Origin of the sequence: Streptomyces sp. NPDC058457, from assembly GCF_042720695.1 — a bacterium.
In the GTDB taxonomy this organism is placed as follows: Bacteria; Actinomycetota; Actinomycetes; order Streptomycetales; family Streptomycetaceae; genus Streptomyces.
The window spans coordinates 1-55856 of record NZ_JBHXLU010000024.1; the positions used below are offsets into that span (position 1 = coordinate 1).

The 55856-nt window shown below is 71.9% G+C and carries 51 protein-coding genes (1 of these 51 running past the window's edge); 24 read left to right on the forward strand and 27 right to left on the reverse strand.

The window, feature by feature from the left end:
- Positions 1-1538 (reverse strand): ATP-binding protein (locus ACFWPS_RS20345; protein ID WP_383706979.1); only part of this gene is annotated, 1538 nt, incomplete at its 3' end.
- Positions 1539-1887: 349 nt separating this feature from the next.
- Here ACFWPS_RS20345 and ACFWPS_RS20350 point away from each other — a divergent pair.
- Entirely contained in the window at positions 1888-2250 is a 363-nt protein-coding gene (locus ACFWPS_RS20350) for a DUF1304 domain-containing protein (RefSeq protein ID WP_383706981.1), read from the forward strand.
- Positions 2247-2813: a TetR/AcrR family transcriptional regulator gene (locus ACFWPS_RS20355; protein WP_383706983.1), complete on the forward strand. Its 567-nt coding sequence runs from the start codon at positions 2247-2249 to the stop codon at positions 2811-2813. The genes ACFWPS_RS20350 and ACFWPS_RS20355 overlap by 4 nt, the downstream gene beginning before the upstream one ends.
- 4 nt (positions 2814-2817) lie before the next feature.
- Here ACFWPS_RS20355 and ACFWPS_RS20360 read toward each other — a convergent pair whose 3' ends face one another.
- Complete coding sequence (locus tag ACFWPS_RS20360) at positions 2818-3666, reverse strand: hypothetical protein (RefSeq protein WP_383706985.1); 849 nt, start codon at positions 3664-3666, stop codon at positions 2818-2820.
- A gap of 154 nt (positions 3667-3820) precedes the next feature.
- On the opposite strand from ACFWPS_RS20360, the gene ACFWPS_RS20365 reads away from it, so the two are divergent.
- Complete coding sequence (locus ACFWPS_RS20365; RefSeq protein WP_383706987.1) at positions 3821-4771, forward strand: NADP-dependent oxidoreductase; 951 nt, start codon at positions 3821-3823, stop codon at positions 4769-4771.
- Between the two features lie 15 nt (positions 4772-4786).
- Here the strand turns inward: ACFWPS_RS20365 and ACFWPS_RS20370 are convergent, their stop codons facing one another.
- Positions 4787-5893, reverse strand: a complete 1107-nt coding sequence (locus ACFWPS_RS20370) for an NAD(P)-dependent alcohol dehydrogenase (RefSeq protein ID WP_383706989.1) — start codon at positions 5891-5893, stop codon at positions 4787-4789.
- A 25-nt stretch (positions 5894-5918) separates the two neighbouring features.
- Positions 5919-7376, reverse strand: a complete 1458-nt coding sequence (locus tag ACFWPS_RS20375) for an aldehyde dehydrogenase family protein (protein WP_383706991.1) — start codon at positions 7374-7376, stop codon at positions 5919-5921.
- A gap of 144 nt (positions 7377-7520) precedes the next feature.
- Here ACFWPS_RS20375 and ACFWPS_RS20380 point away from each other — a divergent pair, with 144 nt between their 5' ends.
- Together ACFWPS_RS20380 and ACFWPS_RS20385 are read left to right on the forward strand one after the other, a co-directional pair.
- Positions 7521-7949 (forward strand): MarR family winged helix-turn-helix transcriptional regulator, encoded by a 429-nt coding sequence (locus ACFWPS_RS20380; RefSeq protein WP_383706993.1) that lies wholly within the window; start codon positions 7521-7523, stop codon positions 7947-7949.
- A 174-nt stretch (positions 7950-8123) separates the two neighbouring features.
- Entirely contained in the window at positions 8124-8516 is a 393-nt protein-coding gene (locus tag ACFWPS_RS20385; protein ID WP_383706995.1) for an anti-sigma factor antagonist, read from the forward strand.
- Between the two features lie 45 nt (positions 8517-8561).
- On the opposite strand, the gene tuf is transcribed toward ACFWPS_RS20385, so the two are convergent.
- From tuf to ACFWPS_RS20400, 3 genes are all read right to left on the reverse strand, one after another.
- Positions 8562-9755 (reverse strand): elongation factor Tu, encoded by a 1194-nt coding sequence (gene tuf, locus ACFWPS_RS20390; protein WP_383706997.1) that lies wholly within the window; start codon positions 9753-9755, stop codon positions 8562-8564.
- 65 nt (positions 9756-9820) lie between these two features.
- Complete coding sequence (locus tag ACFWPS_RS20395; protein ID WP_383706999.1) at positions 9821-10774, reverse strand: ribose-phosphate diphosphokinase; 954 nt, start codon at positions 10772-10774, stop codon at positions 9821-9823.
- A gap of 59 nt (positions 10775-10833) precedes the next feature.
- A complete protein-coding gene (locus ACFWPS_RS20400; RefSeq protein WP_383707001.1) occupies positions 10834-11550 on the reverse strand; it encodes an SDR family oxidoreductase in 717 nt (238 codons plus the stop codon).
- Positions 11551-11627: 77 nt separating this feature from the next.
- On the opposite strand from ACFWPS_RS20400, the gene ACFWPS_RS20405 reads away from it, so the two are divergent.
- The 4 genes from ACFWPS_RS20405 to ACFWPS_RS20420 all read left to right on the forward strand — a co-directional run bounded on the left by ACFWPS_RS20405 (position 11628) and on the right by ACFWPS_RS20420 (position 15696).
- Positions 11628-12440, forward strand: coding sequence for a helix-turn-helix transcriptional regulator (locus ACFWPS_RS20405; RefSeq protein WP_383707003.1), 813 nt, complete (start codon positions 11628-11630; stop codon positions 12438-12440).
- Positions 12441-12584: 144 nt separating this feature from the next.
- On the forward strand, positions 12585-13289 hold the full coding sequence (locus tag ACFWPS_RS20410; protein WP_383707005.1) for a DUF4230 domain-containing protein: 705 nt from the start codon (positions 12585-12587) through the stop codon (positions 13287-13289).
- 546 nt (positions 13290-13835) lie between these two features.
- Positions 13836-14288: a VanZ family protein gene (locus ACFWPS_RS20415; protein ID WP_383707197.1), complete on the forward strand. Its 453-nt coding sequence runs from the start codon at positions 13836-13838 to the stop codon at positions 14286-14288.
- 166 nt (positions 14289-14454) lie between these two features.
- Positions 14455-15696 carry a ricin-type beta-trefoil lectin domain protein gene (locus ACFWPS_RS20420; protein WP_383707007.1) on the forward strand — a complete coding sequence of 414 codons (1242 nt, stop codon included), beginning with the start codon at positions 14455-14457 and terminating at the stop codon, positions 15694-15696.
- A gap of 19 nt (positions 15697-15715) precedes the next feature.
- Here the strand turns inward: ACFWPS_RS20420 and ACFWPS_RS20425 are convergent, their stop codons facing one another.
- On the reverse strand, positions 15716-15973 hold the full coding sequence (locus ACFWPS_RS20425) for a hypothetical protein (protein WP_383707009.1): 258 nt from the start codon (positions 15971-15973) through the stop codon (positions 15716-15718).
- 486 nt (positions 15974-16459) lie between these two features.
- Between ACFWPS_RS20425 and ACFWPS_RS20430 the strand changes: the two genes are divergently transcribed.
- Positions 16460-17422, forward strand: coding sequence for an SDR family NAD(P)-dependent oxidoreductase (locus ACFWPS_RS20430; protein WP_383707011.1), 963 nt, complete (start codon positions 16460-16462; stop codon positions 17420-17422).
- A gap of 337 nt (positions 17423-17759) precedes the next feature.
- Here ACFWPS_RS20430 and ACFWPS_RS20435 read toward each other — a convergent pair whose 3' ends face one another.
- Together ACFWPS_RS20435 and ACFWPS_RS20440 are read right to left on the reverse strand one after the other, a co-directional pair.
- Positions 17760-19049, reverse strand: coding sequence for an ROK family protein (locus ACFWPS_RS20435; RefSeq protein ID WP_383707013.1), 1290 nt, complete (start codon positions 19047-19049; stop codon positions 17760-17762).
- 247 nt (positions 19050-19296) lie between these two features.
- Positions 19297-22449, reverse strand: coding sequence for a bifunctional cytochrome P450/NADPH--P450 reductase (locus ACFWPS_RS20440; protein WP_383707015.1), 3153 nt, complete (start codon positions 22447-22449; stop codon positions 19297-19299).
- A 196-nt stretch (positions 22450-22645) separates the two neighbouring features.
- Here ACFWPS_RS20440 and ACFWPS_RS20445 point away from each other — a divergent pair, with 196 nt between their 5' ends.
- Positions 22646-23275: a PAS domain S-box protein gene (locus ACFWPS_RS20445; protein WP_383707199.1), complete on the forward strand. Its 630-nt coding sequence runs from the start codon at positions 22646-22648 to the stop codon at positions 23273-23275.
- On the opposite strand, the gene ACFWPS_RS20450 is transcribed toward ACFWPS_RS20445, so the two are convergent.
- On the reverse strand, positions 23221-24129 hold the full coding sequence (locus ACFWPS_RS20450; protein WP_383707017.1) for a DUF3626 domain-containing protein: 909 nt from the start codon (positions 24127-24129) through the stop codon (positions 23221-23223). The genes ACFWPS_RS20445 and ACFWPS_RS20450 overlap by 55 nt on opposite strands.
- 330 nt (positions 24130-24459) lie before the next feature.
- On the opposite strand from ACFWPS_RS20450, the gene ACFWPS_RS20455 reads away from it, so the two are divergent.
- From ACFWPS_RS20455 to ACFWPS_RS20465, 3 genes are all read left to right on the forward strand, one after another.
- Positions 24460-25740: an aromatic acid exporter family protein gene (locus ACFWPS_RS20455; RefSeq protein WP_383707019.1), complete on the forward strand. Its 1281-nt coding sequence runs from the start codon at positions 24460-24462 to the stop codon at positions 25738-25740.
- Entirely contained in the window at positions 25737-26795 is a 1059-nt protein-coding gene (locus ACFWPS_RS20460; RefSeq protein ID WP_383707021.1) for a hypothetical protein, read from the forward strand. The genes ACFWPS_RS20455 and ACFWPS_RS20460 overlap by 4 nt, the downstream gene beginning before the upstream one ends.
- A gap of 107 nt (positions 26796-26902) precedes the next feature.
- Positions 26903-28105: a lactonase family protein gene (locus ACFWPS_RS20465; protein WP_383707023.1), complete on the forward strand. Its 1203-nt coding sequence runs from the start codon at positions 26903-26905 to the stop codon at positions 28103-28105.
- Here ACFWPS_RS20465 and ACFWPS_RS20470 read toward each other — a convergent pair.
- On the reverse strand, positions 28073-28804 hold the full coding sequence (locus ACFWPS_RS20470; RefSeq protein WP_383707025.1) for a DUF2470 domain-containing protein: 732 nt from the start codon (positions 28802-28804) through the stop codon (positions 28073-28075). The genes ACFWPS_RS20465 and ACFWPS_RS20470 overlap by 33 nt on opposite strands.
- 112 nt (positions 28805-28916) lie before the next feature.
- Entirely contained in the window at positions 28917-29522 is a 606-nt protein-coding gene (locus ACFWPS_RS20475) for a TetR/AcrR family transcriptional regulator (protein WP_383707027.1), read from the reverse strand.
- 108 nt (positions 29523-29630) lie between these two features.
- On the opposite strand from ACFWPS_RS20475, the gene ACFWPS_RS20480 reads away from it, so the two are divergent.
- On the forward strand, positions 29631-31172 hold the full coding sequence (locus ACFWPS_RS20480; RefSeq protein ID WP_383707029.1) for a cytochrome P450: 1542 nt from the start codon (positions 29631-29633) through the stop codon (positions 31170-31172).
- On the opposite strand, the gene ACFWPS_RS20485 is transcribed toward ACFWPS_RS20480, so the two are convergent.
- Entirely contained in the window at positions 31128-31964 is an 837-nt protein-coding gene (locus ACFWPS_RS20485; protein ID WP_383707031.1) for a pentapeptide repeat-containing protein, read from the reverse strand. The two genes, ACFWPS_RS20480 and ACFWPS_RS20485, sit on opposite strands and share 45 nt — an antisense overlap.
- A gap of 9 nt (positions 31965-31973) precedes the next feature.
- On the reverse strand, positions 31974-32966 hold the full coding sequence (locus ACFWPS_RS20490; protein WP_383707033.1) for an AraC family transcriptional regulator N-terminal domain-containing protein: 993 nt from the start codon (positions 32964-32966) through the stop codon (positions 31974-31976).
- A 169-nt stretch (positions 32967-33135) separates the two neighbouring features.
- On the opposite strand from ACFWPS_RS20490, the gene ACFWPS_RS20495 reads away from it, so the two are divergent.
- Complete coding sequence (locus ACFWPS_RS20495; RefSeq protein ID WP_383707035.1) at positions 33136-34218, forward strand: aldo/keto reductase; 1083 nt, start codon at positions 33136-33138, stop codon at positions 34216-34218.
- On the opposite strand, the gene sigJ (ACFWPS_RS20500) is transcribed toward ACFWPS_RS20495, so the two are convergent.
- Together sigJ (ACFWPS_RS20500) and ACFWPS_RS20505 are read right to left on the reverse strand one after the other, a co-directional pair.
- The gene (gene sigJ, locus ACFWPS_RS20500; RefSeq protein ID WP_383707037.1) at positions 34212-35192 is read right to left on the reverse strand and encodes an RNA polymerase sigma factor SigJ; all 981 of its coding nucleotides are present in this window, start codon (positions 35190-35192) and stop codon (positions 34212-34214) included. The genes ACFWPS_RS20495 and sigJ (ACFWPS_RS20500) overlap by 7 nt on opposite strands.
- On the reverse strand, positions 35185-35877 hold the full coding sequence (locus ACFWPS_RS20505; RefSeq protein ID WP_383707039.1) for an NAD(P)-dependent oxidoreductase: 693 nt from the start codon (positions 35875-35877) through the stop codon (positions 35185-35187). Before ACFWPS_RS20505 ends, sigJ (ACFWPS_RS20500) begins: the two co-directional genes overlap by 8 nt.
- Before the next feature lie 188 nt (positions 35878-36065).
- Between ACFWPS_RS20505 and ACFWPS_RS20510 the strand changes: the two genes are divergently transcribed.
- The gene (locus ACFWPS_RS20510; RefSeq protein ID WP_383707041.1) at positions 36066-36257 is read left to right on the forward strand and encodes a DUF5999 family protein; all 192 of its coding nucleotides are present in this window, start codon (positions 36066-36068) and stop codon (positions 36255-36257) included.
- Positions 36258-36264: 7 nt separating this feature from the next.
- Here ACFWPS_RS20510 and sigJ (ACFWPS_RS20515) read toward each other — a convergent pair whose 3' ends face one another.
- The 9 genes from sigJ (ACFWPS_RS20515) to ACFWPS_RS20555 all read right to left on the reverse strand — a co-directional run bounded on the left by sigJ (ACFWPS_RS20515) (position 36265) and on the right by ACFWPS_RS20555 (position 46239).
- Positions 36265-37161 carry an RNA polymerase sigma factor SigJ gene (gene sigJ, locus ACFWPS_RS20515; protein WP_383707043.1) on the reverse strand — a complete coding sequence of 299 codons (897 nt, stop codon included), beginning with the start codon at positions 37159-37161 and terminating at the stop codon, positions 36265-36267.
- Positions 37162-37228: 67 nt separating this feature from the next.
- Positions 37229-38530, reverse strand: coding sequence for an alpha/beta fold hydrolase (locus ACFWPS_RS20520; protein WP_383707045.1), 1302 nt, complete (start codon positions 38528-38530; stop codon positions 37229-37231).
- 99 nt (positions 38531-38629) lie between these two features.
- On the reverse strand, positions 38630-39655 hold the full coding sequence (locus ACFWPS_RS20525; protein ID WP_383707047.1) for a LacI family DNA-binding transcriptional regulator: 1026 nt from the start codon (positions 39653-39655) through the stop codon (positions 38630-38632).
- A gap of 100 nt (positions 39656-39755) precedes the next feature.
- On the reverse strand, positions 39756-41180 hold the full coding sequence (locus ACFWPS_RS20530) for a BNR repeat-containing protein (RefSeq protein WP_383707049.1): 1425 nt from the start codon (positions 41178-41180) through the stop codon (positions 39756-39758).
- 23 nt (positions 41181-41203) lie between these two features.
- Positions 41204-41524, reverse strand: a complete 321-nt coding sequence (locus ACFWPS_RS20535; RefSeq protein WP_383707051.1) for an L-rhamnose mutarotase — start codon at positions 41522-41524, stop codon at positions 41204-41206.
- A gap of 17 nt (positions 41525-41541) precedes the next feature.
- On the reverse strand, positions 41542-42624 hold the full coding sequence (gene rhaS / locus ACFWPS_RS20540) for a rhamnose ABC transporter substrate-binding protein (RefSeq protein WP_383707053.1): 1083 nt from the start codon (positions 42622-42624) through the stop codon (positions 41542-41544).
- A gap of 90 nt (positions 42625-42714) precedes the next feature.
- A complete protein-coding gene (locus ACFWPS_RS20545; protein WP_383707055.1) occupies positions 42715-43692 on the reverse strand; it encodes an ABC transporter permease in 978 nt (325 codons plus the stop codon).
- Positions 43685-44725 (reverse strand): ABC transporter permease, encoded by a 1041-nt coding sequence (locus tag ACFWPS_RS20550; RefSeq protein ID WP_383707057.1) that lies wholly within the window; start codon positions 44723-44725, stop codon positions 43685-43687. Before ACFWPS_RS20550 ends, ACFWPS_RS20545 begins: the two co-directional genes overlap by 8 nt.
- Entirely contained in the window at positions 44722-46239 is a 1518-nt protein-coding gene (locus tag ACFWPS_RS20555) for a sugar ABC transporter ATP-binding protein (protein WP_383707059.1), read from the reverse strand. Before ACFWPS_RS20555 ends, ACFWPS_RS20550 begins: the two co-directional genes overlap by 4 nt.
- A gap of 315 nt (positions 46240-46554) precedes the next feature.
- Between ACFWPS_RS20555 and rhaI the strand changes: the two genes are divergently transcribed.
- The 7 genes from rhaI to ACFWPS_RS20590 all read left to right on the forward strand — a co-directional run bounded on the left by rhaI (position 46555) and on the right by ACFWPS_RS20590 (position 55544).
- Positions 46555-47724, forward strand: a complete 1170-nt coding sequence (gene rhaI, locus ACFWPS_RS20560; protein ID WP_383707061.1) for an L-rhamnose isomerase — start codon at positions 46555-46557, stop codon at positions 47722-47724.
- A 120-nt stretch (positions 47725-47844) separates the two neighbouring features.
- Positions 47845-49884: a bifunctional aldolase/short-chain dehydrogenase gene (locus ACFWPS_RS20565; protein ID WP_383707063.1), complete on the forward strand. Its 2040-nt coding sequence runs from the start codon at positions 47845-47847 to the stop codon at positions 49882-49884.
- Positions 49881-51326 (forward strand): rhamnulokinase family protein, encoded by a 1446-nt coding sequence (locus ACFWPS_RS20570; RefSeq protein ID WP_383707065.1) that lies wholly within the window; start codon positions 49881-49883, stop codon positions 51324-51326. The genes ACFWPS_RS20565 and ACFWPS_RS20570 overlap by 4 nt, the downstream gene beginning before the upstream one ends.
- A gap of 119 nt (positions 51327-51445) precedes the next feature.
- Entirely contained in the window at positions 51446-52201 is a 756-nt protein-coding gene (locus ACFWPS_RS20575) for a (Fe-S)-binding protein (RefSeq protein ID WP_383707067.1), read from the forward strand.
- Positions 52198-53700: a LutB/LldF family L-lactate oxidation iron-sulfur protein gene (locus tag ACFWPS_RS20580; protein WP_383707069.1), complete on the forward strand. Its 1503-nt coding sequence runs from the start codon at positions 52198-52200 to the stop codon at positions 53698-53700. Before ACFWPS_RS20575 ends, ACFWPS_RS20580 begins: the two co-directional genes overlap by 4 nt.
- Positions 53697-54380: a lactate utilization protein C gene (locus ACFWPS_RS20585; RefSeq protein WP_383707071.1), complete on the forward strand. Its 684-nt coding sequence runs from the start codon at positions 53697-53699 to the stop codon at positions 54378-54380. Before ACFWPS_RS20580 ends, ACFWPS_RS20585 begins: the two co-directional genes overlap by 4 nt.
- A 9-nt stretch (positions 54381-54389) precedes the next feature.
- On the forward strand, positions 54390-55544 hold the full coding sequence (locus tag ACFWPS_RS20590; protein ID WP_383707073.1) for an ATP-binding cassette domain-containing protein: 1155 nt from the start codon (positions 54390-54392) through the stop codon (positions 55542-55544).
- A 20-nt stretch (positions 55545-55564) separates the two neighbouring features.
- Here the strand turns inward: ACFWPS_RS20590 and ACFWPS_RS20595 are convergent, their stop codons facing one another.
- Positions 55565-55856 carry the final stretch of a hypothetical protein gene (locus ACFWPS_RS20595; protein ID WP_383707075.1) on the reverse strand. The gene runs 305 nt beyond the window's last position, so only the last 292 of its 597 coding nucleotides appear in the window; its start codon lies off the right edge, out of view; it ends in the stop codon at positions 55565-55567.

The window sequence follows — 55856 nt, forward strand, 5'->3', positions numbered from 1 at the left end:
CGGGGGGGGGTGGGTCCCGGGCCACCTCGGCCCGCCGGTGGTGGGTTGGTTCGGCGGGGGCGGGGGGGGGGCCGCGGCCCCGGGGCGGCGGCGCCCGGCCCCCCCGACGCGGACACCGGGGCCGGGCCGGCCGCGGGCAGCGGGCTGAAGAACTTGTGCGGGACCACGACGACCACCGAGGTACCGAGCCAGGGCGAGTCCGCGAAGGTGACCCGGATGCCGTAGCGGCGGGCGAGGATGCCGACGACCCGCAGGCCGATGCTGGCGTCCTCGGAGATGCCCCCGATACCGGGTCCGGTTTCGGTACCCGCCAGGGAGTGCTCGGCTTCGCGCTTCTTCTCCTCGCTCAGGCCCTTGCCGGAGTCCTGGATCTCGATCCCGACGCCGTTGGGTACCTCCTTGCCGGAGACGACGACCGGCTCGGTGGGCGGCGAGTAGCGGGCCGCGTTGTCCAGCAGGTGGGCGAAGATCAGCGTGAGGTGGTCCACCAGACCGCCGTCGACGCCGAGTTCGGGCAGATGCCGGACCTCGACGCGGTGGAAGTCCTTGATCCGGCCGATGCCGCCGCGCACCACGCTGAGCAGGCGCTGGGGCTCCTGCCACTGGCGGCCGGGGCGGTCCGAGCCGCCGAGCACGCCGATGCTGCCGGCGAGCGAGTCGGCGGGGCCGAGCTCCTGGTCGAGCTCCATCAGACCGCGGGCCACAGCGGGCAGCCGGCCGTGCTCGCCCTGCATCTCGTGCAGCCGGCCGCGCAGCTTGCTGGTCAGGACGTGGATGCGGTTGCCGATACTGATCACGGCCTGCTCGGCGGAGGTGGAGCGGTTGAACTCCTCCTCCACACCGATCAGCGAAGTGCGCAGGATGCGGCGCAGGTCGGCCTGGACGTCCTTGTCGACCTTGGCGCACTGGTCGGTGACGGGCAGCAGGTCGTCGATGGCGTCGCCGTCGCGCAGCCGCTTCAGTCCCTCGGGCAGCTGCTCGTCGGCGAGCCGGGAGATCGCGGCCCGCTGGTGCGTGAGCTGCTCCTGCCAGACCTCGGCCTGGTCGGCGAGCTGCGCCTCGGAGGACTTCAGCTGGTCGGCGAGCCGCTCCTCGTACGCCCGTGACTGCTCGGCCAGTTGGGCGTCGTAGTGGGCGGTCCGGTCGGCGAGCCGGGCGTCGAAGGCGGACGTCTGCTCACCGAGCTGGGCGTCGAACGCGGCCGACTGCTCGTTGAGCTGGGCCTCCAGCGTGGCGCGCTCGGCGGAGAACTTGCGCTCCAGGCCCGAGACATGCTGCTGCCACTGCTGGGAGTGCTCGGCCTGCGAGCTGCGGAACGACCCTTCGGTGCTGCGCAGTTGACGCTGCGAGCGGATCAGGAGCCGTACGCACACCGAGCTCGCGACGGTGGCCGCGGCGCCGGCGACGGCGGCGGTTATTCGCTCGGAGCTCATGAACGTGGCGGCGACCGTCCCTCCCCCTAAGGCCAGCGGCATCAGCCACCAGCTGTACCAGGCGACAGGGGCCCGCGCCGCCGGCGGCGGAGTGGCGAGTTCCATCTGCATCCTTAGAAGCAACACAATCGAACAGCAACGAACAGGGGCAGTGCGCGAAGGCCGCACTCATGGGTACACACGGCGGGACGGACCCACCATAGGGTGCGTCAACTCGCTGTGACGGAAAGGAGCTTATCGGGTTTGAACCCGAAAGGATCAACCTCGACGAGCAGAGGAAGTGAGGGTTCCGTCACGCTCCGCCAGTTGGCGGCAAATCAACAAATACCCATTCCTGACGGCGACTTCCCGACATCCACCCCCATGTCCCGGCCGGTACGACCCGCGGGACCTCCTGGACACCTGTCCAGCTATAGTGGACACCTGTTCAAGAGATGGGGAGGGTCCGCCGATCATGGAAATCCTGGCGAACGTGCTGGTCGGGCTGGTGGCCGCGCTGCACGCGTACATCCTGGTGATGGAGATGTTCCTGTGGCAGAAGAGCCCCGGGATGCGCTTCCACGGCTTCGACGCGGAACTGGCCCGGCGGACCGCACCGCTCGCCGCCAACCAGGGCCTCTACAACGGTTTCCTGGCGGCCGGTCTGGTGTGGGGGCTGATCGCGGCCGACCCGACGGGCTTCCGGGCCCAGGTGTTCTTCCTGTCGTGCGTGGTGGTGGCGGGGGTGTACGGCGCGGTCACGGCCAACCGGCGGATCCTGTTCGCACAGGCGCTGCCCGGCGCGCTCGCCCTGGCCGCCGTCCTCGCCGCCCGATGACCGGCCGCCCGGCCGCCGAGGACCCGCGGGCCGCCCGCACCCGCACCCGGCTGCGGGCGGCCCTCCTGGAGGAGTGCGCCGAACGGCCGCTCGCCGAGGCCGGGGTGGCCGCGGTGGTGCGCCGGGCCGGGGTGGGCCGGGCCACGTTCTACGTCCACTACGACGGCCTGGAGGCGCTGGCGGTCGACGCCTGCGCGGACGTCGTCCGGGACGCCGTGGACGCGCTGCACGCCTGGCGCGGCCGGCCGGACCCGGTGCACGCGCCGCCCGCGCTGCGGGAGTTCTTCGCCGGGCTGGTGCCGCACGCGGCCCTGTACCGGGAGTTGCTCGCGCCGGGCGGCGGGGGCCCGCTGGGCCGGGTGCTGCACCGGGACCTGCGGGCGCGCAGCCTGGCCGAACGGGAGCTGGTGGGCGCGGCGGACGCCCCGCTGGTGGCCTCGGCGGTGGCCGCCACCTTCGCCGGGGTGCTGGCCGACTGGCTGCACGGCCTGCTCGACGCCGGTCCGGACGAAGTGGCGGACCAGGTCTGGCAGTTGCTGGTCGCCCTGCACATGAGCCGCTGAGCGGTCAGGCACAGGCGAAGCCCCGCCGCTCCCTGGGCCAGGCCTCCACGCCGTGCGAGGTGCGGACGTACGCCGTGTCGCCGTCGTCCGTCAGCCACAGCCGCCAGTCACGGAAGCGGTATCCGGTGTCGTGCGCGTCGGCGGGCATCGTGGTGTCACCGTCGTAGCGTCCGGCGAGTTCGGAGCCCTCGGCGAACACGCCGTGCGGATCGCGGACGTAGGTCGTGCCGCCGAGCGTCAGGAAGTGCGCCGACTGCCAGCCGCAGTGCTCGGGGCCGGAGGAGCTGGTGATCTTCGAGACCGGTACCCGGCGGCCGCGTGCGTCGGTCCAGATCTCCGGCCATCCCGCTCCCGTCGTCACGCCCGCCGGGAATTCGGAGGGATCGCAGGTGGCATTGGTCTCCGGCCCCCAGCCGGGCCTGCCCTTCTGGTCCTTGGCGACCACGACGGCGACCTTGGTGCGCCCTTGGACGTCGTAGGAGTACAGCACCCGGTCCGCTTCCCGGCGCTCCACGCGGTAGCCGCTGCGCGGTACCTCCGGCTCGAACATGTCGAAGAAGAGCCGCAGGCCCGCCTCGGGCGAGTCGCCGCCGTCGCTCTCGCTCCAGCCGTCGGGCCCGGTGCCCCAGTAGATCTCCCCGTCGCACTCCAGCGCGCGGCCGGCCGCGCCGGAGGCGGTGCGCATGGCCTGCGGGGTGCTCTCGTCGACCTCCTTCGTGGGGATGTCCAGCGGCCCGCGGTACGGCGTCGCCGGCGGCGTCCCCTCGACCACGACGTCCGGCCCGCCCGCACCGTCGCACCCCACCGCCACGCTCGCCACCAGTACCGTCGCCGCCGCCAGCCCTCTGCGCATGTCCGCCCCCGCCCCTTGTCCCCGTTGCCGTCCTTGGACGGCGGAGCGGGCCGGAACGTTCACGCCCGCCAGGAGGAGGGGCTGGCACGATTCCATCGAAGGTTGGCCATCGTGCCATTTTCCCGCCGGGCGCGTCCCGGCAGGCTGGGTGACCATGAGCGAGATGAACACGATGCGTGCGATCAGCCAGGACATCCTCGGCGGCCCCGAGGTGCTGAAGGTGATCGAGGTGGAGCGGCCGAAGCCGCGCCCCAACGAGGTGCTGGTCAGGGTGCGGGCGGCCGGCCTCAACCCGACCGACTGGAAGCACCGGGAGACCGGTGGCTTCCTGGGCAAGCCGCCCTTCGTCCTCGGCTGGGACGTCTCCGGCACCGTCGAGGAGACCGGCATCGGGGTCGCCGCCTTCCGCCCCGGCGACGAGGTCTTCGGCATGGCGTCCTACCCGTACGGGCACGGCACGCACGCCGAGTACGTGGCCCTCCCCGCCCGCGCCCTGGTGCCGAAGCCGGCCGGGATCGACCACGTCCAGGCGGCCGCGCTGCCGCTGGTGTCGCTGACGGCCTGGCAGGCGCTGGTGGAGAACGCCGACGTGCGGCCGGGGCAGCGGGTGCTGATCCACGCGGCGGCCGGCGGGGTCGGGCATGTGGCGGTGCAGATCGCCAAGGCGCGCGGCGCGTACGTGATCGGCACGGCGAGCGCCGGCAAGCACGACTTCCTGCGCGGGATCGGCGTGGACGAGCCGGTGGACTACCGGTCGGTGGACGTCACTGAGGCGGTGCGGGACGTCGACGTCGTCCTGGACACGATCGGCGGTGACACCTCGGAGGCCTCGCTGCGGGTGCTGCGGCCGGGCGGGGTCGTGGTGTCGATCCTGCCCGTGGGCGGCCCGCGGTTCTTCGAAGAGGCCGAGCGGCTGGGGGTGCGGGCGGTGCGGATGCTGGTGGACGCCGACCGGGCGGGGATGGGGGCGATCGCCGGGCTGGTCGAGGAGGGGAAGCTGCGGGCCGCGGTCGCGGGGACCTTCCCGCTGGCCGATGCCGCCAAGGCGCACGAGCTCGGCGGCACCGGCCGGACCACGGGCAAGCTGGTCCTGGTGGTGGACTGACGTCCCGGGACGGACTCAGAAGGTGAGCACGGGCTTGATCGCCTTGCCCGTGCTCATGTCCTGCACGGCCCGGTCGATCTCGGCGAACGGGTAGGTGCTGATCAGCCGGTGCAGCGGCAGCCGCCCCTCGCGGACCAGCCGGACCAGGGCCGGGATGAAGGCCTGGGTCTCGCTGTCGCCGAGGGTCAGGCCGACGATCCGCTTGCCGGCCAGCAACCCGTTGACGTCCAGCGGGACCTCGGTGCCGAAGGGCGGGGCACCGACGACGACCAGGGTGCCGCGGGCGGCGAGCGCGTCGACGCCCTGCCGGAGGACGGCGACGCTGCCGGTCGTCTCCACGATGCCGTCGGCGCCGGCTCCGTCCGAGATGCGCCGGAGGGCCTCGGGCACGTCCTCCCGGGTCGCGTCGACGGTGTGGGTGGCCCCCACCTCCCTTGCCAGTTCGAGGCGTTCGGCCACCCGGTCGACGGCGACGATCGTGGTGGCGGAGGTGAGCGCGGCGGCCATGACGGCGGACAGGCCGACCGCTCCGGCGCCGAGGACGACGATCGTGCTGCCGGTGGCCGGCTCCAGGATGTTCCAGACGGCGCCGACCCCGGTCTGCACCCCGCAGCCGAGCGGGGCGATCGACTCCAGCGGCACGTCCGGGTCGACCTTGACCAGACTGCGTTCGTCCACCAGCGCCCGCTCGGCGAAGGAGGACTGGCCGAAGAAGTGGCCGCCGAGCGGCTCGCCGTCCCGGCTGACCGTGTGGGTGCCGTCGGCGCGGCGGCCGCCGATGAGGTTGAGCGGCAGCCAGGTGGTGCAGTAGGCGGGGTGGCCGCCGTGGCAGTTGCGGCAGGTGCCGCAGGAGGTGAAGGAAAGCACGACGTGGTCGCCGGGGGCCACGCCGGTGACGGCGGAGCCGACGGCCTCGACGACGCCGGCGCCCTCGTGGCCCAGAACTCCGGGCAGCGGGAAGGGAAGTCCGCCGCTCGCCACGCTGAGGTCGGTGTGACACAGACCGGTGGCGACCATGCGGACGAGCGCCTCGTAGGGCCCCGGCGCGTCCAGTTCCACGTCGCTGAGGGTGAAGGACGCGCCGCCGGACTCGACCACGGCGGCTCGGGTGGTGAGGGACATCGTACGAACTCCTGGTCTGCGGGGCTCAGTCGAGCGAGACGACGACGGACTTGACCTTGGTGTAGGCGGTGAGGGACTCGGGGCCGTACTCGCGGCCGAAGCCGGAGGCCTTGACGCCGCCGAAGGGGACGGCGGGGTCGAGCATCGCCCAGTCGTTGACCCAGACGATCCCGGCCTGGAGGCGGGCGGCGACCCGGTGGGCGCGGGCGAGGCTGCCGGTCTGGATGCCCGCGGCGAGGCCGTACGGCGTGGAGTTGGCGAGGGCGACGGCCTCGTCCTCGGAGTCGAAGGGCTGCACGGTGAGGACCGGGCCGAAGATCTCGTCCTGGACCACCCGGGAGTCGTTGGGCAGGTCGGCGACGACGGTCGGCCGGTAGTAGAAGCCGCCGTTCAGGTCGAGGCGTTCGCCGCCGCAGACGATGCGGCCGCCCTCCTTGCGGGCGAGTTCGACGTACTCCTCGACCTTGCGCAGGTGCTTCTCCCCCGCCATCGGGCCGACCACGGTGGCCGGGTCGCGCGGGTCGCCGACCGGGACGCCGGGGACGGCCTCGGCGAGGATGCCGAGCAGGGTGGCGTAGACCGGGCGGGCGACCAGGAGACGGGGGCCGCCCATGCAGAACTGGCCGGTGTTGAAGACGAACGCCTTGATCACCGCGCCGACGGCCTTCTCCACGTCGGCGTCCTCGAAGACGAGGTGGGCCGCGTTGCCACCGAGTTCCATGGTGACCGGCTTCAGCGCCTCCCCCGCCGTGCTCGCCACGTGCCGGCCGATGGCGGTGGAACCGGTGAAGGCGACCTTGTCGACGCCCGGGTGGCGCAGCAGGGCCTCACCGGCGACCGGTCCGGCGCCGGTGACGACGTTCAGCACCCCGTCAGGGACGCCCGCCTCCTTGAACAGGCGGGCCATGCGGAGGGCGCTGAGCGGGGTCTCGTCGGCGGGCTTGTGGACGACCGTGTTGCCGGCGGCGAGGGCCGGGCCGATCTTCGAACCGGCCAGGATGAGCGGGAAGTTGAAGGGGGTGATGGCGGCGACCACGCCGATCGGCTCGCGCCGGGTGTAGGCGAGGGCGTTGAGCGGGATGTCGCGGACGGCGCCGTCCAGGGAGTGGGCGAGGGCCGCGAAGTGCTCGTAGTCGTTGGCCGCGTTGGTGACGTCGACGGCTCCGGCGAGCGTGATGGGCTTGCCGACGTCCAGGCTCTCCAGGGCCGCTATCTCCTCGGCGTTCTCCCGGATCAGCTGGGCGACTCGGTGCAGCACGCGGCCGCGCTCCCGGCCGCTGAGTCCCGACCACTCCCCCGCGTCGAAGGTCTCGCGGGCGGCGCGCACGGCGGCGTCGACGTCGGCGGCCCCGGCCTCCGCGACGGTGGTGATCACCTGGCCGGTGGCCGGATCGGTCACCTCCGTCCGGGCCCCGTCGGCGGCCTCCCGCCACTGGCCGCCGATGAACAGCTGCCCCGGTCCGTTCTCGAAGGTGGTCGTCATTGCCCACTCCCCAGCGTCGATGGCGCGGCCGGCGCCGAGCGCCTTGGTCGCCAAGTTTTCAACAAACAGGATTCCTGTTGGTCTCGCCTCTGGTCCGCAGTCTGATTACAGACAGGATTCCTGTCAATGGTCTAGGGTGAACGCATGGTCGGTACAAAGACAGGCCCCTCGCTGCTGTACATGGTCAAGCAGGTGGAGCTGGTGGTGCGCTCCCGTCTCGACGAGCTGGTGAAGCCCGCCGGGATCACCGCGCTGCAGTACACGGCCCTGACCGTCCTGGAGCGCCACGACGGCCTGTCGGCGGCCCAGCTGGCACGGGACTCGTTCGTCACCGCCCAGTCGATGGCCGACCTCGTACGGTCCCTGGAGACGCGCGGGCTCATCCGGCGGGAGCGCAATCCGCGCAACCGGCGGGAACTGCTGATCCTGCTGACCGACACCGCGCGCGAGTTGCTCGCCGGGGTCGCCGGGCCGGTGCGGGAGCTGGAGGAGCGGATGGTCCGCGAGCTCACCGCGCACCAGGAGGAGCAGTTCCGCCAGGCACTGAGCAAGGCGTGGCACGCGCTGTCCTAGTCGAGCGCCAGGGCTCTCACGTGCCCGTTCCCCGACTGTCGCGCACGCCACAGAAAATGGCGAGCCGAAGCAGCAGACATATGTCAATCGAACATGCTCAAATTCCCTCCAACGAGGGTAACTTGCAAGGCGGGGAACGGAATTGAACCGGCAGGGGTGGGAGGTGATGTCGTCGTGCGCCAGGAACCCCGGCAGGATCCCGCGCCGCTCTCCCGGCACCTGCGCGTCCACCAGGAGCGCGGCCACACGGTGCTGGAGCTGCGGGGCGAGATCGACATCGCGGCGGCGACGGAGATCATGCCCTACCTGGACCGGGTGACCGCCCAGGAGAACGGCCGGGTGGTGATCGACCTGCTGCACGTCGAGTTCTTCGACTGCTCGGGACTGCGACTGCTCTACCGGGCGCGCAGCAGGGTGCTGGAGCGGGGCGGACAGCTCCAGCTGGTCTGTGCGCACCCGCTGACCCTGCGCGTGCTGAAGGTGACCGGCCTGTCGCGGCTGCTGCCGCCCAGGGCGACCCTGGACGCGGCCCTGGGCCAGCCCGAGGCCACGTCCGGCACCTTATGACACCGTTTTATGACACCGTTGCCACCGTGATCGCTCCAGGATCCGCTAGGTGATGATCCTCGTCACCTGACCGGCGCCGACCGTCCGTCCGCCCTCACGGATCGCGAACTTCAGGCCCTCCTCCATCGCGATCGGCTGGATCAGCTGGACGTGCACGGTGGTGTTGTCGCCCGGCATCACCATCTCGCTGCCCGGGGGCAGGGTGACGACCCCGGTCACGTCGGTGGTGCGGAAGTAGAACTGGGGGCGGTAGTTCTCGAAGAACGGGGTGTGCCGGCCGCCCTCGTCCTTGGAGAGGATGTAGGCGCGGGCCTCGAACTCCGTGTGCGGGGTGACCGTTCCGGGTTTGATGACGACCTGGCCGCGCTCGACGTCGTCCCGCTTGACCCCGCGCAGCAGCAGCCCGACGTTCTCCCCGGCCCGGCCCTCGTCGAGCAGCTTGCGGAACATCTCGACGCCGGTGACCGTGGTCCGCGTCTTCTGCGGGTGGATGCCGATGATCTCGACCTCGCTGTTGACCCGCAGCACGCCGCGCTCGATCCGGCCGGTGACGACGGTCCCCCGGCCGGTGATGGTGAAGACGTCCTCGATCGGCATCAGGAACGGCCGGTCCACGTCCCGCACCGGCTCGGGCACGAACTCGTCGACGGCGTCGAGGAGTTCGAGCAGGGCCGCGGTCCACCGGGGGTCGCCCTCCAGGGCCCTGAGCGCGGAGACCTGGACCACCGGGATGTCGTCGCCCGGGAACTCGTACTCGGTGAGCAGCTCGCGCACCTCCAGCTCCACCAGTTCCAGGATCTCCTCGTCGTCGACCATGTCGGTCTTGTTGAGCGCGACGACGATGTACGGCACGCCCACCTGGCGGGCCAGCAGCACATGTTCCTTGGTCTGGGGCATCGGCCCGTCGGTGGCGGCGACCACCAGGATCGCCCCGTCCATCTGGGCGGCCCCGGTGATCATGTTCTTGATGTAGTCGGCGTGGCCGGGACAGTCGACGTGCGCGTAGTGCCGGCGCTCGGTCTGGTACTCGACGTGCGCGATGGAGATGGTGATGCCGCGCTGCCGCTCCTCGGGTGCCTTGTCGATCTGGTCGAACGGGGTGAAGGGGTTGAGCTGGGGGAACTTGTCGTGCAGCACCTTGGTGATGGCCGCGGTGAGTGTCGTCTTGCCGTGGTCGATGTGCCCGATGGTGCCGATGTTCACATGTGGTTTCGTCCGCTCGAACCTGGCCTTCGCCACTGGGGGCCTCCTGATCGCGTCGGTACCGCCGAGCGCGGTTCAGCGCTACAACTCCTCCTTCCTGTCTAGAGGTTGCGCGGCTCGTCGAACAGGGCGCTCACGGACTCACCGTTGTGAATACGGCGTACGGCCTCCGCCAGCGCCGGGGCGATGGACAGGATCCGCAGCTTGTCGGTGTGCTCCTCCAACGGCACCGGCACGGTGTTGGTGCAGACGATCTCCAGCACGTCGGGCTGCGAGCTCAGCCGCTTGAGCGCCCCGGCCGCGAACAGCCCGTGCGTGCAGGCGATCCGGATCGAACGCGGCCCCAACTCCCGCAAGCGCTCCAGCAGTTCAATGACCGTGCTGCCCTTGGCGATCTCGTCGTCCAGCACGATGACGTCCCGGTCGGCCACATCGCCGATCACCGAGCTGATGGTGACCCGGTCGTCCGGATACCGCTGCTTGGCGCCGGCCGCCACCTGGGCGCCGATCAGCCGGGCGAAGGCGGCGGCCTCCTTGGCGTTGCCGAGGTCGGGCGAGACGACGGTGGTGCGCGAGAGGTCGTAGCGCCGGAAGTGCGCCGCCAGCTCGCGCAGCGCGTGCAGGTGGTCGACCGGCACCGAGAAGAAGCCGTGCACCTGCGGGGCGTGCAGGGTCATGGCGAGGACCCGGCTCGCGCCGGCCGCCACCAGCAGGTCGGCGACCAGCCGGCCGCCGAGCGAGATGCGCGGGGCGTCCTTCTTGTCGGAGCGGGCGTAGGAGTAGTGCGGCATGACGACGGTGATCCGGCCCGCGGAGGCGCCGCGGGCCGCGTCGCACATCAGCAGCAGCTCCACCAGGTGCTCCTGCACCGGCCGGACCAGGGGCTGGATCAGGAAGACGTCCCGCTCCCGGCAGTTGGCCTGGAGCTGCACCTCCAGACAGTCGTTGGCGAACCGGCTGACCCGGGTCGGGCTGAGCGGCACCCCGAGGTGCGCGCAGACCTCCTCGGCCAGCTCGGGATGGGCGCTGCCGCTGAAGACGGCGATGTCTCGCACGATCCGCTCCTCGCATGATCAATACGGGCTACGGGCTCATGCTACGGATCGTGCGGCTCTCACCACGGCACGGGTGTGCCGTCCCAGGAGAAGAACCCGCCGGTGGGTCCGTCGTCGGGCAGCAGCGCCAGCCGTACGGCACCCCGCGCGCCCTCGGCCGGATCGCCGCCCCCGACCGCGGCACCGGGCACCAGGTCGGTGGCCCGCCGCCCGGGAGCGAGGGCGTTCACCTTGATCCCGTCCTCGGCCAGCTCCTGGGCGTACAGGACGGTGAGCGCGTTCAGTGCGGCCTTGGCGGAGCGGTAGGCGGCGGACCTGGGAACGCCCTCGGTGAACTGCGGATTGGGTCCGGTGCTCCAGGTGAGCGACGCGGTGCCGCTGGAGACGTTCACGATACGCGGGCGGGCGGAGCGGCGCAGGGCGGGCAGGAAGGCGTTGGTGACCGCGGCGACACCGAAGACATTGGTCTCGTACGTCTGCCGGAAGCCCTCGACGCCGGTTTCGGAGGGGGTGCCGGTCACCGGCTGGACACCCGCGTTGTTGACCAGGACGTCGAGGCGGTCCACGCGGGCGGCGGCCCGCTCGATACTGCCGGGATCCGTGACGTCCAGCACGAGGAGCCGCGCGTTGCCGCCGATCTCCGCCACGGCCTGCTCGCCGCGCCGGGCCGCCCGTGAACCGACGTGGACCTGGAAACCCTGCTCGGCGAGCAGCCTGGCAACATGGAAGCCGATGCCCTTGTTGGCACCGGTGACAAGTGCTGTGCGTTCGTTCATGACAGCCACGGTCCCCCGGCCGCGTCCGCCCTGCCAGGGACCACCTGTACCAGGCGGACCGAGGAGGCGACGACGGCATGGCGAGGCCGGAACTGGCCCGTTTCCTGCGCGAGCGCCGGGCGGGGCTGCGCCCGCGGACGGTGGGGCTGCCGCCGGGCACCGACCGCCGCACGCCCGGGCTGCGCCGCGAGGAGGTCGCCGAGCTGGCGCACATGTCCGTCGACTACTACATCCGCCTGGAGCAGGCCCGCGGCCCCCGCCCCTCCCCGCGCGTCCTGGACGCCCTCGCCGTGGCGCTGCGGCTGGCCCCCGCCGAGCGCAGCCACCTCTTCCGGCTGGCCGGCTCGGCCGCGCCGCCGCCCGGCGGCGCGGCGGTCAGTCAGGTGCGACCGCACGTGGCCCGCCTGCTGGAGCGGCTCCCCGACACCGCGGCGATCGTCACCGACGCGGCCTACGGCCTGGTGGCCTGGAACCCCCTCGCCCAGCTGCTGCTCGGCGGCGACCTGGGACGCGGCACGACCAACCTGGCACGGCGGCGCTTCCTGGGCCAGGGGCGGATGTACGAGAGCTCCAGTGCCGAGGAGTTCGCGCACATCGTGGCGGCCCGGCTCCGGCGGGCCGCCGCGCGCTATCCGCACGACCCGCGACTAGCCGCCCTGCTGGACGAGTTGCATACGGAGAGCGAGGAGTTCCGGCGGCTCTGGGCCACCCATCCGGTGCACGCCCCGGGACATCGCAGCAAGGTCCTCGACCATCCGGAGCTGGGGCGCCTGCGGCTGAACTGCGACGTCCTGCTGGTGCCGGAGGACGACCAGGAGGTCGTCCTCGTCACCGCGGATCCGGGTTCGGTGTCCGCGCGCCGGATCGCGGAACTGGCCGCCCGGGCCTGACCGGTCCCCCGGGCGGGGAAGCCTCGGAGGTCGCGCTGGGGCATCGCTTGTATCAGTCCCGCCTCAGCTGTCTCAATCAGCCGACAACACGGTCTGACAAGGCTTTTGGCGGGCATTCGTGTCCTTGGAAAGGAGGACCGTCACATGGCGAGTTCCACCAAGGAGAGCAAGGCGAGCTCCGCACAGGAGGCTCCCGTCACGGCCCGGCCCCGGCGCATGCCCGGCTGGGCGAAACTGGTCACCGGATTGGTGCTGGTGCTCGTGGTGCTGTTCGCCGGGATCAAACTGGCGGTGCTGCCGGGAATCAAGGACCTGTTCGGCACGGAGACCCGCGACAACACCGGCCCGGCGCTGCTCAAGTCCATCCAGGACATGAGCCGTTACGACGCGGCCTCCGGCAACTTCCAGGTCGTCGTCGACCTGGAGAAGGACGCCAAGTACCTGCCCAGCGCGATCCGCGGCACCCGCACGCTGTACGTCGGTGCGGGCACCGTCGACTCCTATGTCGACCTCGGCAAGATCGCCCAGAAGGACGTGACGGTCAACGCCGACCGCACCGAGGCCACCATCCGGCTGCCGCACGCGCAACTGGGCAAGGCCACCCTCGACGCCGACCACTCGTACGCCGTCTCCAAGCAGCGCGGTCTGCTCGACCGGATCGGCGACCTGTTCTCGGACAACCCGAACAGCGAGCAGGCGGTGCAGAAGCTGGCGGTGAAGCACATCTCGGCCGCGGCCAAGGACAGCGGGCTGACCACCCGCGCCGAGACCAACACCACCGACATGCTGGAGGGCCTGCTGCACTCCCTCGGCTTCACGGAGGTGCACGTGTCCTACGGGACGGTCTGATCGACGCCGGGTGACAGCCCGGCAGGACCCCGGTCGCCCTCCGGTGGAAGGCGACCGGGGTCCGCTGCGTTCTCGGCGCCCGAGGTGCCGAGCGCGAGTACGGGCGAGGAGGCCGGCATCTCCCGGCGCTCGGCGGGTAACAGCGTTACCACACCGCCAAATTGACGAGTGGAGGACCTCATGGCCAGCGCCGCCTCGCGCCCGCGCACCGCCAAGGGCGACCCGAACGAGGGGACGAAGAAGGACGAGGGCACCGGCCGGAGCGCCGGGCTGTTCACCAAGGCCGCACGCATCGTCAAGGTCCGCCCCACCGCACCCGGGGCCACCGCGAAGAAGGGCGGCGCCACAAAGCCCGCGGGCACCGCCAAGCCCTCGGGCACCGCCAAGAAGGGCGCCGGCGGCAAGACGCCCGGCTCCGGAAAGGCTCCAGGCAAGGCCGCCACGGCCAAAGGCTCCGTCAAACCCTCCACCAAACCCTCCGCCAAGCCGTCCGCCAAGCCGTCCGCCAAGCCGTCCGCCAAGGCCGGCGGTGTCGAGCGCCGTCCGCTGCCCCTCCCGCTGCGGCTGCTGGCCATGATGTGCGCCTTCGTCGCCATGGTGGCGTTCGCCGTCGTTCTGGCCCGGCTGACGCTCGATCCGTCCCCCGCGTCGGTGTCGATCGCGCACACCAACCTGCACCCCGGCGCCACCCTCAGGATCTATCTGGACCAGCCCGCGTTCCGTGACGCCGTGAGGCAGATCGGCGGGAACGTTCTGCTCGGCGTCCCGTTCGGGATCCTCGTGCCGGTCCTCGCGCCCGGCGCCCGGGGCGTCCTGCGGGTGCTGCTGCTCACCGCGATCGTGATGCTGCTGGTGGAGATGGCGCAGGGCGCGCTGGTCATCGGCCGGGCGTTCGACGTGGACGACGTCATCCTCAACACCACGGGGGCGCTGGTCGGTTGGCTGCTGCTGGGCCGGCGGCTGGGCCGGGCGGTGCACGCCCGCAAGCGCAAGGCGTGACGGCCGGCCGATCGTCCGGAACCAGCCAGTAGTTCGTCCTGTACTGGTCCGTACCAAAGTATTGACGCGTCTCTTATCTCACTCCTTAAATCAAGAGGCATCACTCTTACCCCCCACCCCGGCCGGATGCCTCCCCGCGTCCGGCCGCCGTACGGAAGGGAGCGCCATGGCCTCCCCACGACTGCTCCGCAGATGTCTCTTCGCCGCCCTGTCCGCCGCGCTGGTCGGGTCCGTCGCGTTCGGTCCCGCGCACCGGGCCGAGGCCGCCGACGCCGGCGCGGCCGCCGTGACCTTCTCCGACACCTTCGACGGGGCCGCCGGTTCGGCGGTCGACTCCTCGAAGTGGACGCTGGAGACCGGTGACAACGTCAACAACCACGAGCGGGAGTACTACACCTCCGGCACCAACAACGCCGCCCTCGACGGCCAGGGCCACCTGGTCATCACGGCCAAGAAGGAGAACCCGGCCAACTACCAGTGCTGGTACGGCACCTGCCAGTACACCTCGGCCCGGATGAACACCTCCGGGAAGTTCAGCGCGCAGTACGGACACGTCGAGGCCCGGATGAAGATCCCGCGCGGGCAGGGCATGTGGCCGGCGTTCTGGATGCTCGGCACCGACATCGGGTCGGTCGGCTGGCCGAACTCCGGTGAGATCGACGTCATGGAGAACGTCGGCTACGAGCCCTCCACGATCCACGGCACCATCCACGGCCCCGGCTACTCCGGCTCCAACGGGATAGGCGCCGCCTACTCGCTGTCGAACGGGCAGGCGTTCGCGGACGCCTTCCACACGTTCGCCGTCGACTGGGCGCCCAACTCGATCAAGTGGTCGGTCGACGGTGTCGTCTACCAGACGCGCACCCCCGCCGACGTGGGCAGCAGCACCTGGGCCTTCAACAAGCCGTTCTTCCTGATCCTGAACCTGGCCGTGGGCGGCTACTGGCCGGGCGACCCGGACAGCTCGACCTCCTTCCCGGCACAGCTGGTCGTGGACTCGGTGTCGGTGACGACCAGTGACAGCGCGACCGGGGTCGCGATCAAGGGCCTGGCCGGCAAGTGCGTGGACGTGGCCGGGGCGAACACCGCCAACGGCACGCCCGTCGACCTCTACGACTGCAACGGCACCGCCGCCCAGAAGTGGACGGTCGGCAGCGACGGCACCGTCCGCGCGCTGGGCAAGTGCCTGGACGTCACCAGCGGCGGCACGGCGGACGGCACGACGGTCCAGCTCTACGACTGCAACGGCACCGCCGCCCAGAAGTGGGCCGTCTCGTCGGCGAACGACATCGTGAACCCACAGGCGAACAAGTGCCTGGACGTCACCGGCAACAACTCCGCCAACGGCACCCGGCTGCAGATCTGGACCTGCACGGGCGGCGCCAACCAGAAGTGGACGGTCGGCTGAGCACAGGGCGCGCCGCGGGCTAGCGGCGCGCCGGGCGGGGCGTCCAGGTGAACTTGTCCCCGCCCACCCAGCAGACCACGTTCGGGTCGTCCAGGTCGTGGACCTTGATGCCGTAGGACGCGGCGACCTCCAGCACATCCGTGATGGTGCGCGCCTGGCAGACCACCTCACCGTCGATCTCCACGATGCGGAAGGGCGGGGTGCCGGGCTTGCCGGGCATGACCCCGAGCACCAGGATCCGTGGCTGGGAGATGAACGGGCTCGCTATCTCGGTCATGCAATCGAGGGTAGATCTCTCCGGGCAGAAGTGACCGGTTTGAGTCGCTCTGCCCGGCGCCCCAGGAGCCGTCGGCCGGATATTTGCCCGGACATTTGCACACACTTAAGGAAGAGACGGGCAAACCCACGACCAGGCTTGGTCCCGGGCCGGCATCCCGCCGTCCGGCCGACATCCCGCCATCCACGCGGTGACGCGCATCACCTACGGGCCCGGAACACCCAGCGGTGGTTGTCCGTTGAACCAGCCGTGGGTGCGGATGGGACAGTGTCCCCGGGCCTCACCTTTTGCCCACAGGGACGATCGTTCGGCTGAAGCCCTGTGGAGCCTTTCGCCGAGAGGCGACCGCCATCCGTGCCCACCACCTGGCCGCCCTGGCCGCGAATCCCCCGTCGCGGCCGGGGCTTTCCGCTGTTCGGGGCCGTTCGGGACGGCCGGTGACGTCCGCTTGACTTCGAGAGCACTCCAATTCGTAGCGTTCGGGTCATGAGCGCTACGACACCTCAGCACAAGATCGGTTCCGGTTTCGGCGCGGACAGCACGGCCGAGGAGGTCCTGACGGGCCTCGACCTCGGCGGTCGGCTCGCGATCGTCACCGGCGGCTACTCCGGGCTGGGCCTGGAGACCACCAGGGCCCTCACCCGGGCGGGCGCCCGCGTCGTCGTCCCCGCACGGCGCGTCGAGGCCGCCCGCGAGGCGCTGGCAGGCCTCGACGGGGTCGAGGTGGACGAGCTGGACCTCGGTGACCTGGAGAGCGTGCGCGGCTTCGCCGAGCGGTTCCTGGCCTCCGGCCGGACCGTCGACTTCATGATCGACAACGCGGGGATCATGGCCTGCCCGGAGACCCGGGTCGGGCCCGGCTGGGAGGCCCAGTTCGCCACCAACCACCTCGGGCACTTCGCCCTGGTCAACCGGCTCTGGCCGGCCGTCGAGCCCGGCGGTGCCCGCGTCGTCTCGGTCTCCTCGCGCGCCCATCACTTCTCCGGGATGCGCTGGGACGACGTCCAGTGGCGGCACGGCTACGACAAGTGGGAGGCCTACGGCCAGGCCAAGACGGCGAACGTGCTGTTCGCCGTGCACCTCGACCGGCTCGGCCAGGACTCCGGCGTACGGGCCTTCGCCCTGCACCCCGGCGGCATCATGACCCCGCTCCAGCGGCACATCCCCCTGGAGGAGAAGATCGAGCGCGGCTGGATGGACGAGCAGGGGAACCTGCTGGAGGTCGCGGGCCTGAAGACGCCGGAGCAGGGTGCGGCCACCCAGACCTGGGCGGCCACGTCCCCGCAGCTGGACGGCATGGGCGGGGTGTACCTGGAGGACTGCGACATCGCCGAGCCCGCCGTGGAGGGCGAGCCGACCGGCGTGAAGTCCTGGGCGGTCGACCCGGAGCAGGCCGCCCGGCTGTGGGATCTCTCGGCGGAGCTGACGGGCGTCGACGCGTTCGCCTGAGCCACCGGTGTGCCGGCCCCGGGTGACCGCCCGGGACCGGCTCTCCGCGCTCAGTCCGACGGCTCGTCCGGCACCGGTTCTTCGGGGTGCACCGCCCCCGAGCGCGGTGCACCCCGGGGCCCGCGCCGGCCTCGTCGGGGTCGGGGAGGTCGTCGTCGCGGTCCTGCGTCGGCCGGATCTCCGCCGCCTCCCACGGGTCCCGGCCGGATCCGGCCTGCTGGTCCGGCAGGTCCCGGGGGACCGGCTTGCCGCCCTGCTTCTCGCCCACGGCACACTCCCCTCGCGTCGTTCCGAGCATCAGGCGAGTACCTCGGCCGCACTCGGCGAAACGCGGGGGTCAGCGCGGGCTGCGCTCCTCCAGGGCCGTGCGCCACGCGGGGAGCCGGTCCTCGGTCGCCGGTTCCGCGCGGCGGCCGCCGCGGCTGAAGAAGTCGGCGAGGGGCAGGATCGCGGCCCCGACGGTGACCGCGTCCGGGCCCAGCCGGCCGAGGTCGATGGTGACCTGCTCGGCGGGGTGGCGCAGCGCGTACGTGGTCGCGTACCGGCGTACGGCGGGCAGGAAGCGGGCGCCGAGCTGGAGCCCGGCCCACCCGCCGATCAGGATCCGCTCGGGCAGGAAGAGATTGATCAGGTCCGAGAGGCCGGCGCCCAGGTATTCGGCGGTCTCCTCGAGGACGGCGAGGGCGACCGGGTCGGGCTCGGTGCCCTCCGGCGGGTAGGCGGCGGCGAGCATCGCGGTGAGCGCGCTCTCCTCGTCGAGGCCCTCGGCCGGGCGGCCGCCCTCCTCGCGCCAGCGGGCGAGCAGCGACTCGGCGCCGGCGTACGCCTCCAGGCAGCCGAGCGCGCCGCAGCGGCAGCGGCGGCCGCGCACCCGTACGGTCAGATGTCCCCATTCGACGGCCCGGCCGTGCTCCACCTCGGCGGTGACCAGGCAGGCGCCGACGCCGGAGCCGAACAGCACCACGACCGCGTTGTCCGCGCCGCGCCCGGCGCCGAACCACATCTCGGCCTGGCCCAGGGTCTTGGCGCCGTTGTCGATGAAGTACCGCACGGAATCCGGGAGCCGGCAGCCGGAGCGGAGCAGTTCCTCCAGCGGGACGGCGTCCCAGCCGATGGTCTGCCCGTGCACGACGGCACCCCGGTCGTCGGTGTGCTCGATGATGCCGGGGACGCCGACGCCCACGCCGAGGAGCAGTTCGGGCGAGGCGCCCTCGGTGGCGAGGACCTCGTCGATACCGTCCCGGATGTGGCCGACGATCACGTCGACGTCGTAGCCCTGCTGCGCCAGCGGGCGCTCGACGCGGGCCAGTTCGGTCAGGTTCAGGTCGAACAGCTCGACCCGGACCCGGGTCTCGCCGACGTCCACGCCGATCATGTGTCCGCTGTGCGGGGCGACGCGCAGCAGGGTGCGCGGGCGGCCGCCGTCGGAGTCGACGCTGCCGGCCTCCTCGACCAGGCCGTCGGCGACCAGGTCCGCGACCACGTTGCTCACCGAGCCGGAGCTCAGGCCCGTTGCCGGGCCCAGCTCGAAGCGGCTGAGGGGGCCGTCGAAGTAGAGCCGCTGCAGTACGGCCGTGCGGTTGGCCCTCCTGAGGTCGCGTACCGTGCGCCCGTTCCGCCCCGCCATGTGGCTCCGCTCCCTTCACGAACCCTGCCCGACCTGCAACATACTCCTTCGGGGGGCCGGAAGCGATATTTTCCCAACCCTTAGTTCACGCTGTGAGCTAAGGAGGGGCCGATGCAAGGTCGCGCCGTAACGGTCCGGGTCGCGGGCGGGCGGAAGGATCGTCGTGGTTGCTCGCGCCCACGCGGCGGAGCCGCATATTAGTACAGCCCCGCGCCCCTGTGGGGCGCGCTACAACTCGGGGCGTCGATCAGGATGCCGCGTATACATCCTCCACAAAACGGCCGTCCGCCACCAGGGAGTTCAGCCATTCGTCGGGATTTCCCTCGGGGACGCGGTCCCGGAACATCGTCCGGAACGCCTCCCGCACCCCGGGTGCCATCCGGCTGCCGTCGCCGCAGACGTACACCCTCGCGCCCGCCGCCAGCAGCGCCCACACCTCGTCCGCCTCGGCCGCGATGCGGTGCTGGACGAAGATGCCCGCGGTGCTGAAGGCCGGGCGCAGGGAGACGGCGCCGGCGGTCTGCGCGGCGTGGAGTTCCTCGGCGTGCAGGTAGTCCGCGTCGGCGGCGTCACAGCCGAAGTAGCAGAGGGCGGGCGGGAGTTCGGTGCCCGATGCGAGGGCCGCGGTGCGGTCTGCGACGGCGCCCCTGAAGGGGGCCAGGCCGGTACCCGCGGCGATCATGACGGCCGGTGCGCCGGCGTCGATACGGAAGGCCTCCCGGCAGGGCTGGACGCGGGCGTAGATCGTGTCGCCAGGACGCAGGACGGTCAGGTGGCCGGAGCCGGTGCCCCGGTAGGTGCCCTTGCCGGAGCGGGCGGGGGCCTCCAGCAGGGAGATCATCAGGTCGGCGTGGCCGGGGTCGGCGGCCGGGGACGAGGAGATCGAGTAGTGCCGGGGCTTCAGCGGGGTCAGCAGGTCCAGGAGGCGCGGCCAGTCGAGGGCGCCGCGCAGCGCGGGGTGGTCCTCGATGATCTCGACGAGGGTGCGCGGGTCGTCGCCCAGGGAGGCGAGGACGGCCTTCTCCGGCGGGCAGGGGTTGGCGTCGGCGAGGAGGGAGAGCTGGTGGGTGCTCGGGCGCTCCTGCAACTCGACGTGGTGGGTGAGGAGTTGGCGTGCCGTCAGCGGGCGGTCGACGGCGAGGCCGTCCCGGCGCGGGCGGGTGGCGCGGATGTCGAGGACGGTGTCGGGGTCGATACCGAGGGCGGTGATCACCCGGGTGACGAGTGCGGGGTCGTTGGCGGGGAGCACGGTGAGGTGGTCGGCGGTGCGGTAGGTGACGTCGTCCGGCAGGGCCACGCGCAGGAAGCGCTTGGTGCGGGGGTGGCCGGGGGCGGTGAGGTCGTATGCCTCGGTGACGGTCATGGGGACGAGTCCATGGCGCCCGGCGAGGGCGTCTAGGGGGCCGCCGGTCAGGGTGCGGACCTCGTACCCGGCGGTGGGCCCGGGTCCGGCCGGGGTGGCGTCGGGGTCGCCGTAGTGCTCGAGGAGGGCGGTGCGGAGCCGGGCGGTGAAGTCGCGGACCGTGCCGGTGAGGTCGCCGGATGCGTCGGCCGCGGCCCGGTCGATGAGGCGGGTGGCGCCGAGTTCGGCGAGGCGGGCGTCGATACGGGTCGGGAAGTGCTGGTAGGTCGCGGCCCAGTTGCGGTCGCCGACGCCGAGGACGGCGTAGGTCACTCCGGTGAGGTCGGGGGCGCCGTCGAGCCAGGCGGCGAAGGCGGTGGCGTCGTCGGTGGGGCGGCCGTTGTAGGAGGCGGCGGTGACGACGACGGGCCGGTCGGTGGGGAGACCGCCGGCGTAGGCGTCCAGGGCCGCGACCTCGGTGGCGCAGCCGATCTCGCCCGCCTCGTCGGCGAGCTGGGCGGCGAAGCCCCGGCAGGTGCCGTAGTTGCTGCCGTGCAGGAGGAGGGCGCCGGTGCCGGAGCGGACCCGGGCCGGCAGCGCGGCCGTCGTGTGCGGGTCGTGCTCGACCGTCGCCGGCGCCCCCGGCAGGGGCTGGTGGACGCGGTCGGCGGGGGTGCGCGGGGTGAGGGTCAGGGTGAAGCCCTCGGGCTTGAGAGTGAGGGTCTCCTTGACGGTGAGCGCGTAGTCCGCGTGGTCGTGCGGCCGGTAGCGGTGCACCAGCATGGCCAGCAGCATGGTCGCCTCGTGGAGGGCGAACTGCCGCCCGATGCAGGCGCGTTCGCCGGTGCCGAAGGGCTTGAAGGCGTGCACCGGGCGGGCCGCCTCCGCCTCCGGGGTGAACCGGGAGGGGTCGAAGAGCTCGGGGTTGTCGCCCCAGACGGGCTGGCGGTGCAGCATCGGGGCGAGCACGGTGACGGCCTGTCCGGCCTTCAGCGGGATCCGGCCGCCGAGGAGGGTGTCGTCCAGGGCGTGCCGGCCGAACGCGGCGGCGGTCGGCCACAGCCGCAGCGCCTCGTTGAGCACCTGCCGGGTGTAGGCCAGGCGGCCGACCTCGTCGTACGTCGGATCCGGGTCGGGCGTGTCGCCCCACAGTGCGTCGGCCTCGCGCTGCACCAGCTGGAGCGCGGTCGGGTGCTTGGCCAGGTAGTACAGGGCGAAGGACATCGCGCCGGAGGTGGTCTCGTGGCCCGCGATGAGGAAGGTGATGACCTGGTTTCGGATGTTGGCTCGGTCCAGGGTGGTGCCGTCCTCGGGGTGCCGGGCGGAGAGCATCAGGCCGAGGAGGTCCTCGGCCGTGCTCTGGTCGGTGCCGGTGCGGGAGGCGATGACGTCGTCGACGACCCGGGCGAGGTAGTCGGCGTCGTCGCGGAAGGCCGCGTCGGCCGCCGAGTGGTCGGTGCCGGGCCGGCGGGCCAGGCGGGTCATGCTCCACTCCAGGCAGCGGACCATGGACTCGACGAAGGGGTGGGGTTCGGCGCACTCGAAGGAGCCGAAGTCGTAGCCGAAGCCGGCGAGACCGATGGTGTCGAGGGTCATCCGGGTCATGTCGTCCGGGACGTCGACCGGGCGGCCGTCGCGGGCGGCCCGGTCCCAGGACTCGATGAGCCGGCGGGCGACCCTGACCATCACCGGGTGGTAGGTGCGCATCGAGCCGAGGGCGAAGGCGGGCATGAGGATGTCGTGCGCCTTGGCCCAGTTGGGCTCGTCGTTGTAGGCGGTGAACAGCCCGTCGGCGGCGAAGGCGCGGACGTTCTCCAGCGCGGGTCCGACGTGCTTGGCGAACCGCTGCTCGTCGGCGAGGTCGGCGACCAGGTCGGCGTCGGCGACGAACAGGGTGTCCCGCCCGTGCAGCCGTCGTACGAGGACCGGCCCGTGCTCCCGCATCAGGTCCATGACCTGCTGGACGGGGGTGCGGCCGGGGCCGGTGGCGGTGATGTCGACGACGGGCACGCCGTGCGGGGTGGGTGCGGTGACGGGGCGCAGCGCGGTGGGGGGCATGGCGCGACAACTGCCTTTCGCGGTACGGAAGTCCTGTGATCCAGCCTGGTCCTCGGGGGGTGCGGACCGGCGCCGCGGCACTACACGAACGTGCAGTCGAAAGTGCCCGCCGGCTCTTGCGCGGTGCCGGTGAAGTTGCTTCCGGCCTGGCCGGTCGCCTTGGATGAGGAGGGACGGAAGAGGAGCCGCGGTGGGCATGGAGGCGGGCGGGCTCGACGGCGTGGTGTGGCGCAATCGCGCCCTGACGCTGTTCGACCGGGTGGCGGTGCCGGTCGCGGTGTGCGACGTGTACGGGCTGGTGGTGCTGGCCAACCCGGCGATGGCCGCCGAGTGCGGTACGACACCGGGCCGGCTGCGCGGCCGGGATGTGCTGGAGCTGTTCCGTCCGCAGGAGGAGGCCCAGGTGGAGCGGATCGCCGAGGCGCTGCGGCTGCGGCACCGCTCGCGCTACCAGGTGTCGGTACGGTGGCGGGCGCCCGACGGGGCCGAGCGGTACGGGGAGCTGACGGCGGATCCGGTGAGCGAGGCGGTGGGCGAGACGCCTTCGCTGCTGGTGATGTTGCAGGTGGACGGCGAGCGCGAGGCGCCGCGGGCCGAGCCCGTGCGGGTCACCCCGGTCGAGGGGCGGGTGCTGGCGCTGCTGGCCGGGGGCGCCACCACCGCGCGAGCCGCCCGTGACCTGGGCCTGACCAGGGACGGCGTCACCTACCACCTGCGCCGCCTGTCGGCCCGCTGGGACGCGGCCAACCGTACCGAACTGGTGGCCCGCGCCTACGCCTTGGGCGTGCTCCGGCCGGGTGTCTGGCCGCCCGCCCCGGCCGAGTAGGCCGTGCCCGCGCCCTCCGGGGCGCCGAAGCGGGCCAGGGTGTGCCAGACCATCTTGAGGTCCTGGATCCCGTACCGGCCGGTACGGGCCGCCGCGCCGATGATCCGGGGGTCGACGACGCCCTTCTCGGCGATCAGAGCGCCGAGTTCGGCGTACTGCGGGCCCCGGTGGTCGGCGTGCCGGCGCAGGCCGGGCACGGTGAGCCGGTAGCCGGGGTGCCATTCGACCGGGAAGGGCAGCCGACGGGCGGCCGCCGCCACGGGCGTGTTCCGGTAGCAGGCGTCCAGCACCAGGGCCTCGACGTCCCGGTCGAGCCGCACCCCGCCGTGCACCTGGCTCTCGATGTAGTCGTCGAGGGCGTCCCGCTCGTCGGCCCCGGCCAGGGCGAGCAGGTGGGTGCCGGCGGCCACGCCGAAATCCGTCGGCTCGGCCGCGCTGTCGGGGTAGCAGAAGGTGGCTCGGTGGCGGGCCGGTCCGGTCAGGCGCAGGTGCGAGGAACCGAACCGGGGGGCCGCGCCGACCACTTGGCGGCGGAAGTCCAGCGCTCCGTACACCGGCCGCTCGGCCGGGTCGGCGTCGTCGTAGGCCCCGCCGAAGATCCGGCTCTCCCAGCGCCACCGGTCGCCGCCGGGGTGTGCGGTGAGCCCGCCGTTGCTGGTGCCGGTGACGAACTGGGAGTGGTAGGCGCCGTCCCGGGCGAGCGCCTCCAGGATCGGCAGACCGGCCGAGATCCGGTCCGGGTGGAAGTTCAAAGTGATCCGCAGACGGGGGTCGAGGGGCGGCCCGGAGGACAGCGCCGCCACGTGGCACAGCGCCGCCGCGCTCCGTGCCGTCCCGGCGTCCGCGAGATCCATCGGGTCCCCCCTGTGGCCCGTCCGATTGCGGCCTGTCCGATGCCGGCCGACCCTAGCCGATCACCGTCGGCCCGGTCACGGCGATTTCGCCGCGGAGCCGGCTCGTCAGGGCGATGACGCCCCAGCCCTTCCGTCCCACCCGACCGTCCGGTTGTCCCCGGTTGCAGGAGACGCATCGGCCAGGCGTTCGGTTTCCGGTGCCGTGCCGCGGTCTCCACTGCACTTCGGGAGACGCTCCGTAATCCACTCCGGTCAACCAGCCACTAGCGCGCGCGAGCGATCTGTGGAAAATACGTTCGACGTGTCACGCGAGCGGGAACAGGCCAAAGGATGTCAGACGTACGGAAGTGGACCGAGGGACTCTCGCGACTGCTGCGGCGGCATCGGGACCCGGTGGTCGTCCAGACGCTGCGGTCGGCCACCGCGGCCACGATCGCCTACGTCGTCGCGCTGCACCTGAGCCCGGAACCGGCACCGCTGACCGCACCGCTGACCGCGCTGCTGGTCGTCCAGGTGACCCTGTACGCCACCCTGACCAACGGTTTCCGCCGGGTCAACTCGGTGGTGGCCGGCGTGCTCGTCGCCATCGCCTTCAGCCAGCTGGTGGGGCTGACCTGGTGGAGCCTGGCCCTGCTGATCGTGGCCTCACTGGCGGTGGGGCATCTGGTGCGCGTCGACGAGTACATCCCCGAGGTGGCGATCAGCGCCATGCTGGTGCTCGGGGTCACCACCATCAGCAGCACCGCGTGGGCGCGGATCGTGGAGACCCTGATCGGCGCGGTCGTCGGCATGGGCTGCAACCTGCTGCTCCCGCCCCCGGTGTGGGTGGACGAGGCCGGTGAGTCGATCGAGGGCCTGGCCCGCCGCCTGCGGCAGCTGATGCTGCGGATGGGCGAGGAGGCGGCGGAGATCATGCCATGGCAGCAGGCGGCCGCACGGCTGCACGAGGCCCGCCGCCTGGACCACGCCATCGTGGAGGTGGACGCGGCGCTGCGGCAGGCGGAGGACAGCCTGCGGCTCAATCCGCGGGTCAGGGAGGGCCTGCTGCACCGGGTGGTGCTGCGCACCGGCCTGGACACGCTGGAGATCTGCACGGTCGTGCTGCGGGTGCTGGCCCGGACCTTCACCGACCTGGCCAAGGCCCGTGAACCCGAACCGCTGTTCGCACCGGACACGGGCGCCGCCGTCGAGCAGCTGCTGTCCCGGATCGCCGACGCCGTGGTCAGCTTCGCGGTACTCGTGACCACCAGCATCAGCGAGAACGCCGAGTCGGCCGAGGCCAGGCTCGCCGCCGAACTGCACACCGCGACCGGCACCCGCGACAAGCTCGCCGACCTGCTCCGGGACGAGATCCACCGCGACGACCAGAACTGGCAGCTGCTCGGCGCCGTCCTGACCGAGGTCAACCGGCTTCTCGACGAGCTGGACACCGAGCACCGCACCCGCCGGCTGCTGGAGGAGCTGGACCGGGTCTCCGGCGAGCAGCGCGCCAAGCTGCCGTGGCTGACCTGGCTGCGGGAGCGGGTGGGCGTACCGGAGCGGCTGCGGCGGAACCGGGCCGGTGGTGCGGTGCGTTCTCCCTCCGGGACGGGGAAGGGGGCACGCCGATGACGGACACGGCGGTACGGATCGACGGGAACACACTGCGGCTGCCGGGCGGGGTGGCGGTGCGGTTCGTGCGCACGCTGCGGCTGCCCGAGACGGGCACGCATCCGCTGCCGCCGGGGCTGGGCGAGTTCCCGGTCCGGCGGGTGGGCGACTACCCGGACACGGTTCCGGCCGAGTGGCGGGCGCGGGGCGGGGTGATGCTGCCGGTGTACCTGCGCGAGGCGATGTGGCTGAGCTTCGCGGGCACGACGGAACCGGCCGCCCTCCAGGTCGGCGTCGGCAAGGTGTGCGCGGTGTCCGGCGAGCCGTGGCGCGACCGGCTGTCCCGGAAGCCGCAGAACTACCTGGTCCTGCCCCGGCAGCCATGGCTGGACGGCATCAACTCCGGGAAGGGCACGGTCCGCCAGTTCGTGGCGGTGCCGCTCGGGCTGGGCGCGACGGTGGAAGGGCAGGTCACCGGCGATGAGGTGTGGGGCGGGGTGCAGCTTCAGTCCTTCACGCTCGCGGACGGGCCGCTCGCCGAGTGGCGGCGCCTGGAGCGGCTGCGGCAGGAGCAGCTGCGGCGGGAGCGCACCCGCGGGGCCGGACCGGCCGGCGGCCTCGGTGCGGCCCTGCCGATGATGTCCGCCCTCCCCGCTCCCGCTCCCGCCCCGGGCGCTGCCCCGGTCGCCAGGTCGGCCGGGATGGGCCTCGGTGTCGGCGGCTCGATGCGCCAGGAGGTGTACGAGGACGACCGGCCGCTGCGGGACTGGGCCGGGACCCCGGCCGGACGCGTCTTCGTACACCTGGTCACGCCCCCGCAGTGGCGCCGCATCACGGGCGAGGCGCCCCCGCCGTCGCCGGTGGACCGGGCGGCGTACACCCATGCGGGGCTGCCCTGGTACGACTACTACGACCAGGACGCCCGGGATCTCGCCCCCACGGATGCCCTGGAGGCGGTCAAGCCGGTCGGCGACTGGCTCGGCGACGACCTGGAGCCCTGGCAGCAGCCGTCCCCGGGGCAGGTGGTCCCCCTGAAGGACGCGGCGGGCGAGCCGGTGGAGGACGGCGACTGGTAACGCACCATTGCACTGGATGCAACAGGCGTTGCTTTTCTTGCGCTGCCCCCTGGGTCCACGTCAAGGTGTGTCAGGTCCGGGGTGACTCACGACCTGAGGTGCGTGGCATGGGCAGTGATACGGAAGGGACACGCGGCGGCTGGAGCAGGCGCCGGTTCGTCGGTGCGTTGGCCGGCGCGGCCGCGGTGGTCGCGGTCCCGGCCCCGGCGGCACCGCCCGCGGAGCGGCCGCGCCGGGCGGCGCACCCGGCGGCGGCCACCCCGGCGAAGACTCCCTCGGCTCCCCGCCCGCTCTACCTCGGCACCTACACCTCCGTGGACGGCGGCGGCACCGGCATCGGCCTCGCCGCCTACGACCCGGCGACCGGCGAGATCACCGGCACCGGCACGCTCACAGGGGTTGCCGACCCGTCGTACCTGGCCGTCCATCCGAACGGCCGCACGCTGTACGCGGTGAACGAGCGCGCGGACGGGAGCGTGACCGCCGTACGCATGGCGGACCGGAGGATCCTGGGCAGCCGGAGCACGGGCGGGGCGGGCCCCTGTCACCTCTCGGTCCATCCCACCGGCCGCTGGCTGCTGAGCGCCAACTACACCTCGGGCAGTGTGGCCGTGCACCCGATCGACGCCGCCGGCGCCCTCGGCGAGCGCACGGCCCTGGTCACGCACTCCAGTCCGGCCCCCGGACCCGGCCAGCAGGGCCCGCACGCGCACCAGTTCATCACCAGCCCGGACGGCGGCCACGTCCTCGCCGTGGACCTGGGCACCGACACGGTCTACAGCTACCGCCTCGATCCGGCACAGGGCACGCTCACCGAGGTCGCCCAGGCGCACACGAAGCCGGGGGCGGGACCGCGCCATCTGACCTTCCACCCGGGCGGACGGTACGCGTACCTGGCCGACGAGGTGGGCGACACGGTCGCGGTCTGCTCCTACGACCCGGCCACCGGCCGGCTGTCGATCGGCGCGCCGCAGTCCACCGGCAGCGCCGCCGGCACCACCAACTACCCGGCCCAGGTCCTGGTCACCGCGGACGGCGCCTACGCCTATCTGGCCAACCGGGGTGACAACACGCTCGCGCGGTACGCGGTCGAGGCCGACGGGGCCCGGCTGCGGCTGCTGGACACAGTGCCGGTGCACGGGGACTTCCCACGGCAGATCGCCTTCTCCCCCGACGGCCGGCTGCTGTTCGCGGCGAACCAGCGGTCCGGCACCGTGAGCGTCTTCACCGTCGACCCGGACAGTGGTGAACTCCGGCTCGCGGGCGAGCCGTTCGCGTCACCGGTCGCCGTCTGCGCGCTGCCGCTGTAGCGTCCGCGGGCAGGAGGCGGCCGCGCTCGCCCGGGCCAGCAGCACGTGCATGCGCTCGGTGAGCTGGGCGACGTCGTCGGCGGGTGCGTGGAAGGCGAGCCGTACGTCGCCGTGGGCGCGGGTGCGTTCGATGCGCAGGGTCAGTCCGTGCCGGTCCACGGCCAGGGGCTGGACGCGGGTCGCGGCATACAGGCTCTCGGGCTCGACGAGCCGGGTGAGCCGCTCGACGGCGTCCGGGTGGGCGTCGGCCAGGTGGGTCAGCAGTCCGGCCTCGGCGCCGGCCAGCGGGTCCGGGCGGGCGGCGGCGAACTCGTCGAGGTCGACGACCACCGCGCCGGAGGGCCGGCGCAGCACCACGCGGGTGGGGTGGAAGACGAGGTGCTCGTCGACGGGGGCGAACCAGCCGGCCATCCAGAGCCGGGCCCGGATCCGGCCCCGCACCGGGACGGGCGCGACGTCGGCGAACTCCAGCACCGCGGACGGCTCGCCGCGCGGGGCGCAGATCGCGGCCGTGAGCAGGGCGCTGTCCTCGGGCACGTGCAGCAGCACCCGGCCGTCGTCGGCGACGGCGTGCGCGCCGACGTACTCCTCGCGTCCGCCGTCCGCGGTCACCATGCACGACCACGCGACGGCCAGCAGGGACCGGGCCTGCTCCGCCGCACCGGGTCCGGCCGCCCAGGCTGCCTGTTCGTCACCCATCCCGCATCCTCCTTAGGTAAGCCTCACCTAACCTATCGAAGATCGGAGGGTACGCCAAGCACGGAGCGCGTCACGCATGTGAAGAACAGGGCGAGGAAAGGAACCGGGGCGGTCAGGAGATGACGCCCAGCAGCGCCCGCGCGCAAAGGTCCCGTACCTGTTCCCGGGTCAGTTCCTCGGTGCGCAGCCACTCCAGGCAGACATGAGTGGTGAAGGCGAGCCAGCCGCGCACCGCAAGGCGGGTGTCGGGGCGCCGTTCGAGGGCGGGGCCGAACTCGGGGTCGCCCGCGAGGGCGGCGAGGATCTGGCGCTCCTGGGCGGCCTGGGCCTGCCGGTAGACGCGGCGCACGGCCTGGTCGCCGGAGGCCTCCGCGCGATGGAAGGCGCGGAAGCCGTGCGCGTGGGTCTGGACGTAGTCGAGGTAGACATCGAGGCCCGCGGCGAGCTGTTCGCGGGCGGGCACCCCGGGCTCGGCCGCGGTCATCCGCAGCATCCGCTCGCTCTCCCGCTCCACGACCGCCGCGAAGAAATCACGTTTCGTCGGAAAATAGTGGTACAGCAGACCTCGGGAGACACCCGCGATCTCGGCGACCTGCTCGATCCACACGTCGCCGTACGGGCTCTCCGAGAAGAGCTTCGCCCCGACCGAGAGGAGCTGCTCACGGCGCTCCGCGGTACTGAGTCTGCGGCGGCTGCGCTCACCCTGGTTCGGGACCATGTCCGCACTTTACTTGACGTGGGTTCAACAACGGGACGAGACTGAAACCGCCTATTGAACCCACGTACAACTAGCTCGACGTGCCGCAGCATCGAGGGAGATCGCGTCATGACGGAGACGGTCACACAGCCGGGGACGGGGCCGGGAAGCCCGCTGCCGAAGGGGTTCCGGGGTGCCGAGCAGGGCTGGCCGGAGCTGCACCGCATCCCGCACCCGCCGCGCCGGCTGCCGCTCCTCGGTGACGTCCTGGGCGTCGACCGGCGCACCCCGCTCCAGGACTCGATGCGGATCGGCGGGCAGCTGGGCCCGATCTTCCGGCGCAGGGCGTTCGGCAACGAGTTCGTGTTCGTGTGGGGTGCCGAACTGGCGGCCGACATGGCCGACGAGGCCCGGTTCGCCAAGCACGTGGGGCTCGGGGTGGCCAATCTCCGTCCGGTCGCCGGGGACGGCCTGTTCACGGCCTACAACCACGAGTCGAACTGGCAGCTGGCGCACGACGTCCTGGCCCCGGGCTTCAGCCGGGAGGCCATGGAGGGCTACCACGCGATGATGCTGGCGGTGGCCGGGCGGCTGAGCGACCACTGGGACCGCGAGCTGGCGGCCGGCCGCTGGGTGGACGTGCCCGGCGACATGACCAAGCTGACCCTGGAGACGATCGCCCGTACCGGCTTCGGGCACGACTTCGGCTCGTTCGAGCGGGACCGGCCGCACCCCTTCGTGACCTCGATGATCGGCACCCTCACCTATGCACAGCGCCTGAACAGCGTGCCGGCGCCGCTGGCCCCGCTGATGCTGCGGCAGGCCTCCCGGCGCAACGCGGCCGACATCGACCACCTCAACCGCACGGTCGACGACCTCGTCGCCGAGCGGCGCCGGACCGGCCGCGGGGAGGGCGACCTGCTCGACCGGATGCTGGAGACGTCCCATCCGGAGACCGGTGAGCGGCTGTCCGCCGAGAACGTACGACGGCAGGTGATCACCTTCCTGGTGGCCGGCCACGAGACCACCTCGGGCGCGCTCTCCTTCGCCCTGCACTATCTCGCCCTGCACCCGCAGATCGCCGCCCGAGCGGCCGCCGAGGTGGACCGCGTCTGGGGTGACACACCGACGCCGGGCTACGACCAGGTCGCCAAACTCCGTTATGTCCGCCGGGTCCTCGACGAGTCGCTGCGGCTGTGGCCGACGGCCCCCGCCTTCGCCCGCGAGGCCCGTGAGGACACCGTGCTGGCCGGGCGGCATCCGATGCGGCGGGGCGCCTGGGCGCTGGTGCTGACCCCGATGCTGCACCGGGACCCCGAGGTGTGGGGCCCGGACGCCGAGAGCTTCGACCCGGACCGGTTCGAGGCGAAGGCGGCCCGTGGCCGGGCTCCGCACACCTTCAAGCCGTTCGGCACCGGCGCGCGCGCCTGTATCGGCCGCCAGTTCGCCCTGCACGAGGCCACCCTGGTCCTCGGCCTGCTGCTGCGCCGCTACGCCCTCGGGGCCGACCCGGACTACCGGCTGCGGGTGACCGAGCGGCTCACGCTGATGCCGGAGGGGCTGCGGCTGCGGCTGGAGCGGCGCACCCCCGCCCCGGCGCCGGTGACCGTGCCGGAGGCGCCCGCGTCAGAGAGCGGCGGCGGCTGTCCAGTGCACCGGGCGGGTGACTGACGCCGGCAGGCGCGTCCCGGCGTTGCCCCGGGCCGCGTCGAGCTGGGGCTGGGTCAGGAAGAACGCGCCCGTGAGGTCCGCGTCGCGAAGGTCCGCGTTGCGCAGGTCGGCGCCGATCAGGTCCGCGTCCCGCAGATCGGCCCCGGTGAGGTCGGCGGCGATGAGGTAGGCGCCGCGCAGGCTCGCCCCGCGCAGGTCGGCGCCCCTGAGCCGGGCGCCCATCAGGTCGGCGCCCCGCCGGTCCTTCTTCCTGCCGCGCACCCCCGCCCGGGCCAGCTCGCTGGTCCGCAGCAGCAGCACGTTGACCTCCTGCCGATGGGCGGCCACGTCCAGAGCGGCCAGCTCTTCGGGCGTGCCGAGACTCAGTTGCCCGGTCTTCCGCAGCGCGGCGCGCAGCTCGGCGTGGACGGGGCGGGCGGCGGCCAGGCCCAGGGCCTCCGTCAGATACCAGAGCAGTTCGTGCAGCTGCCGTACGACCGGGAACGCGTCGAACATCCGGCGGGCGTCCTCCTCGGACCCGCCACGCCAGTCCCGGCCGCCGAAGGTGACCTGCGAGACCTTCTGCCCGGCGCCGAAGCAGTCGTAGACCGTGCAGCCGCCGAACCCCTTCTGCCGCAACTCGGCGTGGATACCGCAGCGGTGATCGCCGCCGAGGTTGCGGCAGGGCTTTCCGGCGGGCTTGTCGACCGCGAAGTCCGCCGAGGCGGTGAACGGCAGGGCGACACAGCACAGCCCGAAACAGCGGGCGCAGTCGCCGGTCAGCCGGGTCCGTTCGGATATCTGTTCTGGCACCCGGTCAGCCTACTGACCGGCGAGGACCTCCTCGTCCGCATTTCTCAGCCGGGCCGCGTCCGCCCCGGGCGGCCGGCCGAACTGCCGCCGGTACTCGCGGCTGAACTGGGAGGCGCTGTCGTAGCCGACCGCGTACCCCACGTCGGCCACGTCGTCGGTGCTGCTCATCAGGCGCAGCCGGGCCTCCTGGAGACGGATGTGCTTCTGGTACTGGATCGGGGTCATCGCGGTGACCGCGCGGAAGTACCGGTGGAACGGCGAGGCGCTCATCCCGGCGAGCCGCGCGAGGTCCTCGATGCGCAGCGGGTCGGTGTAGTGATCACGGATGAAGCGGACGGCCCGGCTGATCTGGGTGAGCCGGCTGTCGGCGAGCCCGATCTGCCGGACGAGCGCGCCCTGCTCGCCGGTGATCAGCCGCCAGAGGATCTCCCTCTCGATCATGGGGGCGAGGACGGGGATGTCGGCTGGCCGGTCGAGCAGCCGGACCATCCGGGCGGCGGCGCCGACGAGGTCGGCCGAGGCCGCACCGACGGCGAGCGCGGGCAGATCCGTACGGCGGCCCGCGCCGACAGCGCCGGCCGCGCCGGGGTCGGTGCGGCCGCCGCTGAAGCCGGTGCCGGTGCCGATCGTGCGGCGGCCGGTGCCGTCGGTACGTGGGCCGGTGCCGGACTCCAGGAGCAGTGCGGCGAGCCGGGCGGGGCGCAGGCGCAGGCCGAAGCCGAGGAAGGGGTGGTCGGGGGCGGCCCGGGTGCACTGGCCGGAGACCGGCAGGTCGACCGAGACGACGAGGTACTGGCCGGCCTCGTAGTCGTAGATCCGGCCGCCCAGCGTCAGCCGTTTCGCCCCCTGGGCGACCAGCGCGAGGACGGGGTCGGCGATGCCCGAGCGGGGGCCGGTGGGCCGCTCGGCGCGGGTCAGCATGAGGCCGTCGATCGCGGGGACGGCGTCGGCGTCGCGCGGGGCGTGCCGGTCGATCAGGGAGCGCAGTTCGTCGAGGGACACGCTCGATTCAAACGCCGGCGAGGGACCGGCCGCAACGCCCCGTCCGCGCACATCGACAGGATCGTGCAAGCCTCCGGCGCGATCGCCCTAACGTTCCCGCAGCTCAGGCTGGTTTGCTCGAAGAGCCGGCTCCCCGGCGACTTCCACCGCGACCTCCACGGAGCGTTTCATGTCACTCGACTCGTACGTCGGTCTCGGCCGGTCCGGGCTCAAGGTGAGCCCCTTCTGCCTCGGCGCGATGAACTTCGGCGAGGACGGCGGCTTCGGCTGCTCGGTCGAGGAGTCGGAGAAGATCCTCGGGACCTATCTCGACCTCGGCGGCAACTTCGTCGACACCGCGAACTTCTACACCAACGGCCACTCGGAGGCGATCCTCGGCGACTTCCTCGCCGCCCGCCCCGGCCGCCGCGACCGCCTGGTGCTGGCCACCAAGTTCTTCGGCAACCTGCACCTCGGCGACCCCAACGGCGGCGGCGCCGGCCGCAAGGCGATCGTCGGCCAGCTGGAGGACTCGCTGCGCAGGCTGCGCACCGACTACGTCGACCTGTACTGGCTGCACAACCACGACCGGTCCACCCCGGTCGAGGAGACCCTGCGCACGCTCGACGACCTGGTGACGGCCGGCAAGATCCGGTACGTCGGCTTCTCCGACACCCCGGCCTGGTTCACCGCCAAGGCCCACACCACGGCGCTGCTGCGCGGCTGGACGCCGGTGACCGCGCTGCAGATGGAGTACTCGCTGCTGGAGCGCACCATCGAGGGCGAGCTGATCCCGCTCGCGCAGGACGCCGGGATGGGGCTGCTGCCCTGGAGCCCGCTCAAGAACGGCTATCTCTCCGGGAAGTACCGCCGGGGTGGGTCCGCACCGGCCGACACGAAGCGGGCGGCCGTCCTCGGGCAGCCCTCCGCCGAGCAGTTCACCGTGATCGAGGCACTCGCCCAGGTCGCCGAGGAGACCGGCGCGAGCCCGGCCGCCGTGGCCCTGTCCTGGGTGCAGAACCGCCCCGGCGTCACCTCCACCCTGATCGGCCCGCGCACCCTCGCCCACCTGGAGGCCAGTGTCGCCGCCCTCGACGTCCGCCTGACACCGGAGCAGACGACCCGTCTCGACGAGGTGTCGGCCCCCGCCCTCGGCTTCCCCCATGACCTCAACCGCCGCGTCGGCACCATGCTCAAGTACGCGGGTGCCACGGTCGACGGGGTGCCGAGCGCGGTGTATCCGCCGCTGCTGGAGAGCACGGCCCGCTACTGATCAGGGGCCTGGCCGGGGTCCTCCTCGTCCGGTCGTACGTGGGTGAGCTTGGCCGGGTTGGTGACGACGTAGACGCCGGAGACCTGGTCGCCGTCCGGGGTGAGGTCCATGACCATCACCGCGTACGGGGAGTCGCCCGAGAACAGCACCGCCGCGTCGTCGCCGTTGACGCTGCGGTAGTGGACGTCCAGGTCCCCGGCGCGCCGGGAGGCGTAGCCGGCCAGCATGCGGGCGGCCTTCTCCCGGCCGTGGACCGGTCGCAGCCCGGCCCCCTGCCGGGCGCCTCCGCCGTCGATCCAGACCGTCACGTCCGGGGCGAGGATCTCCAGGAGCGCGTGCAGGTCGCCGCCGAGGGCGGCCGCGACGAACCGTTCGGTCGCCTCCCGCCGGACCCGGGGACGGGCCCGGTAGCGGGGGCGGCGGGCGTGCACATGGGCGCGGGCCCGGTGGGCGACCTGGCGGACGGCGGCGGGGCTGCGGTCGAGCATGCCGGCGATCTCGGTGTGGGGATAGCCGAACACCTCGTGGAGGACGAACACCGCCCGCTCCAGGGGGGTGAGGGTCTCCAGGACCACCAGCATCGCCAGCGAGACCGAGTCGTTGCGGACCGTACGGTCGGCGGTGTCCGGGGCGAGGCCGGCCGGGGCGTCGGTGACCAGGGGTTCGGGCAGCCAGGGGCCGACGTATGTCTCACGGCGGGAGGCGATGGCCGTCTGCCGGGCGAGCGCGTGGTTCACCGCGACGCGGACGAGATAGGCACGCGGGTTGCCGATCTCTGCCAGCGGTGCCCGGTGGTTCTTGCCGGACCAGGACAGCCAGGTCTCCTGGAGCACGTCCTCCGTGTCGGCGACGCTGCCGAGCATGTTGTAGACGACGGAGAACAGCAGCTCGCGGTGGTCGAGGAAGAGCCGCGTGGCAGCGTGCGCGGGGTCCGCCCCGTCCGGTGCCCGGCTCTCGCGGCGGTCGTCAGCCACCGAAGGCCTCCTTTCGGATGACGTCGAGAATGCCCGGCACGCCCTCCGTGGTGCGGACGTCGACGGCGGCGCCCACATGACGGTCGTCGGTGGCCTCCCGCAGCAGCGCGTTTCCCAGATCCGGGCGCGAGGTGAACCGGCCGGGCAGCCGCGAGGTGTCGACCCGGTAGTCGCTGACGGCGTCGGTGTCGAAGAGGCCGGCGGGGCGGACGATCGTCCACCGGTGACCGCTGTCCCGCACGATGTCCTCCATGCGCCGCATGTCCTCGTACACGGTGCGTCCGATCGTGCGCGCGATGAGCGGTTCGAGCACCTTGCGGAAGAAGAAGGTCTCACCGGGTGCCGCCACCCCGAAGAGCACGGTCGAGGAGACGCAGACCAGACGCCGGACGCCGTGCTCCGTCATGGCCTGTGCGATGTGGGTGATGCCCTCGGAGTACACGGTGACGGGTTTGCGGCCGTACGGCACCCCGAGCGTCGAGATCACCGCCTCCTGTCCGGCCACGGCGCGGGCCACTGCGGCGGGGTCCAGCACATCCGCGCCGGCCACCCGCAGCCCCGGGTCGCTCAGCGGGAACTCCGCGGGGCGGCGGGTGACGGCCGTGACCGCGTGCCCCGCGGCGAGCGCCTGCGCGGTGACCTGCCGTCCGGTGGGGCCGTTGGCCCCGAATACGACGAGTTTCATGTGCTTCCCCTCTCGGTCCTGCCCACTGAGAGGGGACCGACGGCACCGAATGTGACATCCCGCCCCTCGCCGAACCGCCGGCCGGAAACTCACCGCTGGGTTTCCGGCCCTGTGGGGGTCCTCTTCATCCGGCGGAAAACAAACTCGGCTACCACGGAGGCAGGAACCCGCAGGACAGGAGACGGACCATGTGCAGGCATCAGCCCCCGTGCCCCGGCACCGACCACCCCGGCCGCCATCCGGCCGTCGTCGTCTCGGCCCATCCCGAACAGGGCTGGAGCCTGCTGTGCGACGGCACGATCGTCTTCGACGACACCGGTGAACTCCTGCCCGACGGACAGACCGTGAGCCCCCGTCGGCCCCCGGCCACCGCCGTCTGAGTGGCTGTCAGTTCTCCTCTGCGGTGAGGTCCAGGCGGCCGAGCCGCTCGGGGTCGGCCAGGATGTACATCTCGGTGATCCGGCCGTCGGCGATGGTGACCGCCATGACGGAGAGCGGGCGCCCCTCGGGCGCGGTGACCATGCCGACCGTGCCGTTGACCAGCGCGAGCCGCGCCCAGCCCGCGAACTGCCGGAAGGTGAACGCCCCTTCGGCCACCGCCCGGGCACCGCGCACCACCTTGGACGCGGCCGCGCCACGCACCAGCGCCCCCGAGTCGACACGCAGCACCACATCGGGGTGGAGCACGGCGACCAGCGCCTCGAAGTCACCGCCCCGGGAGGCGGCCAGGAAGGCCTCCAGCACCTGGCGCTGCCGTCCGAGGTCGGGGTCGGCGGTGGGCGTCGCCCCCTGGACCCGGCGGCGGGCCCGGCTGGCCAACTGCCGGGTGGCCGCCGGACTGCGTTCCACGACGGGGGCGATGTCGTCGAAGGGCACCGCGAACATGTCGTGCAGCACGAACGCCAGCCGCTCGGCGGGCTCCAGCGTCTCCAGGACGATGAGGAGGGCGAGCCCGACGGAGTCCGCCTCCAGCACCTCCTGTTCGGGGTCGATGCCCGACAGCGGCCTGATCACCGGGTCCGGGACGAACGTCTCGTCGATCGGCTGCTCGCGGCGCGCCGTACGGGAGCGCAGCATGTCGAGGCAGACCCGGCCGACCACCGTGGTCAGCCAGCCCCCCAGGTTCCTGATCTCGTCCGCGTCGGTACGTCCGAGCCTGAGCCAGGCCTCCTGGACCGCGTCCTCGGCCTCGGCGAGCGAGCCGAGCATCCGGTAGGCCACCGCGCGCAGTTGGCCGCGGTGCTCCTGGAAACGGCCGGCCAGCAGTTCCGTGTCCATGTTCATGTCCCCCGTTCCTCCAGGGCCGCAGACTATGCGGACCCGCCGCACCCGCAACTTCTTTTACGGGACGTCACGCCTCGTCGCGGGCGAGCTTCAGCAGCCGGTCCAGGACCCTCGGCGCGCCGGTGCGCAGTCCGTCGTGCTCGAACTCGTCGGTGACCCAGGTGCGCAGGCCCCGGACGGCCCGTGCGGTCGCCAGCGAGTGGCCGGCGTCGACGTACATGTCGTCGTGGTAGACGGCGGCGGCAACCGGGACCTCGTTGGCGGCGAGGCGGGCCGGATCGTACAGCGGCTGCCAGTCGGTGCGGGCGGCGAGCAGCTCCGCCGCTTCCTTCAGCGGCCGCAGGGACGGGTCGGTCTCGAACATCCAGGGGTGCACGGTCTCGCCGGTGAACAGCACCGGGGCGTCGCCGGCGAGCGCCTTGGCCGCGTCGAACTGCGGGAACTCGGCGCGGACCCGCTCGGCCGCCCAGGCGGTGGGGCGGGCGTCCTGGCCGTAGATCGGCTCGTGGACCAGGGCGTACAGCGGGTTGCTCGCGTACGACAGCAGGCCCAGGACCTGCTCCTGGAAGGCGTCGGAGAGTTCGGGGCCGGACGGGGTGCGGACGAAGGCGTCCTCCAGGAGGAAGTGCAGCCGGTGGCTGCCGTCGCCGGTGCCCAGCATCAGGCCGAGGGACTGGAAGGCCTCGGCGGTGAGCCGGTAGCCGCCCGGCAGGACCACCTCGTGGTCGAGGAGGTGCTCGGCGATCCGCCGGACCCGCTCGACGTCCATCGGATAGCGGTCGTAGTGCGCGGCGACCTTGCGCTCGATGCGCGGGTAGGCGGCGCGGTAGACGTCGTCGGCGTGCGCGTCGAGGGACGGCAGGCCGCCGGTGATCACGGAGGTCCTGAGGCCCTCCGGGAAGAACGACAGGTACGTCATCGTGCAGAAACCGCCGAAGCTCTGGCCGAGGGTCGTCCACGGGGCACCCCCGGTGACCTGCGGACGGATCGCCTCGCAGTCCCGGACGATCGAGTCGGCGCGGAAGCGGGCCAGGTGGTCGGCCTGGGCGGCCGGGCCGCCGCGCAGGGGCAGCGTCTGCCGGTTGACCGGGGTGGAGCGGCCGGTGCCACGCTGGTCGAGCAGCAGTACGCGGTACTCCGCCAGGGCCCGGTCGAGCCAGGCCTGCCGCCCGACGAAACGATTCGCCCCGAAACCGGGACCACCCTGCAGATACAGCAGCCAGGGCAGCCCCTGGTCCGCCTTGTCGCTCGCGACCGCCTCCCGCGCGTACAGCTCGATGGTCTCACCGTCCGGCTCCGCGTGGTCGAGGGGGACGGTGAAGTGGCGGTCGGTGAGGACGACGCCGGGCTGGCGGTAGCTGAGGCTCAACGGTTCTCCCGGGACGGACGGATGGTCGCGCGCCCCAGTTCAGCACACGTCCGGGTCCGGTCCACCCCCGGGATCATGAAATCGTTACTGAATACCCGATCAGCGGGCGGCGAGGCTGGAGCGGCGTACCACCAGTTCCGGTTGGAGCACCACCCTGCGGTGCTCGTGCGGTGCCCGGCCCTCGCGGTCCTCGGTCTCCTCCAGGAGGAGGTCGGCGGCCATCGCCCCCATGGTGACGGCGGGCTGGCGGACCGAGGTCAGCGGTACGGCGGCCGCGGCGGCGAACTCGATGTCGTCGTAGCCGACGATGGCGAGGTCGTCCGGGACGACCACCCCGGCCGCGTACATGGCCTGGAGGACGCCGAGGGCCAGGAGGTCGTTGGCGCAGAACACGGCGGTGGGCCGGTCGGCGAGACCGAGGAGGCGGGCGCCCGCGTCCCGCCCGGCGGCCACGTCCAGCCGTTCGGTCGGCAGCTCGCGCAGCGCGTCGGGGCTGAGTCCCGCCTCGGCGAGGGCGTTCAGGGCGCCGGTGCGCCGGTCGCGGACCTGGTTGAGGCCGGGCGGGCCGCTGACGTACGCGATGGACCGGTGCCCGGCGTCGACGAGGTGGCGGACGGCCAGGGCGCCGCCGGCCACGTCGTCGACGCTGACCGAGCACTCGGTGGTGCCCTCGGCGACCCGGTCGACCAGGACGAAGGGAATGCCGTGCCGGCGGAAGGCCTCGATGTTGCGGCCGGTGGCGTCCGCCGGGGTGAGCAGGACGCCGCGCACCCGCTGCTCGGCGAAGAGCGCGAGGTAGTCGGCCTCCTCGCCGGCGTTCTGCGCGCTGTTGCAGACCATCACGCCGAGCCCGGCCTCCCGGGCCGCCCGTTCGGCGCCCCGGGCCACGTCCACGAAGAAGGGGTTGCCCATGTCGAGGACGAGCAGGCCCATGATCCGGCTGCGGCCCGCGCGCAGCTGGCGTGCGGACTCGCTGCGGACGTAGCCGAGCCGGTCGATCGCCGACTGCACCCGCGCCCGGGTCTCGCCGGCGACGGTGTCCGGACGGTTGATGACGTTCGAGACAGTGCCCACCGAGACTCCGGCGGCACGGGCGACGTCCTTGATACCCACCGACTGGGCCATCGGGAGAGACCTCCAGAAAACGTGGGCGGCGCCTTCACAGCACGGAAGGGCACATCGGGAAGGGCTTCACATTACGACATGACTCGCACACCGGTCCGGGTCAGGCGGGCAGGGCGAAGTCGACGACATGGAGCGCGGAGGGTGTCGTACCGCTCGATGTCTCCTGGTACATGAACGACAGCACGTTGTCGGCCTTGACGCGCATCTCGTCGATCACGACCTCCCCGAAGGCGTTCAGGTCGCTGCCGTCGTAGAGCAGTGCCCAGTCGGAGTACCCGGAGGCCTTGGACGCGCCGGCGATCCGGCCGTAGGGGAGGACGGCGTAGGCGTTGTCGTACTTGTCCAGGACCAGCTTGGTGCGCTGGCTGGAGTTCAGGGCGACCGGGATCTCGGTCTTCTGCCAGCTGCCGGCGGAGTTCTTGCGGACGTGGAAGGCGCGGCCGTTCGCGGTGCGGTCGGCGACGTAGTCGGTGGTGCACTGGCCGAAGCGGCCGGGGACGTAGCTGATGATCGCGTGCGGGAGGCCGGCGGAGTCGGTCCACTGGCTCTCCTGGTTCATCAGGGAGTGGTCGGGGTTGAGGGAGTCGACGACCAGCCCGGAGTCGGTGACGGCGACGGTGTCCGAGCTGCCGGTGGTGGCGACCAGGGTGCCGGCGTCGTTGCGCCAGGTGCGGCCGCGGTCCGTGGAGTAGACGTAGCCGGTGTCGTGGTTGGTGATGCCACCGCTGTTGCACATCACCGCGGCGCTCTGCTCGCGCCAGGTGAAGAAGGAGTGCAGTCGCCCGTTGACGTCGTAGTCGATGCCGTGCAGGTACATGTTGCGGGCGGTCGACGAGCCGTGCTCGCTCGTGTACGTCCCGGTGGAGCCGCTCCACTCCCCCAGCGCGGTCCAGCTCGAACCGTCGTACTCCGCGAGGGCGTTACGGCCGTTCCCGGAGATCCCCACCCGGTAGCTGAGCTGGAGCTTCCCCTCGGGTGTGGAGACGAACTGCGGGTAGGTGAACTGGGAGGTGAGCGACAGCCCGTCCAGAGAGGTCTGTACGGCGCCGAAGACGGCCGAAGTCCAGGATGTCGAGGCGGGGTTGTCGAGCAGCCCGGCGACCGACCTGACGTAGAAGAAGCCGTCGCTGTGCGAGTCCATGTTGATGTGGAGCCGGCCGTCGGTCTTCGACACGCCCATGGAGATGACGTTGTGCGAGTCACTGGACTTGAGCTGGTGGGCGAGGGTGACGGTCGACCACGACGACCCGCCCAGCACCCGGCGCCCGACCACCGCGTAGCCGGTCGAGGTGTACCAGCCGGCGTACTGGTAGCCCTTGTACGTGAACAGGCCGTTCTTCTGGAAGGAGTTGTTGTTGACCAGGCCGTCGTAGGAGACGAAGAAGACGGCCTGGGCGTCCAGTCGGGTGCTCTGCTGCTTGTTCACCGAGGGTCCTGGGTCGGCCGCGCGGGCGGTGCCGGCGGCGAGGGCGGGGGTGGCCACGGCTCCGACGAGGGCGGCGCCCAGCACGGTACGTCTTTTCACGAGCGGCTCCTGGGGGGGACGGGTCAGGTGAGGTGGAACACCTCGGTGAGCGGTTTCATCGCCTCGTCGGGCCGGGTGCCGTCGAGGGCTTCGAAGAAGGGGCCCATCTCGGCCTGCCAGTGGGCGTTGACCTCGGTGGCCTCCATACCGGCGCGGGCGGCCTCGAAGTCCTCGGTCTCCAGGTAGCCGACCAGCAGGCCGTCGTCGCGCAGGAAGAGCGAGTAGTTGTGCCAGCCGGTGGCGGAGAGCGCCTCGCGCATCTCCGGCCACACGGCGGCGTGGCGTTCGCGGTACTCGGCGAGGCGGTCCTGCCGGACCTTGAGGAGGAAACAGACGCGCTGCATGAAGTACCGCCCGGCTCCTAGAAGTTGAACTGGTCGATGTTCTTCGCGTCGAAGACGGTCGGCTTGCCTAGGTTGATCACGCCGTCCTTGCCGATGGTGTAGGTGGTGTCGCCGGCCTTGAAGGTCTCGCCCTCCTTGCCGGTGATCTGCCCGGAGACGAGCGCGACGGCGGTGCGGGCGGCGAGGTCGCCGAGCTTGGCCGGGTCCCACAGCTCAAAGGCGTCGACGGTGCCGTTCTTGACGTACTGGCGCATGTCGTTGGGCGTGCCGAGGCCGGTCAGCTTGACCTTGCCCTTGTACTTGGAGCCGGACAGGTACTGGGCGGCCGCCTTGATGCCGACGGTGGTCGGGGAGATGATCCCCTTGAGGTCCGGGAACTGCTGGAGCAGGCCCTGGGTCTGCTGGAAGGACTGCTGGGCGTCGTCGTTGCCGTAGGCGATCTTGACCAGCTTGACGTTCTTGTACTTCGGGTCCTTCAGCTCCTCTTTCATGTACCCGATCCAGGTGTTCTGGTTGGTCGCGGTCTGCGCGGCGGACAGGATCGCGATCTCGCCCTTGTAGCCGATCTGCTCGGCGAGCAGCTGCACTTCGGTACGGCCGAGGTCCTCGGCGCTGGCCTGCGAGACGAAGGCGTTGCGGCAGCCGGCGTTGGTGTCGGAGTCGTAGGTGACGACCTTGATGCCGTTGCTCATGGCCTGCTTGAGCGCGGTGCACAGGGCACCGGGGTCCTGGGCGGACACGGCCATCGCATTGACCTGCTGCTGGGTGAGCGTGTTGACGTAACTGACCTGCCCGGAGGTGTCGGTGGCGCTGGAGGGCCCGACCTCCTTGTACTTGGAGCCCAGTTCGGTGAGCGCCTTCTCACCGCCCTTGTCGGCGGAGGTGAAGTAGGGGTTGTTGACCTGCTTGGGCAGGAACCCGACGGTGAGGCCCTTCTTCAGCGCCGCGTTCGGGTCGGCCTTGGCGGTGGAGGTGGCGGCGGCCGACTCGTCGCTGCCGGAGTTGTTCTTGGTGGTACCGCCGCAGGCGGTGGCGGCGAGAGCGAGGGAGGAGACGGCGGCGAGGGTCACACAGGCACGCCGGAGGGACGACTTACGCATGACGGGTTCCTTTTTCAGTAACGGCTTTGGAAGCGCCCCCTCTTGGGGGCGCGGGGAACTGCGCGACCAGCCACACACGGCCCGCAGTGTTCAAACGGCCCTGGCAGCCCTCTGCCGAGCCAACGCGACCTGACGGGCCACCTTGGGCCCCAGCACCGAGACGACAAGCAACACACCGGTCACGACGATCTGAGACTGCGCGGACACATTCAGCAGACTCATCACGTTCTGCAACGCCCCGAGCAGGAACACCCCGGCGATCGCGCCGCCCAACGTGCCCTTGCCCCCGTCGAAGTCGATGCCCCCGAGCAACACCGCGGCCACAACGCTCAGTTCGAGCCCCGTCGCGTTGTCGTACCGCGCACTCGCGTAGTGCAGCGCCCAGAAGACCCCCGTCAGAGAGGCCATGAACCCGGTCGCCACGAACAGGATGAGCTTGTTGCGCTTGACGCGGATGCCCGCGAACCGCGCCGCCTCCTCGCTCGCCCCCACCGCGAACAGCGACCGCCCGAACGGCGTGGCGTGCAGCACCACCACGGCGATGACGAGCAGCACCAGGAACGGCAGGAAGGCCCGCGGCAGGAACGTGCCGCCCAGCCGCCCCGCCGCGAAGTCCAGGTACTGCGTGGGGAAGTCGGTCACCGCGTCGGAGCCGAGGACGATCTGCGCGATGCCCCGGTAGGCCGCGAGCGTGCCGATGGTGACGGCGAGCGAGGGCAGTCCCAGCCGGGTCACCAGCAGTCCGTTGACCAGCCCGCAGACCACCCCCAGCAGCAGGCACAGCGGGATGATCGTCTCGATGGCCATGCCCTCGTTCCAGAGCTTGCCCATGACGGCGCCCGAGAGCCCGGCGGTCGACGCGACCGAGAGGTCGATCTCACCGGCGACGACCAGCAGGGTCATCGGCAGGGCGATCAGCGCGATGGGCAGCGTGTTGCCGATCAGGAAGGACAGGTTGAGGGAGTTCCCGAAGCCGTCGACGAAGCCGAAGGACAGCAGCAGGAGGACGATCAGCAGCGCACCGACGACCGTGTCCCAGCGGACCGCGCGTGTCAGGGAGTCAGGCATGGCGGGCGTTCCTCTTCTTCAGGGCGGAGGCCACCCGCGACGCGACGATCCGGTCGACGGCGATGGCGAGCAGCAGCAGGAAGCCGTTGATGGCGAGGACCCACACGGAGCTGACCCCGAGGGCCGGCAGCACACTGTTGACGGAGGTGAGCAGCAGCGCGCCCAGCGCGGCGCCGTACACGCTCCCGGAGCCGCCGGTGAAGACCACGCCGCCGACCACCACGGCGCTCACGACGGTGAGTTCGTAGCCGTTGCCGGTGCTGGAGTCGACGTTCCCGAACCGGGCCAGGTACATGGCTCCGGCGAGCCCGGCGAGGGCGCCGCAGAAGGTGTAGGCGGTGAGGATCCGCCTGCGGACCGGGATGCCGGCCAGCCGTGCGGCCTCCGGGTTGGAGCCGAGGGCGTACAACTCCCGTCCGCTCCCGAAGTGTTTGAGGTAGTAGGCGGTGGCGACCAGGACCGCGAGGGCGATCAGGGCCAGCCAGGGGACGGCCGAGAGGCCGCCGGAGCCGAAGTCCACGAAGGAACCGGGCAGGTCGCCGGCCGTGATCTGCCGGGAGCCCACCCAGATGGAGTCGACGCCCCGGATGATGTACAGCGTGCCGAGGGTGACGACCAGCGCCGGGACCTGGCCGAGGCTGACGAGCAGCCCGTTGAGCAGTCCGCAGCCGATGCCGAGCAGCACGGCGAGCAGGATCGCGACGACCGTGCTGCCGCCGCCGTGCAGGTAGTCGCCGGCGGCGAAGGCGGTGATGCCGAGGGTGGAGCCGACGGACAGGTCGACGTTCCTCGTGATCACCACCAGGGACTGGCCGGTGGCGACCAGCACCAGGATGGTGGCGTTGAGCAGCAGGTCCTTGATGCCCTGTGCGGAGAGGAACTCGCTGTTGCCCGCCTGGGTGACCGCGATCATCACCAGGAAGACGGCCAGGATGGCGAGTTCGCGCATCTTGAAGACGCGGTCGACGAGCCGGGTCCCGGCGGACCCGGGCGTCTCGGCGACGGGGGTCTGTTCGGAGGTGGTCACCGTCATGCGGCGGCCCTCCCCGTGGCTGCGGCCATCACGGTTTCCTCGCTGGCTTCGGAGCGCGGGATCTCGGCGGTGATCCGGCCCTCGTGCATCACCAGCACGCGGTCGGCCATGCCGAGGATCTCGGGCAGGTCGGAGGAGATCATCAGGACGGCGACCCCGTCGGCGGCCAACTCGCCGAGGAGCCGGTGGACTTCGGCTTTGGTGCCGACGTCGATGCCACGGGTCGGCTCGTCGACGATCAGCACCTGCGGCCCGGTCGCGAGCCATTTGGCGAGGACGACCTTCTGCTGGTTGCCGCCGGAGAGGGTGGAGACGGCGTCGGCGATCCGGGCGTACTTCACCTGGAGCCGGACCGCCCAGTCGAGGGACCGGCTGCGCTCGGCGCCCCGGTCGACGAGGCCCGCCCTGGCGGTCGTACGCAGTCCGGTCAGGCCGATGTTCCGCTCGATGGACATGTCCATCACGAGGCCCTGGGCGCGGCGGTCCTCGGGGACGAGGGCGAGGCCCGCGGACATCGCGACGGAGGGTGCGCCGTTGGTCAGTCTCCGCCCCCTGACCTCGACTTCGCCGGCGTCCCAGCGGTCGACTCCGAACACGGCGCGGGCGACCTCGGTGCGGCCGGCGCCGACCAGTCCGGCGAGGCCGACGATCTCTCCGGACCGCACCTCGAAGGAGACGTCCGTGAAGACCCCTTCGCGGGTCAACCGCCGGACGCTCAGGGCGACTTCGCCGGGGCGGACGTCCTGCTTGGGGTACAGCTCGGCCAGGTCGCGCCCGACCATCCGGCGTACGAGGTCGTCCTCGGTCATGCCGTCGACGAACTCGCTGGCGATCCAGGCGCCGTCCCGGAGGGTGGTGACCCGCCGGCAGATCCGGAAGATCTCCTCAAGGCGGTGCGAGATGAAAAGCACCGCGGCTCCCTGGTCCCGCAGGGCGCGGACGACGCCGAAGAGGCGGGCGACCTCGCTGCCGGTCAGGGCCGCCGTCGGCTCGTCCATGATCAGGACCCGGGCGTCGAAGGAGAGCGCCTTGGCGATCTCGACGATCTGCTGGTCGGCGATGGACAGGCCGCGGGCGGGGCGGTCGGGGTCGAGGGCGACGCCGAGCCGCTTCATCAGGGCGGTGGTGGCCGCGCGGGTGGCCTTGTGGTCGATCCGGCCGAGGGCACGCCGGGGCTGCCGGCCCATGAAGATGTTCTCGGCGATCGACAGGTCGGGGAAGAGCGTGGGTTCCTGGTAGATCACGGCGATTCCGGCGTCGCGGGCGTCGCCGGGGCCATGGAAGACGACGGGCTCGCCGTCGAGCAGCACCTGGCCGGCGTCCGGTCGGTGCACTCCGGCAAGGGTCTTGATCAGCGTCGACTTGCCCGCGCCGTTCTCCCCGGCGAGGGCGTGCACCTCGCCGGGGAACAGCTCCAGGGAGACGTCCCGCAGGGCGCGTACGGCGCCGAAGGACTTGGAGACGTCCTTCAGAGCCAGCACCGGGGCCGGTCCCGTGTCGGACGGGTGGGTCATGGGGGCTCCTCGACGACACCGGCGAGACGGCACTGGCCGACCCCACCGCGTCGTGAAAGGTTTCAACTGGATTGCCGGGACCGTAGACACCACGGGCATGTCACGTCAATGGGTCCGTATCGAAAAAATTTCGATAGCCTAAGGTCACGGCGGAGTCACGGAAAACGGGGTTGGTCGGAACGCTTGACACCCCTGTCAGGGGCTCATACTTTGCGGTTCTGAATCGTTTCACCATTCAGTCGTTCCGGTCCCGCGTTCCGATCCGCGTTCCGATCCGCGTTCCGATCCCCGTTCCGATCCCCCAGGAGCCACGAAGTGACCGACCTCGCCGCGGTGAAGGCCGCGCTGAAGACCCAGGCCGTCGAAACGCCGTCGTGGGCGTACGGAAACTCGGGGACCCGTTTCAAGGTGTTCGCCCAGCAGGGCGTGCCGCGCTCGCCCAAGGAGAAGCTGGACGACGCCGCGCAGGTGCACGCCGTGACCGGGGTCGCGCCCACGGTCGCGTTGCACATCCCGTGGGACAGGGTGGACGGCTCCGACGGATACGCAGACCTGGCCAAGCACGCCGGGGAGCGGGGGCTGAAGCTGGGCGCGATCAACTCCAACACCTTCCAGGACGACGACTACCGCCTGGGCAGCATCTGCCACCCGGACGCGGCGGTGCGCCGCAAGGCCGTCGATCATCTGCTGGAGTGCGTCGACATCATGGACGCGACCGGGTCCGCGGACCTGAAGCTGTGGTTCGCCGACGGCACCAACTACCCCGGCCAGGACGACATCCGGGCGCGGCAGGACCGGCTTGCCGAGGGGCTTGCCGAGGTGTACGCCCGGCTGGGCGAGGGGCAGCGGATGCTGCTGGAGTACAAGCTCTTCGAGCCGTCCTTCTACACGACCGACGTCCCGGACTGGGGGACGGCCTACGCCCACTGCCTGAAGCTGGGACCGAAGGCGCAGGTCGTGGTCGACACCGGCCACCATGCGCCGGGCACCAACATCGAGTTCATCGTCGCCACGCTGCTGCGGGAGGGGAGGCTCGGCGGGTTCGACTTCAACTCGCGGTTCTACGCGGACGACGACCTCATGGTGGGGGCCGCGGATCCGTTCCAGCTGTTCCGGATCATGTACGAGGTGGCGCGTGGGGGCGGGTTCACCGCCGATGTGGCCTTCATGCTCGACCAGTGTCACAACATCGAGGCGAAGATCCCGGCGATCATCCGGTCGGTGATGAACGTGCAGGAGGCGACGGCGAAGGCGTTGCTGGTGGACCGGGGGGCGTTGGCGCAGGCGCAGGTTGCTGGGGATGTACTGGGGGCGAATGCGGTGCTGATGGATGCGTACGACACGGATGTACGGCCGTTGCTCAGGGAGGTGCGGGACGAGATGGGGTTGGACCCCGACCCTCTTGGGGCGTACCGCCGGTCCGGGTGGGCCGAGAAGATCGTTGCCGAACGGGTCGGGGGGCAGCAGGCGGGGTGGGGGGCGTAAGCGTCTGCGTTGACCAGTTGCGTCGCGGGCTGCGGGCCGGGTGTGGCTGGTCGCGCAGTTCCCCGCGCCCCTCAAGGGGCGCACTGTTCTCCTGCTCCTCCAAAAAGTTTAGGAAGTCTCATGACCACCCACCCCGAAGCCGCGGCCTTGCTCGACCGGTCCCATCGGCTCGGTGCTGATCCCCGTAATACGAACTACGCCGGCGGGAACACGTCCGCCAAAGGCACCGCCACCGACCCCGTCACCGGTGGTGATGTCGAGCTGATGTGGGTGAAGGGGTCCGGTGGGGACCTCGGGACGCTCACCGACGGCGGGCTCGCCGTGCTGCGGATCGACCGGCTCCGCGCGCTCACCGGTGTCTATCCGGGTGTCGAGCGCGAGGACGAGATGGTCGCCGCCTTCGACTACTGCCTGCACGGCAAGGGCGGGGCCGCGCCCTCCATCGACACCGCCATGCACGGGCTCGTGGACGCCCCGCACGTGGACCATCTGCACCCGGACTCCGGTATCGCGCTCGCCTGTGCCGCGGACGGGGAGAAGCTCACCGCCGAGTGTTTCGGGGACACCGTGGTGTGGGTGCCGTGGCGCCGGCCCGGGTTCCAGCTCGGCCTGGACATCGCCGCCGTCAAGGCCGCCAATCCGCGGGCCGTCGGGTGCGTCCTCGGCGGGCACGGGATCACCGCCTGGGGCGACAGCTCCGAGGAGTGCGAGCGGAACTCGCTGCACATCATCCGCACCGCCGAGGCGTTCCTCGCCGAGCGCGGCAGGGCGGAGCCCTTCGGACCCGTCGTCGAGGGGTACGGCGCGCTGCCCGAGGCCGAGCGCCGGGAGCGGGCCGCCGCGCTCACGCCGTACGTCCGGGCGATCGCCTCCCAGGACAGGGCGCAGGTCGGGCACTTCACCGACTCCGAGGTCGTCCTCGACTTCCTGGCGCGCGCCGAGCATCCGCGGCTCGCGGCTCTCGGCACGTCGTGTCCGGATCACTTCCTGCGGACGAAGGTACGGCCCCTCGTGCTCGACCTGCCGCCCGCTGCCCCGCTGGACGAGACGGTCGCGCGGCTGCGCGAGCTGCACGCCGCGTACCGGGAGGAGTACGCCGCCTACTACCGGCGGCACGCCCTGCCCGACTCCCCCGCCATGCGCGGCGCCGACCCGGCGGTCGTGCTCGTGCCCGGCGTCGGCATGTTCAGCTTCGGCAAGGACAAGCAGACCGCCCGCGTCGCGGGTGAGTTCTATGTGAACGCCATCAACGTGATGCGCGGAGCCGAAGCCGTGTCGGCGTACGCGCCGATCGAGGAGTCGGAGAAGTTCCGGATCGAGTACTGGGCGCTGGAGGAGGCCAAGCTCCAACGGCTGCCGAGGCCGAAGGCGCTGGCGACCCGGGTCGCGCTGGTGACCGGGGCCGGCAGCGGGATCGGGAAGGCGATCGCGCACCGGCTGGTGACCGAGGGCGCCTGTGTCGTGGTCGCCGATCTCGACGCGGAGAGCGCGGCCGGGGTCGCGGAGGAGCTGGGCGGGGCCGACAGGGCCGTCGCGGTCACCGTGGACGTGACGGACGAGGAACAGATCGCCGCCGCCTTCCGGGCCGCCGTGCTGGCCTTCGGCGGGGTCGACCTCGTCGTCAACAACGCGGGGATCTCCATCTCCAAGCCGCTCCTGGAGACTTCGGCGAGGGACTGGGACCTCCAGCACGACATCATGGCCCGCGGCTCCTTCCTGGTGTCGCGGGAGGCGGCCCGGGTGATGATCGCGCAGGGGATCGGCGGTGACATCGTCTACATCGCCTCCAAGAACGCCGTTTTCGCCGGCCCCAACAACATCGCCTATTCGGCGACGAAGGCGGACCAGGCTCATCAAGTGCGGCTGCTGGCCGCCGAGTTGGGTGAACACGGGATCCGGGTCAACGGGGTGAACCCGGATGGCGTGGTGCGGGGATCCGGGATCTTCGCCGGGGGGTGGGGGGCTCAGCGGGCCGCCGTGTACGGGGTGGAGGAGGCGAAGCTGGGCGAGTTCTACGCGCAGCGGACCATCCTCAAGCGCGAGGTGCTGCCCGAGCACGTGGCGAACGCCGTGTTCGCCCTGGCGGGTGGCGAGCTCACCCACACGACCGGGCTGCACGTGCCCGTTGACGCGGGTGTGGCGGCCGCGTTCCTGCGATGAGCTCGCCGAGGTCGTATGCGGCGGTCGACCTGGGCGCGTCCAGTGGGCGGGTGATGGTCGGGCGGGTGGGGCCGGACTCGCTGGAGCTGGCCGAGGCACACCGGTTCGCGAACCGGCCGGTGCGGGTGCCGGAGGGGCTGCGGTGGGACGTACTCGCCCTGTACTCCGGGGTGTTGGAGGGACTGCGGGCCGCCGGGCAGGTGGCCTCCGTCGGCGTCGACAGCTGGGCCGTGGACTACGGGCTGCTGGACGGCGACGGCGCGCTTCTGGGCAACCCGGTGCACTACCGGGACGCCCGCACCGAGGGCGTCGCCGAGAAGGTGTGGGCGACGCTGCCGGCGTCGGAGCTGTACGCCCGCACGGGACTGCAGTACGCGCCCTTCAACACCCTGTACCAGCTGGTGGCCGCCCGGTCGAGCGCCCAGTTCGCACACGCCGAGCGCCTGTTGCTGATCCCGGATCTGCTGTCCTACTGGCTGACCGGCGAGCAGGGCACCGAGCTGACCAATGCCTCCACCACCCAGCTGATCGATCCCCGGACGCGCGACTGGTCGTACGAGGTCGCGGACCGGCTGGGGATCGGCCTCGGGCTGTTCGCGCCGCTGCGGCGGCCCGGGGATCCGGCCGGGGTGCTGCGGCCCGAGGTGCTTGAGGAGACGGGGCTGAGCGGGCCGGTGCCGGTGACCGCCGTCGGCTCCCACGACACCGCGTCGGCGGTGGCCGCGGTACCGGCGGACGGTGAGCGGTTCGCGTACATCTGCACCGGCACCTGGTCACTGGCCGGGCTCGAACTCACCGCGCCGGTGCTGACCGAGGAGAGCCGGGCCGCCAACTTCACCAACGAACTGGGGCTCGACGGCACGGTCCGCTATCTGCGCAACATCATGGGGCTGTGGCTGCTCCAGGAGTGCGTACGGGCCTGGGGCGAGCCGGAGTTGGGCGGGCTGCTGCGGGAGGCGGCCGGCGTGCCGGCGCTGCGGTCGGTGGTGGACGCGGGGGACGCCGCGTTCCTGGCCCCCGGCCGGATGCCGGAGCGGATCGCCGAGGCCTGCCGGGCCTCGGGGCAGCCGGTGCCGGGGACGCCCGGTGAGATCACCCGGTGCATCCTCGACTCCCTGGCACTCGCCCACCGGCGGGCGGTCACGGAGGCGCAGCGGCTCGCGGACCATCCGGTGGACACGGTGTACGTGGTGGGCGGCGGCACCCGCAACGCGCTGCTCTGCCAGCTCACCGCCGACGCCTGCGGGCTGCCGGTCGTGGCGGGGCCCACGGAGGCGGCGGCCCTCGGGAACGTGCTGGTCCAGGCCCGTACGCACGGTCTCGTCGGCGATCTCGCCGGCATGCGGCGGCTGCTCGTCCGCACCCAGCCACTGACCCGGTACGCGCCACGCGGCGGCACCGCCCGCTGGGCGGCGGCCGAGGCACGGCTGACCGCCCGGTGACCAGGCCCACCGGTCACCGGGAGACGGCTCAGGACTCGCCGCACCGCGACCGGGTCTCCCGCTGATCGCACCCGCCCATTACGCTGCACTCATCCGATGATCGACCTCGAGGAGCCGCGATGCGTGTCGCCCTTTTCCTGACCTGCGTCAACGACACGCTCTATCCGGACACCGGCCGTGCCGTGGTGAAACTCCTGACCAGGCTGGGCGTCGAGGTCGATTTCCCGATGGCGCAGACCTGCTGCGGGCAGGCCCACTACAACACCGGCTACCGCCATGAGGCGGAACCACTGGCTCGGCATTTCTCCGATGTCTTCGGTGAGTACGAGGCGATCGTGACCCCGTCCGGATCCTGCGGGGCGATGGTGCGGGAGCTGTACCCGAGGATGGGCGAGCGGGCGGGGGCGGAGGGACGCGGGAGCGGGCTGGCCGCGGCGCTGGCGCCGGTGGTGCCGAAGACGTATGAGCTGACGGAGTTCCTGGTGGACGTCCTGGGGGTGACGGACGTCGGGGCATATTATCCGCACTATGTCACATACCACCCGACCTGCCACGGGCTGCGGAGTCTCGGCCTCGCCGACCGCCCCCGCCGCCTCCTCCAGGCCGTCAAGGGCCTGGAGTTGGTGGAGCTGCCGGGCGCCGAGGAGTGCTGCGGTTTCGGCGGCACGTTCGCGCTGAAGAACTCCGACGTCTCGGCGGCGATGGGCACCGACAAGGTGCGCAACGCCGAGTCGACCGGCGCGGAGGTGCTGTGCGCGGCCGACAACTCCTGCCTGATGCACATCGGCGGCACCATGACCCGGCTCGGCAGCGGGATGCGGCCGATGCACATCGCGGAGATCCTGGCGAGCACGGAGGAGGAGCCGGCCGTATGAGCGGGACATTCGTGGGGATGCCTGTGTTTCCCCCGCCCACCCACCCAGCCTTCCCGAAGGCCGCGCACGAGGCCGTCAACAACCCCACCCTGCGCGGGAACCTGCGCCACGCCACGCACACCATCCGTGCCAAGCGGGCCAAGGCGGTCGCCGAGGTGTCCGACTGGGCCGCACTGCGCGAGGCGGGCAGGCGGATCAAGGACCACACGCTCCTGCATCTCGACCGCTATCTGGTCCAGTTGGAGGAGGCGGTGACCGCCGCGGGCGGAACGGTCCACTGGGCCGCCGACGCCGACGAGGCGAACCGGATCGTCACCGAACTGGTCAGGGAGACCGGTGAATCGGAGGTCGTGAAGGTCAAGTCGATGGCCACGCAGGAGATCGGGCTGAACGAGGCGCTGGAGGCCGAGGGCATCCGGGCCTACGAGACCGATCTCGCCGAACTGATCGTGCAGTTGGGCCACGACCGGCCCTCGCACATCCTCGTCCCCGCCATCCACCGCAACCGGGGCGAGATCAGGGACATCTTCCGCAAGGAGATGGGCGAGTGGGGGCGCCCCGCACCCGAGGGCCTCACCGACACCCCGGCCGAACTCGCCGAGGCGGCCCGGCTCCACCTCCGTGAGAAGTTCCTGCGCGCGAAGGTCGGCATCTCCGGCGCCAACTTCATGGTCGCCGAGACCGGCACCCTGGTCGTCGTCGAGTCCGAGGGCAACGGGCGGATGTGTCTCACCCTCCCCGAGACGCTGATCTCGGTCGTCGGCATCGAGAAGATCGTGCCGACCTGGCGGGACCTGGAGGTCTTCCTGCAGACCCTCCCCCGCTCCTCCACCGCCGAGCGCATGAACCCGTACACCTCGACCTGGACCGGCACCACCGACGGCGACGGGCCGCAGACCTTCCACCTGGTGCTCCTGGACAACGGCCGCACCGACACCCTCGCCGACGAGGTCGGCCGCCAGGCCCTGCGCTGCATCCGCTGCTCGGCCTGCCTCAACGTCTGCCCGGTGTACGAGCGGGCGGGCGGCCATGCCTACGGCTCGGTCTACCCGGGCCCGATCGGCGCCATCCTCAGCCCCCAGCTGAGGGGCACCGCAAGCGAGATCGACGCCTCCCTGCCGTACGCCTCGTCGCTGTGCGGGGCCTGCTACGAGGTCTGCCCGGTCGCCATCGACATCCCCGAGGTGCTGGTGCATCTGCGCGAGCGGGTCGTGGAGGGCGGCGAGGCGATCCGGAACGGCAACAAGGTGCTGCTCAAGCCGGCCAAGGGACACGCGGCCGAGCGGGCGGCGATGCGTGCGGCCCGCTGGGCGTTCTCGCACCCGGCCGCCCTGCGCACCGGCCAGCGGCTCGCCTCCCGCAGCCGCCGGCTGCATCCCCGTACGCTGCCGGGCCCCGGCAGGGCGTGGAGCGGGACCCGGGACCTGCCCGCCGTACCGGCGGAGCCGTTCCGGGACTGGTGGCAGCGGACCGGCGGCGGAAAGGACGGAGCGAAGTGAGCAGCAGGGAGCGGATCCTCGGCCGGGTGCGACGGGCGCTGGCCGAGGTACGGGACGAGGAGGGGCCCGTCGAGCGGGCGTATCTGCGCGAGCACGGCACACGGAGTGTCGCGGAGACGGTCGATCTGCTGGCCGAGAACCTGGCGGACTACCGGGCGGTCGTGCACCGGTGCACGGAGGACGAACTGGCCGCCACGATCGGGCGGTTGGTCGCCGAGCGCGGTTCGAGGTCGGTGGCCGTACCCACCGGGCTCCCCCCGGAGTGGCTGACAGCGACCACGGCCGAGCAGTCCCCGGACAGCGCTGAGACCACCCCGCACGAACTCGACCGGGTCGGCAGCGTGGTCACCGGCTGTGCGGTGGCGATCGCCGAGACCGGGACGATCGTGCTGGACGGCGGCCCGGACCAGGGCCGCCGCCGGATCACCCTGGTCCCCGATCACCACATCTGTGTCGTACGGGTCCCGGAGCAGGTCGTGTCCTCCGTGCCCCAGGCTCTCGAACGACTCGACCCGGCCCGGCCGTTGACCTGGATCTCCGGTCCGTCGGCCACCAGCGACATCGAGCTGGACCGGGTCGAGGGGGTACATGGTCCGCGCACTCTGGAGGTGGTGCTCGTCGGCGGCGACCGGCCGGGCGCCCAGCTCGACGGGCAGGCGGTCCGCGAAACTCGCGGTTAACGTGTGGGAATGATCCGGTTCGAGCAGGTCACCAAGCGGTACCCAGACGGGACGACCGCGGTGGACGGCCTCTCCTTCGAGGTGGCCGAGGGCGAACTCGTCACGCTCGTCGGCCCCTCCGGCTGCGGCAAGACCACGACGATGATGATGGTCAACCGGCTGATCGAACCGACCTCGGGCCGGATCCTCGTCGACGGCGAGGACGTCGCGGGCGTCGACCCGGTGCGGCTGCGGCGCCGGATCGGCTATGTCATCCAGCAGGTGGGCCTGTTCCCGCACCGCACGATCCTGGACAACACCGCGACCGTCCCGGCCCTGCTCGGCTGGAAACGGGCCGCCGCCCGGGCCCGGGCCGCCGAACTCCTCGACCTCGTCGGCCTGGACCCGAAGACATACGGGCCGCGCTACCCGGACCAGCTCTCCGGCGGCCAGCGGCAGCGCGTCGGCGTGGCCCGGGCGCTCGCCGCCGATCCCCCGGTGCTGTTGATGGACGAGCCGTTCGGCGCGGTCGACCCGGTGGTGCGGGAACAGCTGCAGGACGAGTTCCTCCGGATGCAGGCCGCCGTGCGCAAGACCGTGCTGCTGGTCACCCATGACATCGAGGAGGCGGTGCGGCTCGGCGACCGCATCGCGGTGTACGGGCGGGGGCGGATCGAGCAGTTCGACACACCGGGGGCGGTGCTGGGCAGGCCGGCCACACCGTACGTGGCCGGGTTCGTGGGCGCGGACCGCGGGCTGAAGCGGCTGTCGGTGACCGATGTCGAGCCGGACGACCTGGAGCAGCCGCCGGTCGCCCGCCTGGACGAGTCCGCCGAGAGCGCCGCGGGGCGGCTGCGCGCGGAGGGCGCCCGCTGGGCGGTGGTCCTGGACACGCACGGCGACCTGCACGGCTGGGTGGGCCGGGACGAGCTGGCGGCGGGCGGCACGATCGGCGAGCTCGTCCACCGGATGACCGCGTGGGTACCGGTGGGTGCCCCGCTGAAGCAGGCGTTCGGGGTGATGCTCCAGTACGACGCCGGGTGGGTCGCGGTGCTGGACGGTTCGCGCTTCCTCGGCGTGCTGACCCCGGCCAAGCTGCATGAGGCGCTGCGCCGCTCGGTGGACGCGGACGCGCGTGGTGTCTCGCGGGGTCAGGTGCCGTTCGACTCGGTCTCCGACGTCTGACCGGTGGGGTCCGGTGCTCGTCAGCAGTACGTCAGCGGGCAGCCGCGGCGCAGCGAGTGCTGGGCGGCCCGCAGGTACAGCGCGACGTAGAAGGCGGCGTCCAGGTCCTCGCCCCAAGGGCCCGGGTGGGCGGCGGCCACGTCCTTCGCCGGGCCGTCCAGGAACCACATCGTCAGGTCGAGGTTGTCGCAGGCCTCCGGTATCCGGTGGACGGGAAGCCCGATCGCCGCCGCCAGCCGCTGTGCGAGGGCGAGCACCTCGGGTGCGCCGGCGACCACCGTCTCGTCGGTGTAGGCGGAGGCGAGGGGCAGC

Bases quoted from the DNA above. Each gene is read 5' to 3' on its own strand.
- ACFWPS_RS20350 (WP_383706981.1), top strand. From the start codon at position 1,888: ATGGAAATCCTGGCGAACGTGCTGGTCGGGCTGGTGGCCGCGCTGCAC.
- ACFWPS_RS20355 (WP_383706983.1), top strand. From the start codon at position 2,247: ATGACCGGCCGCCCGGCCGCCGAGGACCCGCGGGCCGCCCGCACCCGC.
- ACFWPS_RS20360 (WP_383706985.1), bottom strand. From the start codon at position 3,666: ATGCGCAGAGGGCTGGCGGCGGCGACGGTACTGGTGGCGAGCGTGGCG.
- ACFWPS_RS20365 (WP_383706987.1), top strand. From the start codon at position 3,821: ATGAGCGAGATGAACACGATGCGTGCGATCAGCCAGGACATCCTCGGC.
- ACFWPS_RS20370 (WP_383706989.1), bottom strand. From the start codon at position 5,893: ATGTCCCTCACCACCCGAGCCGCCGTGGTCGAGTCCGGCGGCGCGTCC.
- ACFWPS_RS20375 (WP_383706991.1), bottom strand. From the start codon at position 7,376: ATGACGACCACCTTCGAGAACGGACCGGGGCAGCTGTTCATCGGCGGC.
- ACFWPS_RS20380 (WP_383706993.1), top strand. From the start codon at position 7,521: ATGGTCGGTACAAAGACAGGCCCCTCGCTGCTGTACATGGTCAAGCAG.
- ACFWPS_RS20400 (WP_383707001.1), bottom strand. From the start codon at position 11,550: ATGAACGAACGCACAGCACTTGTCACCGGTGCCAACAAGGGCATCGGC.
- ACFWPS_RS20405 (WP_383707003.1), top strand. From the start codon at position 11,628: ATGGCGAGGCCGGAACTGGCCCGTTTCCTGCGCGAGCGCCGGGCGGGG.
- ACFWPS_RS20410 (WP_383707005.1), top strand. From the start codon at position 12,585: ATGGCGAGTTCCACCAAGGAGAGCAAGGCGAGCTCCGCACAGGAGGCT.
- ACFWPS_RS20420 (WP_383707007.1), top strand. From the start codon at position 14,455: ATGGCCTCCCCACGACTGCTCCGCAGATGTCTCTTCGCCGCCCTGTCC.
- ACFWPS_RS20425 (WP_383707009.1), bottom strand. From the start codon at position 15,973: ATGACCGAGATAGCGAGCCCGTTCATCTCCCAGCCACGGATCCTGGTG.
- ACFWPS_RS20430 (WP_383707011.1), top strand. From the start codon at position 16,460: ATGAGCGCTACGACACCTCAGCACAAGATCGGTTCCGGTTTCGGCGCG.
- ACFWPS_RS20435 (WP_383707013.1), bottom strand. From the start codon at position 19,049: ATGGCGGGGCGGAACGGGCGCACGGTACGCGACCTCAGGAGGGCCAAC.
- ACFWPS_RS20440 (WP_383707015.1), bottom strand. From the start codon at position 22,449: ATGCCCCCCACCGCGCTGCGCCCCGTCACCGCACCCACCCCGCACGGC.
- ACFWPS_RS20445 (WP_383707199.1), top strand. From the start codon at position 22,646: ATGGAGGCGGGCGGGCTCGACGGCGTGGTGTGGCGCAATCGCGCCCTG.
- ACFWPS_RS20450 (WP_383707017.1), bottom strand. From the start codon at position 24,129: ATGGATCTCGCGGACGCCGGGACGGCACGGAGCGCGGCGGCGCTGTGC.
- ACFWPS_RS20455 (WP_383707019.1), top strand. From the start codon at position 24,460: ATGTCAGACGTACGGAAGTGGACCGAGGGACTCTCGCGACTGCTGCGG.
- ACFWPS_RS20460 (WP_383707021.1), top strand. From the start codon at position 25,737: ATGACGGACACGGCGGTACGGATCGACGGGAACACACTGCGGCTGCCG.
- ACFWPS_RS20465 (WP_383707023.1), top strand. From the start codon at position 26,903: ATGGGCAGTGATACGGAAGGGACACGCGGCGGCTGGAGCAGGCGCCGG.
- ACFWPS_RS20470 (WP_383707025.1), bottom strand. From the start codon at position 28,804: ATGGGTGACGAACAGGCAGCCTGGGCGGCCGGACCCGGTGCGGCGGAG.
- ACFWPS_RS20475 (WP_383707027.1), bottom strand. From the start codon at position 29,522: ATGGTCCCGAACCAGGGTGAGCGCAGCCGCCGCAGACTCAGTACCGCG.
- ACFWPS_RS20480 (WP_383707029.1), top strand. From the start codon at position 29,631: ATGACGGAGACGGTCACACAGCCGGGGACGGGGCCGGGAAGCCCGCTG.
- ACFWPS_RS20495 (WP_383707035.1), top strand. From the start codon at position 33,136: ATGTCACTCGACTCGTACGTCGGTCTCGGCCGGTCCGGGCTCAAGGTG.
- ACFWPS_RS20505 (WP_383707039.1), bottom strand. From the start codon at position 35,877: ATGAAACTCGTCGTATTCGGGGCCAACGGCCCCACCGGACGGCAGGTC.
- ACFWPS_RS20510 (WP_383707041.1), top strand. From the start codon at position 36,066: ATGTGCAGGCATCAGCCCCCGTGCCCCGGCACCGACCACCCCGGCCGC.
- sigJ (WP_383707043.1), bottom strand. From the start codon at position 37,161: ATGAACATGGACACGGAACTGCTGGCCGGCCGTTTCCAGGAGCACCGC.
- ACFWPS_RS20525 (WP_383707047.1), bottom strand. From the start codon at position 39,655: ATGGCCCAGTCGGTGGGTATCAAGGACGTCGCCCGTGCCGCCGGAGTC.
- ACFWPS_RS20535 (WP_383707051.1), bottom strand. From the start codon at position 41,524: ATGCAGCGCGTCTGTTTCCTCCTCAAGGTCCGGCAGGACCGCCTCGCC.
- rhaS (WP_383707053.1), bottom strand. From the start codon at position 42,624: ATGCGTAAGTCGTCCCTCCGGCGTGCCTGTGTGACCCTCGCCGCCGTC.
- ACFWPS_RS20545 (WP_383707055.1), bottom strand. From the start codon at position 43,692: ATGCCTGACTCCCTGACACGCGCGGTCCGCTGGGACACGGTCGTCGGT.
- ACFWPS_RS20550 (WP_383707057.1), bottom strand. From the start codon at position 44,725: ATGACGGTGACCACCTCCGAACAGACCCCCGTCGCCGAGACGCCCGGG.
- ACFWPS_RS20555 (WP_383707059.1), bottom strand. From the start codon at position 46,239: ATGACCCACCCGTCCGACACGGGACCGGCCCCGGTGCTGGCTCTGAAG.
- ACFWPS_RS20565 (WP_383707063.1), top strand. From the start codon at position 47,845: ATGACCACCCACCCCGAAGCCGCGGCCTTGCTCGACCGGTCCCATCGG.
- ACFWPS_RS20570 (WP_383707065.1), top strand. From the start codon at position 49,881: ATGAGCTCGCCGAGGTCGTATGCGGCGGTCGACCTGGGCGCGTCCAGT.
- ACFWPS_RS20575 (WP_383707067.1), top strand. From the start codon at position 51,446: ATGCGTGTCGCCCTTTTCCTGACCTGCGTCAACGACACGCTCTATCCG.
- ACFWPS_RS20580 (WP_383707069.1), top strand. From the start codon at position 52,198: ATGAGCGGGACATTCGTGGGGATGCCTGTGTTTCCCCCGCCCACCCAC.
- ACFWPS_RS20590 (WP_383707073.1), top strand. From the start codon at position 54,390: ATGATCCGGTTCGAGCAGGTCACCAAGCGGTACCCAGACGGGACGACC.